The sequence below is a fragment of the Caballeronia eucalypticola genome (assembly GCF_047608185.1).
GTDB lineage: Bacteria > Pseudomonadota > Gammaproteobacteria > Burkholderiales > Burkholderiaceae > Caballeronia.
Genome location: NZ_JBLKRU010000004.1, coordinates 1 through 57671 on the forward strand (window position 1 = coordinate 1; position 57671 = coordinate 57671).

The following is a 57671-nucleotide window of genomic DNA, read 5'->3' on the forward strand; positions in this document are numbered from 1 at the left end:
AGTGTTCCTTCATAAATAACGTCATTGTGGTTGAGCGGTAAGCATCGTTGGCGGGCGAGGTTATTTCGATAGCCGGAAGCGTTTTGTTATCCACGGGCTCGGCCTTTATCTTTTATTGCAGGGGTTTGACATGAGTTCATACATCGGGCATTCGTCGTTTAGTACGGCGCCGAAGAAGAGCGACGGGCTGATTGACCTGTGGCGCAGCGTGGTACGCCACAAGCGGCTGTTCATGGCGATCACGGGCACGTTCGTGGTGGTGGGCGGGCTGTACATTTTGCTGGCGACGCCCCAATACCGGGCCGAGGCCATGCTGCGGGTGGAAAGTTCGTCCAAACCTGGCGCCTCGCTCAGCGCGCTGTCGGATGTGTCGGGCACGATGAGCGCGACGGTGTCGGCAAGCGACGAGAGCGCGGTGCTGACATCGCGCAGCATCGTGAGCGATGCGATCGCTCAAACCGGTGCGCAAACGAGCGTGCAAACGGGAAGTCATTTCCCGTTGATTGGCCAGTTCATGGCCTCGCGCCATGTCAACGCTCAAACACTGGTGCCGCCGTTTCTGGGCTTGAGCGGCTACGCGTGGGGCGGCGAGCTGCTCAAGCCGGGCGTCTTCACGGTGCCGGAAGCGTCGCTGGGCGACAAGTTTCGCGTGGTGACGGGCGAAGCCGGGCAATACACGCTGTATGACAAGGACGGCGAGGCGCTGGCACAGGGCCGCGTCGGGCAGCTGGTCTCATTTAGCGTGAGCACACCCGATGGCAGTGCGCCTGGCGAGTTGCGTATCGACACGCTGCGGGCGCGCCCGGGCGTGGAGTTCACGCTGCGCAGCCAGTCCGCGCAGACGGTCTATGAGCGCGTGAGCAAGGCGCTGAAGGCGTCGGTGGCGAGCCAGGGTTCGTCGATCCGTGACCCCTCGATCATGAGCCTGAGCTATCAGGCCGATTCGCCCCTGGCCGCGCAAATGCTGGTCAACACCATCGTGAGGACGTATTTGAAGCGTGACGAACAGTCGCGTGCCGAGCAGGCGCAGCTGAGCCTGAACTTCCTGCGTGGGCGCCTGCCCGGGCTGAAGGCGGATCTGGAGAGCGCGGAGAACCGCCTCAACGATTACCGCACGAAGACGAGCATGGTCGACATGGGCCAGCAAGGCACGGCGCTGATCACGCGCTTGAGCACGTTGGCCGATACCCAGACGCGCTTGCAGCTCCAGCTGGACGAGCAGAAGCAGAAGTTCCGCCCGGATAGCCCGACGTATCAAGCGGCCGCTTCGCAGCTCGATCAGGTGAACCGGCAGATCCAGGAGCTGAGCGACACGGCGACGAAGCTGCCGAGCATTCAACGCGAATATGTCCGGCTTGCGCGCGATGTGGCCGTGAGCACGCAGTTGTACACGAGCGTGCTGACCAATGCGCAGCAACTGGAAGTGGCAGCGGCGAGCACGGCGCCCGGCGTGGGCGTGGTTGACTGGGCGATTACGCCGGAGAAGCAGGCGTGGCCGCGCAATGCGATCGTGTTGCTGGGTTCGATTCTTGGCGGGTTGTTCGTGAGCGCGGCGACGGTGCACCTGATCTCGCTGAAGCGCAAGGAACTTCGGACACCGGAAGAAATTGATTACATCTCGCATGTGCCGCGTCTGGCCGTGGTTGCGCAATCGTCGGCGCAACTGCAGCACAGCAGCGCCGCACGCCGTCGCCTGGGTACGCCGGCCAAGCTGTTGGCGGCCAATAGCCCGACGGATCCGGGGATCGAAGCATTGCGCTCATTGCGCAGCAGCATGAAGGCGTTGCTCGAGACGGGTGACTTGTCGGCGGGCAAGGTGATCCTCTTCACGGGGCCGACGCAGGGCGTGGGCAAGAGCTTCGTGTCATCGAACTTTGCTTATCTGTTGGCGGAGACGCACGCTTCGGTGGTGCTCATCGATGCGGACATGCGCCAGGGCCGTCTGCGGCATCTGTTGAAAGAGCGCAGCGGCGCAGGGCTGGCCGAAGTGCTGGAGGGCACGGCTCGGGTGGAAGAGGCGATCGTGAAGCTTGATCAGAGCAACCTCTCGGTGCTGAACGCGGGGCTGAGTGTGCCGGCGAACCCGTCGGAGCTTCTGGGACGGCCTGCGTTCCAGGAGATGCTGGCCAAGCTTCGCGAGACGTACGATTACGTGGTGATTGATTCGCCACCCGTTCTGCCGGTGAGCGATGCGTTGTCGATCGCTTCGCAAGACTGTGACCTGGTGCTGCTGGTGTCGCGTGCCGATCACACGGGTGCACGGCAGTTGGAAGAGACGATTCGGCGGCTGGAGAATGTTGGGGCGAGGGTGGGGGGCCATATCTTCAACGGTTTCTTGCCGGGACGGTACGGCGAGCGCGACGAGTACGGTCTTTACCTTGCGCACAAGCTGCATTGATTAGTGCGATAGGGTGCCGCGCGAACCGCGGCGCTCTATCGCTGAAGTGCTCCAGGTACGATAGCTGACGTCTGCTTGCGCTATCGAAACGATCGGATAGGGAACGTCAAGCGATAGAACCGTTTCGTTGGGCACCGCGCAAGCCAGGCAAAAATCAAAATATAAAAAAGTCAGGCACTGTAGTTCGATGCGCACGAACCTTACCCGCGAAAGAGTTGTTACCGGTTAGCCCTCATGCTGTGTATCGGGTTTCGGCCGACGGTGCTTGAACCGTGGTCATGCTGGCGTGGCAAAAGCATTTGCGCCGGTTAATGCCCGGCATGTATCCTTGGATCGATCGGAAATCTGTGTATCAAAGCAGGCCAATGCGTTTCTACGCGAAAGCGGCCACCCTGCATGGCATGCGCAACGCTGTACGCGGCCAGCGGCCGACGCGTCGCTAGAGGCGTGAATCGGCATTGACTCATGCGAGAGAGTTGGGTGCGTTGGCCTCTCCGGATATTAGCAACACGATTTCTTCTTTCCCTGGGACAGGGTGTTTGCGGGTTCGAGAATTGGCCTACCCGCGTCACCAGGCCGTCGACACCGTCGGCCCTGCTTAGCCCTGTTTGCTGATCAACTTCAAGGTCCACACGGATGAGTCCATACGAAGTGTCATGGCCATTGGCCGCTGCGTTCGCATTCCGGGCGACGGGCCAGGAGCGCTGCGGATGGTGCTAGACGAAATATCAGCGCTGACGAATGCGGGTTCGCTGCTCTCGCCGGGCGGCGAGATCGTCGCGTCATACGATCTGGAAGTGACCAATACACCCGCTCTCGGATATCGCGCTCTCGGGCAGTCCAATAACATCAATAACGCCGCATTGAGCCCATTCAATCCGGATTACGCGGCGGTATCGCGCGTACACGTGATTAATGGCATGGGCGTGACACTAGGCGATTCAGTTATCGGCCTCACCGCTCTCATTGCGATCAAGGCGCGATTTCCCCACCTTTCATTCACGATTTATCGGCCGGCTCACGCGCCGGCTTATGTAAAGCGCCTCTACGAACTGGCTGCTCCGCTATTGGGTTCCATCATCGATTTACCTGTGAAGCTCGACACACTCTCTTACACAGAGTTACGTATCGACTTAGGCAATCATCTATTCTGGCCCAAGTTTGCTTCGCTGCCGATGATCGATTTCTTTCTCGACGCAATGGGGATAAAGGCAGACGAAGTTCCGGCTATGAACAAGCGCAATCACTGGCTGCAGGAGCTGGTGCTGCCAAGGCCACAAGCGGTAAAGGGCGATTACGTTTTACTGTGCCCCACCGCGAGTACGCCTGTGCGCAGCATTCCTGCGTCGTTGCACAAGGACCTCGTGGAAGCCTTGTGGCAGCGTTACAGGCTTCCCGTGGCGGGTTTTGGCGATATTGATCATATGCTTTACACTGACGTCACTTCGCGAGCGCCCGATACAGCAGATTTTCTCGCGTGGATCAAGCATGCCGCGTATCTGATAACACCCGATACCGCCGCCGTTCATATAGCAGCCGGCTTCGACATTCTCACGACGGCGTTTTTCACTACCATCGCGCCAGATTTGCGGGTGCGCGACTATCCGTTTTGCATGTCTGTTTCCCTGCCCGTTCCTGAATTGAAGGGCATACAAGCGAGTAACCAGGCATCAGATGTGGAACGGATTGAACGCGCCTATGGTGCGCTGAAGATAGATATGGGTTTTTATGGTTTTGGTTAACAACTGTACTTACTACTTCAATAGATCAATCGGAATAAATTACTTGTAGATGTAAGAATTATTTCTAATAACGTTCCCTGAAAATCTACTGCTTTGTCATATTCGGGCAAACCATTAGGGTGGTATGCTTCCTGCACATAATCTTCATACGCAAGTGTTACGGTGAGTTGTGCGCCGCTTTGGAACCTGTTCTGCACCACTAGCGGAATAGATGCAAATTACATGCACCATCTTGTGGTATTTGGCAAACGTTTGCGAACACCCCGAATTTCTTGATTCATCCGTGCGTTGGCAGTAAAGATGCCCGCTACGCTTGGTTCAACATTCGCAGCGCAGTTCGGCTGCATGGAGCAACGCAATGTTTTTCGACGAACTTAGTAATGAAGAATGGACACTGGTTGCCGCCCTCGTGACGGAAGGTGAAGTCCGTGAACATCGGCGCGGCCGTCCGCGGGCGCATCCGCGCACGATCGTGAATGCCGTGCTGTGGATCCTCACCACCGGCGAAACCTGGTCGAAGCTGCCCAGTCATTATCCGACCGTGCCTACCTGCCGCCGTCGATTCAACGACTGGCAAATGAACGGCACGCTGCTCGAAATGGTGACGCGGCTTGCATCGCGTGGCCGGTCCTTCGCCATCGTGCCGTCCACGCCGACCGAAGCGGCGCCGCGCCAGACGCAGGCCACTTATGAATGCGATCGCTTGCGCGGCGTGTTCTGGCAGAACCCGGAGTCTTGGGGCGATTCGGACGGAAACAGCGCAAACAGGGTGGACGCGCTTTTCGCCGCCGTTCCGCGCCGGATTGCCGAAGCGCACGACGTCGCGCGCGCCAACGCGCCAACGCCGTTGTCGCCGACCCGCGCGGCCATGGCCGCCTCGGCGTCGCATTCGTCCCAGCGTGACCCGTCGGGCGGTCGGCATCACTCTGTCGATCCGTTGCCAATGGCTTTCGAGCCCGACTGCGCCCCGGTGCATGACGGTCACGGTTACGCCATCTACGCCATCGCGCGGCCGGTTGCGGGCAGCATGTTCCGCGGCTGGGCCGAAATCGTGAAGGACGGCCGTCGGGTGGAACGTTCCGGGCTGATCGGCCCGCGCTTCGAGAACCCGCAGGAAGCGGCGGAGTACGCGCTCGAATGGTCCCGCAGATGGATCGCGGCGCAATCCACGCGCAAGACCCACCCCGTGCAAACTCCCGCCGACGTATCGCATGCTGCGCCTGTCGCCAATCCCGCGGCCGGCCAGGCGCAGCAGGAGCCGAAGCGTGAACGCGCCGCAGCGCCGGAGTGCGTTGAGGTTCGCCGATATGCGGATGTTCAAGGTTAAGACGTTCAAGGCTAACGCTGGATAGTGCACTGAGCCAGGTCTCATCCGGTCTGAATGGTTTGACAGGAAACGCTGTGCGGCGCATGTGAATCACGCGCCGCACAGCGTTTTTTATTGCCGGCCGTACTTGTCGTCGAAACGGACAATATCGTCTTCGCCCAGATAGGTGCCCGACTGGACCTCGATCATTTCAAGCGGCATCTTGCCCGGGTTTTCAAGCCGATGCTGAACGCCAATCGGGATGTAGGTGGACTCGTTTTCCGCGAGAATGAACGTCTCGGTGCCGCGCGTGACAAGCGCCGTGCCCCGCACCACGACCCAGTGTTCCGCGCGGTGATGATGCATCTGCAATGACAGCCGCGCGCCCGGTTTCACAACGATCCGCTTGACCTGGAAACGCTCGCCGTTATCGATTGAATCGTAGTGACCCCACGGCCGATGCACCTTGCGATGATCCGCGGCCTCCTTGCCTTGCTCTGCCTTGATGCGCCCGACGATCGCTTTCACGTCCTGCACGCATTCCTTGTTCGCGACGAGAATGGCATCCGCCGTTTCCACGATCACGAGGTTATGCGTTCCCACGCACGCGATCAGCCGTCCTTCGGAATGTGCATAAGTCGATGTCGCTCCCTGGAACATCACGCGGCCACGCGCGACGTTTTCTTCGCCGTCCTTCGGCAGGATCTTCCAGATTGCGTCCCACGAGCCGACGTCGGACCAGCCCGCGTTCAATGGCACGACCGCGCCTGAGCAGACGCTCTGATCGTTGGCCAGCTGCTCCATCACGGCATAGTCGATAGAGTCCGACGGCGACGCGGCGAACGCTTGTTTGTCGAGCCGGAAGAACTCGCCGTCGTGGGTGCCGGCATCACTGGCGGCGCGGCAGGCGGTATAGATGGCAGGCTGGAAGTGCTCGATGGCCTTGAGCCACACGGAAGCGCGCACGATGAAGATCCCCGCGTTCCACCAATACTCGCCGGAGCTGACGTACTGGCGCGCGAGCTCGAGATGCGGCTTCTCGACGAACTTCTCGAGTGGCCATGCCCCCGAGCTCAGCATCTGCTGGCCGACCTTGATATACCCGTAGCCGGTTTCCGCATGCGTCGGCACGATACACATGGTGACGATCGCACCGTCCTGCGCGCATTTGGCGCCCGCGCCAATTGCCTTGTGAAAAGCTTCGGTATCCGTAACAACGTGATCTGCCGGCATGACCACGAGGATGGCGTCCTCGCCGGCCGCCATCGCGTGCATGGCCGCAACAGTCAGCGCGGGCGCCGTGTTCCGCGCAAGCGGCTCAAGGATGAGGCGTGCGCGCCGGCCGCCGGCTAGCAACTGGTCGGCGGTGGTGAAGCGATGGTCCTCGCCGCATACGATGATGGCGTCGTCAATACGCGCCGTGCCATAAGTCAGTCCGTCCAGACGCTGCGCAGTGGATTGCAGCAGCGACTTGTCACCGATCAAGCCAATCAGCTGCTTGGGGAAGTGCTCGCGCGACATGGGCCATAGGCGTGTGCCCGCGCCACCGGCCAGGATAACCGGCTGGATCCTGAGCTTCGTTTCAGCTCCGCCAGGGGTAAGCGGGGTGGTGTTAAGTCTCGTGTCGAGAGCGGTCATGACGGGGGAACTCCTTGAGCTTGATCGGGTATTACAATTTTTAGCACGTAGTAAATGGCTGATAAATCAAAAAACAGAAAAATAATCATCGGACATACTCGAATCGGTAACTTGGTGATTAAAACGTAACGAGAATAGGCGGCTGAATTTTTTTCTTACTTTTTTGGAATTTTTTCTCGAAAATTAATTGCTTAATATTCAGCGGCAAGCCTTTCCCAGTAAGGCGCAGGGCGATCAGTAACAATCTGAAAAAAATTCACCAAAGCATCGCCGGTAGACTGCTGTCGTGGCCTTGTCGCGACTTTCAAACCGCTTCGTGACAAAAATAAATACGCGGAAAGACGCTAATTAACCCGCGCATTATTTTGCGGTTGCAGCATGAATTAAATTCCAGCCTCATACGGGTATGTACCAAGGCGACGGGCGCTCTCGTTTCTCCGCCTTTGCTTCCGGTCTTTGCACCAGGCGAATGAGTGAAGCTGAAGCGAGACCCGAGCAGATTGTGTCTTCCCACCCGAGGTGTCTTACATGTTGAGCGTGCTTTCGAGAATGATCGACATCGCGATGGTAGCGCTGGGCGCGCTGCTGGCCGCGTCGGTGCACGCGGGAAATGCCGTCTGGCTCGACGACATGCAAAGCACGCTGCTCGCATTCAATTGCGTGCTGGTGATCATGACGTTCCCGTCCTTCGGAATCTACAAGTCGTGGCGCGGCAAGCCCGTGTATGACCTGCTGTGGCGCGTGACGCTGGCATGGCTGATGGTCGAAGGAGCGGGCGTGCTGCTGACGTTCAGCGTGCATCGGGCAGATTTGTTGTCGCGTTTGTGGCTGCTGTATTGGGGTGTTGCCGCTGCGGGCTTGCTGATGCTTTCGAAGGCGGTGGTGCATGCCACGCTCAAGTTGATCCGTCGCGAAGGGTTTAACCAGAAGGCGGTCGCCATCGTCGGTGCTGCGCCCTATGGAGAGTTCCTGATCGAGCAGATGCGCAGCCGTCCCGAAGCAGGTTTCAGCCCGGTCTATGTGTTCGATGAAACCTTTCCGGAAGTCACCCTCGCCGGTGTGCCGGTAAGCCGCGATTTGGGTGACCTCACGGCGCTCGTGCGTCGGCGTGCGATTCGCGAGTTGTGGCTGGCGCTGCCGATCTCGCAGGAGCGGACCATCCACAAGCTCGTCACGGAGTTCCGCGACGACTTCGTGAATATCCGCTTCATACCGGACGTGCGCAGCCTGTCGTTCTTCAATCACGCGGTGGTTGATCTGCTCGGCGTGCCGGCCATCAACCTGGCTGCATCGCCGATCACGGACCTCAAGGTGTTGCCGAAGCGGGTGTTCGACCGCTTGTTCGCGGCAGGCGTGCTGCTGTGTCTCGCACCGCTGCTGATCGTGCTGGCGGTGGCAGTGAAGATGTCCTCGCCCGGGCCCGTGTTCTTCAAGCAGAAGCGCAAGGGTATTGATGGTTACGAGTTCGAGATCTACAAGTTTCGTTCGATGAAAGTGCACAAGGAAACGGCCGGCCACGTCACGCAGGCAAAGAAGGGCGACAAGCGCGTGACACGCGTGGGTGCGTTCCTGCGCAGGACCAGCCTGGACGAGTTGCCGCAATTCATCAATGTGTTGAGAGGCGAGATGTCGGTAGTCGGTCCGCGCCCCCATGCGCTCGAACACGACGACATCTACAAGGACCTGGTCAAGGGGTACATGTACCGCTATCGCATCAAACCCGGCATTACCGGCTGGGCGCAAGTGAATGGTTTTCGCGGCGAGACTGACCGCATCGAAAAGATGATGGGACGCGTGAAACTCGACCTGTACTACATGCAGCACTGGACCTTCGGACTCGACATGAAGATTGTTGCAATGACCTTGTGGAAGGGTTTCGCCGGTTCGAATGCTTACTAAGAATACTTTGAATAATTTGCCAACCCTGGAGCGCGTGCTATGAAACTGACCATCATCGGTAGCGGCTATGTAGGCCTCGTGACGGGCGCGTGTCTGGCCGATATCGGTAACGACGTGCTATGCCTCGATCTGGACGAACGCAAGATTGCGATCCTGAACGGCGGCGGCGTGCCGATCCACGAACCGGGTCTGCAAGAGGTGATCGCGCGCAATCGCGCGGCAGGACGCCTGCACTTTTCCACGGATGTTAAGGCTGCGGTCGAACACGGCGATGTGCTCTTCATTGCGGTGGGCACGCCCTCCGACGAGGACGGCTCCGCTGACCTGAAATACGTGCTTGCGGCGGCGCGCGATATTGGCCGTTACATGAACAACTTCAAGGTGATCGTCGACAAGTCGACGGTGCCGGTTGGCACGGCGCGTCGCGTGAAAGCGGTGATCGATCAGGAGCTTGCAACGCGTGGCGAGCAGCACATGTTCTCGGTGGTCTCGAACCCGGAGTTCCTGAAGGAAGGCGCGGCTATCGACGACTTCACGCGGCCCGATCGGATCGTGCTCGGCTGCGACGACGACGTACCCGGCGAACGCGCCCGCGAACGCATGAAGCGCCTGTATTCGCCGTTCAACCGTAATCACGAACGCACGCTGTACATGGACGTGCGCTCGGCCGAATTCACCAAGTACGCGGCTAACGCCATGCTCGCCACGCGTATCTCGTTCATGAACGAACTCGCGAATTTCGCGGATCGCGTGGGCGCGGATATCGAGGCGGTACGTCGTGGCATTGGCTCCGATCCGCGCATTGGCTACGACTTCCTGTATGCGGGCTGCGGTTATGGCGGTTCGTGCTTTCCGAAGGACGTGCGTTCGCTGATCCAGACGGCCGGCGAGTACGACGAGCAGATGGAAATCCTGAAGGCGGTGACGTCGGTGAACGAGGCGCAGAAGCAAACGCTCGCGAACAAGATCGTGGCCCGACTGGGCGATGACCTGAGCGGCAAGAAGTTCGCGCTTTGGGGTCTTGCTTTCAAGCCGAATACCGATGACATGCGCGATGCCCCGAGCCGGGTATTGATCGCAGCGCTGCTCGCGCGGGGCGCGTCGATCAGCGCCTACGATCCGGTCGCAACCGACGAAGCGCGCCGCGTGATCGCACTCGACCTGCGCGCCACGCCTGCTTTGCTCGCTCGCCTCACGTACGCAAACGACCACACGGAAGCGCTTGATAACGCCGACGCATTGATCATCGTGACGGAATGGAAGGTGTTCAAGAGCCCGGACTTCGACGGCATGAAACGCCGCCTGAAGACCCCGCTGATTTTCGATGGCCGCAATCTCTATGAGCCGGAAACCATGAACGAGATTGGCGTGGAGTATCACGCGATCGGACGCGGTGTACGGCAATCGGTGAAGGCGCCGGTCACGGCCTGAAGAACGGGCTGGCAAGACAAGAACTCTGCGGTTATTAAAAAAATATCGACACACCCAGGCGCTGCGAGCGCGGCTTCGGTTGAAGGACCCGATCCCGCGACTGCGCCGCATTAACGGATACAACCCATGTTTCGACGCGTCTTGATTGTGTGCCATGCGAACGTCTGCCGAAGCCCTGCTGCGGAAATGCTGTTCCGCGCATACGCCGGCAAGCTCGCGGTGAACGACCCGAGACGCCCGATCCACCCGATCGAATTTCGCTCCGCCGGCCTCTTCGCCGAAGAAGGCCGCGACATCGATCCAACGATGCACCGCTTGCTGGTGGAGCGCGATGTCGATCCATCGGGACACTCAGCGCGCCGGCTCGACGAGTCCATGGCGCGCGCTGCCGAGTTGATTCTCGTACCTGAAAGGCAGCAGATTGCCGCCATTGAACAGATGGCCCCGCACACACGCGGCAAGGTGCATCTGCTTGGCAAGTGGGAAGACTCTGAAGTGGCCGATCCTTACGGCGGCCACGAAGATGCCTATCGCGAGAGCTTCGGCTTAATTGAACGTCTGGTCCAGGGATGGCTGAATAAAATATGGTGAACCGGTCTCTAGTCTTATCTGTTTCCGTGGTCTTTTCGCTGACAACCTTTTTGTCGGCTTGTGGCGCCTTGCCGGGCTACAACCTGAACACGTCGCGCCTGAGCGATACGGACCCCACGCCGACCGCGACCTATCCCGTGCACCTGATCACGGCGGACGTGATCATCCAGCAAAACCGCCCGGGTCCGGCAGCGCAACTGCCGCCCTCGCGTTTCGCGGACCCGGCGCGATACGTGTATCGGCTGGCGCCGCAGGACGTGATCGGCATCACGATATGGGATCACCCGGAGCTCACCACGCAGCAGGGGCAGACCATGTCGGCGGGTGGCAACACCACGCAAACGATCGCTGGCGCGCTCGCGCAGCCGTACACCACTGCGTTGCCCGGACAGGCCGATCCGTTCGGACAGACGATCGCGCCTGACGGGACAATCTACTTCCCGTTCGTCGGCAAGCTGCGCGTGGCGGGCAAGACGGCGGGCGAGATTCGGGATCAGCTCGCGGCGGGCCTGTCGCCCTACCTGAAGAAGCCGCAAGTCGACGTTCGCGTGCTGGCTTATCGGAGCCAAAAAGTTTCAGTGACCGGCGAGGTGAAGACGCCCGGACCGCTCGCGATGAGCGACGTGCCACTCACGCTGATCGACGCAATCACACGTTCGGGTGGTACGAATTCCGACGCCGACCTGCAGCGCGTGCGTCTCACGCGCAACGGCAAACTCTACGTGCTTGACGTCGACGGCGTGCTTGATCGGGGCGAGATTGCGCAGAACGTGATGCTGCAGGCGGGCGACATCGTGAACGTGCCCGATCGTACCGACAGCCGCGTGTTCGTGATGGGCGAAGTCAAGACGCCGCTGCCTGTTTCGATGATGAAAGGCCGCCTGACGATCGCTGATGCGCTCACGCAAGCGGGCGGCATCCTCGACACGGACGCGAACGCTCGGCAAATCTACGTGGTGCGCGGTGCACGCGACAAACCCACTTCGCCTGAAATCTACCGCCTGGATCTGACGCAACCGGATTCGCTGCTGCTGTCCTCGCAATTCCAGCTTCACCCGCTCGACGTGGTGTATGTGGGCACGTCCGGAGCCGTTCAGTTCAACCGTCTGGTCAACCAGGTTCTGCCGAGCTTGCAGACACTCTTCTACCTGAAGGAACTGACGCGATGAACGCTATCCATAACGTCGAATGCATCGAACCAACCGGGGATGAATCGTGAGCACGCCAGCACATTCGTTTCAAGTCAAGACCGAAGAAGAGGACGTCGTCCTGGGGCAATTGCTGCAGGTTGTCCTCGACGACATCTGGTGGCTGATCGGCACCGCGGCCTTCATCATTCTCGCCGCAGCCGGATACTGCTACGTCGCGAAGCCGGTCTACTCCGCCGATGCGCACGTTCGCGTGGAGCAGTCCGACAACACGTCGCAAGCGCTCACGCAAACGCAGACGGGCGCCGCGATCGGCAATTCGTCGGGCGCGCTGCCGACCGACGCCGAGATCGAAATCATCAAGAGCCGGGGCGTGGTCGCGCCTGTCATCGAGCAATGCAAGCTCAACTTCTCGGTGAGCCCGATGACCGTGCCGGTGCTCGGCAGCATCGCCGCGCGCCTCGCGACCTCGGGCAAGCCGGGGAAGCCGTGGCTGGGCATGTCGTCGTATGCGTGGGGCGGTGAACAGGCGACGGTCGATTCAGTGGAAGTGGTCCCTGCGCTGGAAGGCGTGAAGATGACCATGACCGCGCTCGGCAACGATCGCTATTCGCTGGCCACGCCCGAAGGCGTGCCGTTGCTCCAGGGCCGCGTGGGTGAAATGGCGAAGGGTAATGGCGTATCGATCGATGTCACGAAGCTGGTGGCGCGTCCCGGTACGCGGTTCGTGGTGATACGCGCGAATGACCTCGATGCCATCGCCTCGTTTCAATCGGGTATTACGGTTGTCGAGCAGGGCAAGTCGACCGGCGTGATCCAGATCTCGCTCGAGAACGGCGACCCGGCGCGTGCCGCTGAAATTGCGAATGCACTGGCCAATTCGTATCTGCTTCAGCACATTGAAAGCAAGCAGGCCGATGCGGAAAAAATGCTCGCGTTCCTGAAGAGCGAACAACCGCGCCTGAAGGGTGATCTCGAACACGCTGAAGCCGCGTTGACGGAGTATCAAAGCAAGTCCGGTTCGATCAATGCAAGCGACGAAGCGAAGGTTTACCTCGAAGGCAGCATTACGTATGAAGCGCAGATTTCCGCGTTGAAGCTGCAGATTGCCACGTTGGATCAGCGCTTCGAGAGCAGCCATCCGGCGCTTATCGTCGCGCAGCAGCAACTGGGTCAACTGGAAGCCGAACGTGCGCGTTTCAGCGAGCGCTTCAAGAATCTTCCGGCCTCCGAAGTAAAAGCGGTATCGCTGCAACGCGATGCGAAAGTGGCCGAAGACATCTACGTGCTGCTGCTGAATCGTGTGCAGGAACTGTCGGTGCAGAAGGCGGGAACGGGCGGTAACGTGCATATTGTCGATGCAGCGCTGCGCCCGGGTGCGCCGATCAAGCCGAAGAAATTCCTGATCATGTCGGCGGCTGTGATTCTCGGCCTGATCCTTGGCACCGGCCTTGTGTTTCTGCGCCGCGCCATGTTCAAGGGCATCGTGGATCCGGACAAGGTCGAGCGTCTTGCGGGCTTGCCGCTGATTGGTCTCATCCCGATGAGCACGGAGCAGGTGAAGCTCGACGCGGAAGCGAAACGCACGGAGCGTGACCGCGAGCGTGTCTCGCCCATTCTCGCGACCATGCGACCGAACGATGTCTGCGTCGAAATCATGCGCAGCCTGCGTACGTCGCTGCAGTTCACGCTGATGGAAGCGCGCAATCATACGGTGATGCTGACAGGCCCCGCGTCGGGTGTCGGCAAGAGCTTTCTTGCGGTGAACCTTGCTGTATTGCTGGCGGCGTCGGGCAAGAAGGTCCTGCTGATCGACGCCGACATGCGGCGCGGCAAGCTGGAGCGTTCGTTCGGTGTTGAGCGCACAAACGGGCTGGCTGAATTGCTTGCCGGCACGATCGGACTTGAGCAGGCCATCCGCACCACGCGCACGCCGTTCCTGAGTTTCATGCCTGCGGGCAAGCGTCCGGAGAATCCATCGGAGCTGTTGATGTCGCCGCGCCTGCAGCAATATCTCGATGGCCTGGGGCGCGTGTACGACGTTGTTTTCATCGATACCCCGCCGGTGCTCGCGGTCACGGATGCATCGCTTATCGGCAAGCTGTCGGGGACCAACTTCCTCGTGATGCGTTCCGGCGCGCACAACGAAATGGAAATCTCCGATGCCATCCGCCGCCTGCGCTCGGCGGGTATTCCGCTGCACGGCGCAATCATGAATGGTATGCCGGCACGTTCGCGTGGCTATGCCCGCGGACACTATGCAGCGGTTGAAGACTACCTGAATGTTTGAACGCGAGCGGAGCGCTGCATGACATCGACCTCGACCCTTAGCATCTCCGTGATGGTGCCGACGTATCGTCGCCCCGCCGATCTGAAGCGTTGTCTAGACGCGTTGCGCGCCCAGGTCCATCCAGCCGATGAAGTGCTGGTTGTCGCGCGTCCTGAAGACGATGCGACGCATCGTGCGCTCGAGACAGAGCTGGCTGCAAACAATCCGTTCGAGTTGCGCGTGATCGAGACGGGTTTGGGCGGGCAGGTCGCGGCGCTGAACCGAGGGCTCGATGCTGCGCGTGGCGACATCATTGCGATCACCGACGACGACGCCGCACCGCGCGTCGACTGGCTGTTGCGGATTGACGAGGCCTTCAGCAACGATCAATCGCTGGGTGCGCTCGGCGGCCGTGACTGGGTGTTCGAACGCGGCGCGCTGCTCGACGGCGAGCGTTCGGAAGTCGGCGTGATCCGCCGCACCGGCAAGATTTGCGGCAACCATCACCTGGGCGTGGGTGCGCCGCGAACGGTCTCGTTGCTGAAGGGCGCGAACATGATTTATCGGCGCTCGGCGGTAGGCGGATTGCGCTTCGATACGCGTCTGCGTGGCAAGGGCGCGCAGCCCGGCAACGACTTGTCGTTTAGCTTGAGCGTGCGGCGCGCGGGATGGAAGATGGTCTACGATCCGCGCGTGGCGGTCGATCATTTTCCGGCCGAACGTTTCGATGACAACGGCCGCGATGCGCAGACCCTCGGCGCACTCACCGACACCGCATACAACCTGCATCTGGTGCTGCGCGAGCACCTGGGTCCGATCGCGCGGCACGTGGCGTGGTACTGGTACGCCGCCATCGGCACGCGGGCGATGCCCGGCCTCGCACATGCGTTGCTGGCACTTTCACGCACCCGCGATACAGCCTGCTGGGCGCGTTATCGCGCAATGCGCAAGGGCGCTCAAGACGCGCGCCGTGACGCGCAGCACGAGCCCGCAGCTTACGCGCTCGCCATGCGCGGCCGCACCGACGGCGCGAGCGCCGCATGAGCCGCGTATCGCGGGTTCGGAACTCACAGGACCACATCGACGTGGAGCTTTCCCGCATGCCAGCGACTAACGTTCACGTGCATTTGTTCTATGGCACCGACCCGCGGTTCTATCGCAAAGGGGAGAACATCGGCTGCCTGTACGGCTATCACCATGCAGAGTCGCCGGAGCTCAAGCTGACGTATTCGCGCGACAAGCCAGAGAATAAAATCGTGCGCGTTGTGCGACGTGGATTGAAAGCGGCGCTCGGCTTCGACTTCATTCATACGTGGCGTAACCGCGAGGAAATTCTCAACGCCGATGTCATCTGGACGCATACGGAGGCTGAGCATTTATCGGCGGCGTTGTTGCTGCGTTTGAAAGGACGCGCTCGCGGCAATCCGATGTTGCTCGCCCAAAGCGTCTGGCTCGTCGACCGGTGGGCGCGCTACGGAGCACTGCGCAAGTGGGCGTACAAGAAGCTGCTCGCTCGCGCCGATGTCCTGACCACGCACGCGAGCGAGAACGCGCAAATGGCACGCGACTATTTCAAGCGCGATGTGGAGCAAGTGTTCTACGGTATCAACCCGATCGACTTTCCGTTGCGGGAACCGACCGCGTGGCAACCCCATACGCCAGTGCGAATCGCCGCAATTGGTAACGATCGCGATCGCGACTGGGAATCGCTTGCTCAGGCGTTCCGGCAGAACCCGGCGCATGAAGTACGGATCGCGACGCGTCGGCGGGTATCGAAAGCGCTGCATTCGAGTAACGTGAAGATCGCGCCGGCGATCGGCATGAAGGCGGCGCGTGAACTCTATGACTGGGCCGACGTGATCGTCGTGCCGCTGCGCCCGAACTCGCATGTCTCGGGGATAACGGTGGTGCTCGAAGCGGTGGCGCTCGGCAAGCCTGTGATCGTCTCCGATGTCGGGTCCTTGCGCGATTACTTCGGACCAGAGCATGTGTTTTATGTACCGCCGCACGATGTGCCCGCGTTGCAGCGCGCGCTCGACACGATAGTCGCTGATCCCGCGCTTGCCCTGCAACGCGCGCAGGCGGCGAGCCGCCATTTCGCCGCGCGCGATTACACCACGCGCCAGTTCGCGCTTCAGCATGTTCGACTTACGCAAGAGTTCATGAGAACGCGGCACGTCGACGTCGCCGCGCGTTCCCCAGACACCGTGCTGCATGCCGAGATTGGTCATGTTGCGCCTCAACGCCGGGTGAACTGATCCATGAGCACGCCGGCCTCTGCCCGTACGCCGAAGTATCTGGCCGATCTGATCGAGAACGGTGGTAAGCCCCTGCGCGCTGGTTTTCTTGGCCTGTTCCGCGACGACCCTAAGCATTGGGTGCCGCAAAGCGGGTTCTGGGCGTTCACGCTGCTGCTGATTCTGGCGCATCAGGGAACGGCGCTGACCTATGGCTTTCCGGCTCTGGCCACCGGCGTCGGCTTATGGCTGTACTTCAAAAGTCCCGCGCGGTACATCGGCTTTGTCTGGTGGCAGTGGTTTCTCAGTCCCGAAGTGCGCAGGCTCTCGGATTTTGCCAAGGGCGGTTTCACGGCCACGAGCCTGATCCAGGTCGCGCCCGTGGTAGTGACCATGATCTGCGGCTTGACCGTGGTTCGGCACTACAAGGTGCTGGCTGAGCGGCGTGGCCTGCCGTTCCTGCTGATCTTCATGGGCCTCGCTTACGCGTACCTGATCGGCGTGATGTCCAACGGCCCGATGGCAGCCACCTATGACCTCGCGGCGTGGCTATATCCGGTGCTGATCGGCTTTCACATCATGGTCCATGCTCGCGAGTATCCGAAGTACCGCCAGGCGATCCTCGACACATTCATCTGGGGCATGCTGTTCATGGGCGGCTATGGTCTCATTCAGTTCTTCCTGATGCCGGGCTGGGACTCCATGTGGATGATCGGCTCGCAAATGGCGTCGCAAGGCGATCCCGTACGGCTCGGCGTGCGCGTGTTCAGCACCATGAATTCATCGGGCCCGTTCGCGCTTGCCATGATGGCCGCGCTCACCTTCACCATGGCCGGCACGCAGAGCGTACGCTGGGTGGCGGGCGGTCTTGGCTTCATCTCGTTTGGCCTGTGCATGGTCCGCTCGACGTGGGGCGGCTGGGTGATCGCGATGGTGTTGCAACTGCTCAAGGCGAGCAACAAGGTGCGGGTGCGGATATTGGTCGGCGCGGTGGTGCTGGCGGGGCTTTCCGTGCCGCTGCTCACCTTCGGACCGATTGCCGACAAGATGGCGACGCGCTTGCAGTCCATCACCAATCTGAGCGATGACAACAGTTATGCCGCGCGCAACGAGTTCTACGCATCGTTTGCGAAAACCGCCTTCACCGACGTCTCCGGCGAGGGATTCGGCGCCACGGGTTCATCGACGAAACTCTCTACTTCCAATGGCGATCTCGGCAAGTACGGCAGCTTTGACAGCGGCGTGATGAACGTGCCGTTCGTGCTCGGCTGGCCCGGTTCGCTGATGTATCTCGCCGGGTTGGGCTTGCTGCTCGCACGCGCGTTTCGTGCTTCGTTTTCGCTGCGCGACGACAAATACGCGCAGGCTTCCTTGAGCGTCGCGTTTGCGATTGTCGGCATGCTGGTGTTCACGAATACGTTCACGTCGATTGGCGGGATGATCCTTTACATGGGACTTTGCTCGGTCCTCGCCGCGCGCCATCACCAACGGCTCGCGCGTCGCCGGGAGCAAGCAATCCTGGCACTTTCTTTCCCTGATAAGGCACCCCGATGAGAATCGTCATCGTCACTCATGTCGTGCGTCACAACGACGGACAAGGCCGCGTGAACTACGAGATCGCGCGCGCTGCTTTGGCGGAAGGCCATCAGGTCACGCTGCTGGCATCGCACGTGGCGCCGGAGCTTGCTTCCGAAGCGCGCTTGCGATGGGTATCAATCAAGGTTGGGCGCTTCTGGCCGACCAAGCTTTTCAAGCAGCAGATATTCGCGCTGAAGACGGGGCTGTGGCTCAGGGCGCACAAGAATGAATACGACGTGCTGCATGTGAACGGGTTTATATCGTGGGCGAGAGCCGATGTGAACACGGCGCACTTCGTGCATGGCGGCTGGGTGCGCAGTCCGTATTATCCGTTCAAGCTCACGGGTGGCTTGTGGTCAGCGTATCAGGTGTTGTATAGCCGCGTGAATGCGCGGCTTGAACACTGGGCGTATCAGCGCTCGAAGATCATCGCCGCGGTGTCCGAGAAAGTAGCCATCGAAATTCGCGCGAACGGTGTAGCGGGTGAGCGTATCGAGGTGGTCTATAACGGCGTGGATACGAGCGCGTTCAAGGCGGCCCGCGTGAACGGCTCCGACCGGAAATCGTTCGGACTGCAAGACGATGCTTGCCTGCTGCTGTTCGTCGGCGACCTGCGCACGCCGCGCAAGAACCTGGACACGGTGCTCAAGGCGCTGGTTCAGCTTCCAGCCCATGTGCAACTGGTGGTGGCCGGTTATCTTCCCGGCAGTCCTTACCCCGACGAAGCCAAGGCGTTGGGCATTGCGGATCGCGTGCATTTCCTGGGGCTGGTGAAGAACATGCCCACGCTGATGCATTCCGTCGATGCCTTCGTTTTCCCCTCGCGGTACGAAGCGATGAGCCTTTCGCTGCTGGAAGCGCTCGCGGCCGGCCTGCCAATCATCACTGCAAAGACCGCTGGCGGGGCGGAGATTATTGGCACGGACTGCGGCATTGTGCTCGACGACCCCGACGACGCCACCGCGCTCGCGGGCGCGATCACCAAGCTCGCTGATGCGCCTGAGTTGCGTCGTGAAATGGGTGAGGCTTCGCGGCTGCTGGCGGACCAGTTTGGCTGGGCGCGCATGGCACGGCGATATCTGGATATGTATCGCGGCTTTGCGAATCAGGCCGGTGCGACGGCGTCCGGCGAGGTGCACACGGAGGGCGGGGCGCCAAAAGCGGCGGCGCTGATGAAAAGTTCGACGATCGTCGCTGGCCATTCCGTGTTGCGTGGGACTACGAACAAATCAAACGTGTCGCCTGTATGAGCAGATTGGCGGTTGTCGTTATCCATCTACAATTTCGATCAAGGTCGTGGACATGAGCACGCAAGCCATCAAGTCGCTGCAAATTGGAATGCACTGGTTCCCCGAGCGAGCGGGCGGTTTGGACCGGATGTATCACACATTGGTGGGCGCGTTGCCGGGAGCGGGCGTGTCGGTACGCGGCGTGGTCGCGGGGTCTCCGCGCGTGGCGGCGGATACGGAAGGGGCCATTCACGGATTTGGTCCGGCGGCGCAGTCGTTGCCGCGGCGCTTGATGGCGGCACGGCGTGCGTTGCGGGCGTCGTTGGGCCGTGAGCGGCCCGATGTCGTCTCGTCGCATTTCGCGCTCTATACCTTCCCGGGCCTCGATGTCACTCGTGGCATTCCGCAGGTCTCGCATTTCCAGGGGCCGTGGGCGGATGAGAGTCATGTTGAAGGTGCTGATTCCATTGGCCAGCGGACCAAGCGGATGCTTGAGCAGCGGGTGTATGCGCGTTCGTCGCGGTTGATCGTATTGTCGGAGGCGTTCGGCGAGATCCTGCAGGCGCGCTATGCCATTCCTGCGGAGCGGATTCGCGTGGTGCCGGGTTGTGTCGATGTCTCGCAGTTCAATGTGCCGATGAGCCGTTCCGATGCACGTCGCCGGCTTCAGTTGCCGCAGGACCGGCCGGTGGTGTTGGCGGTGCGTCGGCTGGTCAGGCGGATGGGGTTGGAAGATTTGATCGAAGCGATGAAGCGTGTGAAGGCTCGGCAACCGGATGTATTGCTGTTGATTGCGGGGAAGGGGCGTCTTGCTGAGGAGTTGCAGGCGCGCATTACCGATGCGGGACTTGACGACAATGTCAGGCTGCTTGGTTTTGTGCCTGACCGGCATTTGGCTGCGCTGTATCGTGCGGCGGATGTGAGTATTGTGCCGACGGTTGCGCTCGAGGGATTTGGGTTGATTACGGTGGAGTCCTTGGCATCGGGGACGCCGGTGTTGGTGACGCCGGTGGGTGGGTTGCCGGAGGCGGTTGCGGCTTTATCGGCGAATCTTGTTTTACCATCGACGGGCGTTGATTCGATTGCCGATGGCTTGATTGGTGCGCTGGATGGCTCGCTGAAATTGCCGACGGAGCCGGAGTGCCGGACCTATGCGCGCGAAAATTTCGATACCCCCGTGATCGCCAAGCGCGTGGCGGCGGTTTATAGCGAAGCTATTGATGCAGGTGTAGTGCATTAATAATCATGGGTGTTGGCGCTGACGCTTGGGTGGGTGTTGGTCCGGGGTAGTGGTCGGAGTGATTGCCGGGTTGCGCGGGTTCTGGTGTTAGCGGTCGCGGTCAATGCCGGGTTGCTGCTTTTTAGGTCTTTGCGCGTTTAGTGTTGGATTTTTCTTTAGCACTATTAGCCACTGCGCGTGGCGGCACGTCATTTCTTGGTCCTTAGCGACAAAGAAACGAAGCAAAGAAAACGCTTTCACCTCTCTAAAAATTAAGTGTCCACAGCGTGCAGTTTTGATTCATGGGTACCCCAAAAGCACGGTGCTCGCCAGAGTTTAGGATGTTTGAAACCCTCCTTCTCGCGAATCCTGACATTAACACGCTTCGCCCGTACGCTCTCGGGCAAGGACCGGTGGCAAGGGAACCCGCACGGCCTCACGCGTATTTGCCGCTGTGATTCTTCGCGGGTTAGCTATGAGTTTGAATTGTTATTTGCCGGGTTAGGCCTCATGCATTCTGCGGCTCTATTTCTTGTTGCTTTAAGAAATAGTTCGGCATGCATAAAAATTTGTAGGTTAGTTTTCCGCGGATAGCGCGGGGCGCTCCTTGGGCAGGTTCAGTCGCTAGTGCTAGCCCGAGAGCGTACGGGGCGCAGCGTGTTAACGTCAGGATTCGCAAGAAGGAGGGTTTCACACATCCGTGGCTCTTCGAGCACCGTGCTTTTGGGGCACCCATGAAATGGAACTGCACGCTGTGGACACTTAGGGTAGAGCGGTGAAAGCGTTTTCTTTGCTTCGTTTCTTTGTCGCTAAGGACCAGGAAATGACGCGCCGCCACGCGCAGTGGCTAATAGTGATAAAGAAAGTAGCCAACGTAAAACGCACGAAGACCTGGAAAGCAGCAACCCGGCAATGACCCCGACCGCTAACGCAGAACCTCCCCCCTGGCATTGACCCAGACCGCTAACGCTAGAACCCAAAACCGTAAACCCCCAACGCCCTTCCAAGCAGAACACGACAAAACCGTCGTACTATCCCACTTTGGGCCCGCGCAGCAGCAAAAAGCCAGCCACCTGACATTTTGCGGGCCAGAAAAATGGGACCTCCTGGCATGGACCGTTTTCTAGCAATGAAAGTATTCGTGCGTGTGGTTGAGAGCGGCAGTTTCTCCAAGGCCGCCGACGCCTTGCGCTTGCCTGCGGCGAGCGTATCCCGCACGGTACAAGCACTCGAAGCACACCTTGGCGCACGCCTCCTGAACCGCACGACGCGCAGCATCAGCATCACCGAAGACGGTGAGATTTACTACGAGCGATGCGTGCGCGTGCTAGGCGAAGTGGACGACATGGAATCCGTCCTGTCGCGCTCCAAGCTCAGCCCCAAAGGCACTGTACGCGTCAGCCTGCCCGCCCTCATGGCGAAAAGCACCATCATCTCGGCGCTCCCCGAATTCTTTGCCGCCTACCCGGATATCCGCGTAGAGATGAGTTTGACCGACAAGCAAGTCGACATCATCGAGGCGGGCGTGGATTGCGTGATCCGCGTAGGTGCAGTGGGCGATATCGGCCTGGTGGCGAAGCAGATCGGCCGCTATTCGCAGGTCACTGCAGCAGCCCCGTCGTATATCGAGAAATATGGCGAGCCCACGACACTCGAGGATCTCGAGCATCACATGTGCGTGGATTACCTGGTGAGCAAAACGGGTCGCGTCAGAAGCTGGGAGTTCGTGGTGGACGGCGAAACCAGGACCATTCCGCTGAAGGCAGTCCTGGCAGTCAACGACGCCGATTCGTACGTGGAGTGCGGACTCGCGGGCCTCGGCCTGATCCAGGCGTCGAGCTATACACTGTCGTCGTATCTGGAAAGCGGCGCGCTAATAGAAGTGCTGCGGGCGTATCCGTCGTACCCGCGCGTGGTGTCGATCCTGTATGCAGCGAACCGGCATCAGCCACGGCGGGTGAAGGTGTTTATAGAATGGATCGCGGAGGTCTACAGACGGCAGTCGTCACTGCAGATAGCCGAGGATGATCTGATTTCCGGCCATACCGTACACGCCGATCACGCGAATCACGCAAGCGACATCACGTCTTGACCCCAGCTTCGACCTGCGCGCGTGCATGTTTGAACATCCATTCGAGGGTGTCGTAGATCGGGGTGACGGGCACGTGGCCAATCGCGCGCAGCAGCTTGGCGTTCGACCCCACCAGCTTCGCGATCTCATTGCGCCGCACGAACCGCGGGTCGACGAAAATCTCGATCTCGTATCCGGAAATGCGCTGCATCATGGTCAGGATTTCGCCAAGCGAATGGCCGATGCCTGAACACGTATTGAATGCCTCGCCCGCGGGCGCGATCTCCAGCAGCCGTTTATAGACCTCGACGACATTGCGGACATCGGAGAAATCACGGCTCACGTCCAGGTTGCCAAGCGACATGCGTGCTTCATGACGCGCGTGATGATTCACGATCTTCGGCAACAAGAAGTCTTCGCTCTGACCCACGCCCGTGTAATTGAACGGCCGCGTGAAGAAGACGGGCAGACGGTCGAGCCACAAACGCGCCATGTTCTCCATGGCGAGCTTGCTGACCGCATAGTCGTTGCCGGGATTCAGCGGCACGTTTTCGTCAATGACTTCCACGTTCGCATTGCCGTACACATTCGATGTACTGGCCATCAACACGGCACGCGGTTTCTTGTCGAGTTGCGACAACGCCTCGAGCAGATTGCGCGAGCCCATGATGTTGACAAGGTAACTTTGCGTAGGCGGGTTGCCCGTGACGTGCGCGAGACCGGCGAGATGAACGACGACATCGGGCTGAGCGTCGCTCACGCATGCACGCACGGCTTCGAGATCCAGCAAGTTGACCGGAACGCCGGTCGTGCCGGGTACGTCGGGCTCCGACGCGGGTGTAGTGGTGCCCCACACGTCATACCCTTCATCCAGCAGACGCGCGGCCAAATAGCGTCCGGTAAATCCCGAGAGACCCGTTATGAGAGCGCGACGGCTTTTGCTGCCATCAGGTTGTTTTATGTCGTTCATTGCGCTTGATATAGGCGACGGCCGCTTCGCGAAGGGTTGCAGGATGATGGGCGGGTTTCTGCATGCCTTTGCCCGATGACGCCGGCGACTTGCCGCTTTCCATCAACGATTTCCGCCGATGTAGCCGCCGAGAACATGAAGTTCCACCCTGTGCCTCGTGCCACGGGGCTTTTCAGCCATTTCCGCATCAACTTTGATAATGAATTTTATCACGCAGCCCTTTCTTCAAAGGGAGCAGCGCACCCGGCGTGATCTAACTAGATGGTATTTTCCGCGCTTCGCCCGACTCAGTGTGGCCAAGCGAAATCCATTGGCCGCCGTTTTCGAACGATAGCCGAACATTACGCTTTGCTTATTGTATGAAAGAACACACCCAAAAAAATGCAATAGCCGAAGCCGACGCGTTAAAAAGTATTTCTGGGTGTGTGCATGAAGAAGCTCGAAAGGCCGTGCATTTATTACTTTTCGAAACATTTTTTTGAATGAAATAAGTCAGCGAAAAAGTCATTCAGAGGCGCTGGTGGCTCGCAAACAAGGGCTCCGGGGCTCTATCGGCTATTTGTAGGCGGCATGGGTGGCGTTTAAAACTCGTTTCGAACGGTAATTGATCTCAATGTGTGGCTCATTCGCCACTAGTGATCCAACATCACACCCCATTTATTTCAGATTTTTTTGCAATATTTGAACGGTAGTCTTGGCTCACCGAGTAACGACCGTGACGCCTCTTCTGCACCATCGACCGATGGGGAGCAAAGCTGGCCGCTCTCAGACGGAGAAGACCTCTTGCATCGTTTTCCGCGCTTTTCGCTTTTTTCGTTTTTAGCATCACGTTGTCTGGTTGTAGGAACGCTCGGTCTGGCTGCAGTGGGCTCCGCGTATCCGGCGTCACCCACGGTGCTGCAGGCGCGTACATCTTGGATTGGCAACACCTTTGGTTTCGGCGACGGCACGTGGACGCAGATCAACATGACCGCGATCGCGGTTAAGGCCGATGGCCGCGTGTACACCAATGCGCCGTGGGATGAAAGCGGGGCGGAAGTCAGCGTCTACAAGGACGGCAAGGTTCTTGGCACGGCCGGTGGCACGCACGGTTGGGGCAACTATGGCGGCAACGCGATTGCGCTCAACGGACGCTATGCGTTCGTCGGGGTCAGCGTAGGCAACGAGCGCGGCAATTTGTCGAAGGCGGGGGTGTGGCCGCCCAAGGGCAAGCAGTGGTTTGGCGTGTCGCGTCGCGACATCGGCGACATGAAACGCAGCGTGGGATTCCAGGCGAACCTCGCCGCCGACAAAGACGGTCACGCGCAGCTCGCCGCCGCTTTCCTCATGATCAACGAGGTGCCGGAAGCCAAGCGCGGCGCACCGAAGACGGACGACGTGAAGCCGGACGTGGGTGGACTGGCTGCATCGGATGCGTTGTTGTACGTGGCGAACACCGCGATGAACCGTATCGAGGTGTACGACGCCGAGTCGATGCAGCAAAAGAGCAAATGGAACGCGACGCAGCCGGGGCGTCTGGCGCTCGCGAAGGACGGCACCCTATGGGCGCTGGTCAATACGCAGGGCGGTCAGGCGCGGCTCGCGCATTACAGCGCGGCGGGCGCGGCGATTGATGATGCGCCTGGGCTGGCCGCGGGCACCGATGCCGTCGATTTAACGCTCGATGCGCAGGGGCGTTTGCTGGTTGCGGACAACGGGCCGCGTCAGCAAGTGTTGATCTTCACGCGCGATGGCGGCGCCGGCAAGTATCGCGAGTCGAGTGCGCTGGGTGAGCGCGGCGGCATTTTTTCGGGTGTCGCGGGCCGTCCGGGTCCGCAGCGATTCAATGGGCTGACCGGCGTGGGGGTGGATGCCGCCGGGAACGTATATGTATCGACGAACGGGATTGGAGTGCGGCAGGGTTCGACCGGTGCGGGACTGGGCGCGACGCTTGAGAGTTACGCGCCTGATGGCCGGCAGTTGTGGCAAGTGCAGGGATTGTTGTTCGTGGATGGCGCGTGGATGGACCCATCGCGTCCGAATAGCGTCTACACCGGCAACAAGCGGTTTGAGCTGGATTTGTCGAAGCCGGTGGGACAGGAATGGAAGTACGTGGGTTTCTTGTCGGGGCGATTCAAGTATCCCGAGGATCCTAGTTTTGGCGTTGATGACTGGCCGGGGCAGCCTATTGCTCGCAAGGTCGACGGCCGCACTTTTTTGTATTTGACGGACATGTATTCGGATCATTTGAAGATTTATCGATTCGATGCAAAGCATGATGGTGAGGTGGCGATTCCTTCGGGCTATTTTGCGGGACGTGAGCGTGGTGCGCAGGGCATTCCGAATCATCCGCCGCATGGTGACTGGATCTGGCGTGACACGAATGGCAACGGCCGTTTCGAGGGGAACGAGTTCGTTGCGAATAATGGAGTACTACCTAATCCTGGTGGATGGGGGTGGTGGGTTGATACGAAGGGTGACATTTGGCATACGAGTGACACGCGGGGCATCAATCGTTTTCGATATGGTGGTGTGGACCGTGTGGGCAATCCGGTTTATGCCTATGACAACGCGCAGAACTACGCGATGCCGGCGCCGTTCAATGTGGTGAAGCGGGCGGTGTATGAGGCGGATACGGACACGATGTATTTGACTGGGTACACGGCTGACGAGCCGTTTGATCGTGGGTATTGGAAGGAAGTGGGACGACGGCTGGTTCGATACGACCATTGGTCGAAGGATCCGGTGCAGCGGTATTCGGTTGAATTGCCGTGGGATACGAAGAGCAAGCCGTTGGCTACGACGATTGGTGTGACGGTTGAGGGCAAGTATGTGTTCACGGTGGAACCGGTTGGGATGGTTCATGTGTACGAGAAGGAGTCGGGGCGTGAGGTTGGGGTGATCAAGCCGGGACCGGAAGTAGGTGGTGCATCAGGGTGGGTGGATGTGCCGAATGGTATTAGCGCGAGCCGGCAGGCGGATGGTGAGTATTTGGTGTTTGTTGAAGAAGATGCGCGAGGGAAGGTGATGATGTACCGGTGGCACGAGTAGTTGTTCGTTCGCACTTTGGGGTTTTGGGTGGGCAGGGTTTGGGGGGCGGGGGGCCAAGGTCTCGCGGTCGGGGTCAATGCCGGGTTGGTGCTTTCCAGGTCTTCGCGCGTTCAGTGTTGGATGTTTTCTTTATCACTATTAGCCACTGTGCGTGGCGGCACGTCATTTCTTGGTCCTTAGCGACAAAGAAACGAAGCAAAGAAAACGCTTTCACCGCTCTACCCTAAGTGTCCACAGCGTACAGTTTTGATTCATGGGTGCCCCAAAAGCACGGTGCTCGCAAGAGCACCGGATGTTTGAACCCCTCCTTCTCGCGAATCCTGACACGAACACGCTTCGCCCCGCGCGCTCTCGGGCAAGCACCTTTGCCAAGCAACCCGCGCGGATATACACGCATTTTTGGCTTCATCTCTTGATGCATTAGTTAAGCGATCGTGGTGACCGCCATAGGTCACGGCAACGGCAACGGCATCAGGCGTTTTGTTGCTTCATTCTTCACGGGAATTGCTTGCCTGGAGGATTGTTTTGTCGTTAGGGGCCTTACGAATTTTTGGCGCTTTGTATTTTAGTGGGTTGGCGAAGTGGTTCGTCGTGCGTAAAAATTTGGTGGATGGTTAACGCGGATAACGCGGGGTGCTCTTTGGCAGGTTCAATCACTGGTGGCGAAGCGTGTGGGTATCGGTGTTCGGAGAAGGAGGGTTTCACACATCGGTGGCTCTGGCGAGCACCGTGCTTGCGGGGAACCAATGAATGAAAACTGCACGCCGTGGACACTTAGGGTAGAGCGGTGAAAGCGTTTTCTTTGCTTCGTTTCTTTGTCGCTAAGGACCAGGAAATGACGTGCCGCCACGCACAGTGGCTAATAGTGCTAAAGAAAAATCCAACACTAAACGCGCAAAGACCTGGAAAGCAGCAACCCGGCATTGAACCCGACCGCTAACGCCAGAACCTAGCAACCCGGCAATGAACCCGACCCCCCCCGACCAACCCCAACCCCCGAAACCGAGTGCGAACGATGGAAAAATCGATGCTGAAGAACATGGCGATTAACTTCTCGGGACTGGTACTGCCTACCTTCGTCTCGTTGATCACCGTGCCCGCATACATCCATCTCGTCGGCGTCGAACGCTACGGTGTAATCAGCCTCGTCTGGACCCTCATCGGTTACTTCGGCATTCTCGATCTCGGCATGGGCATGGCTGCTCAACACCAGATCTCAAAAGCACACGCCGCCAACGACCCCGAAGCCCGCTCGCGCGTGTTCTGGAGCGCCATCTGGCTCAACCTGGGTACCGGCATCATCGGCGGAATCCTGATCTACTTCGGCGCCTTCGCCTACGCCGCCTACGTTGCACATTCATCGCCCGCCATGCAACGCGAGGTCTATCACGCGCTCCCATGGCTCGCGTTGGCCATCCCCATTGCTAACGTCTCATGGGTCTGCGCCGGCGCCATCAACGGCGTCGAACGCTTCGGTATCTACAACACGAATCAAACGATCGGCACCTTCCTGTTCCAGTTGCTGCCGCTCGCCGCCGCCTGGAAAATCGCGCCGAACCTGCAAACCGTCCTCGCCGCCGCGGTCCTCGCGCGGGTCCTCGCCGTGATCATGCTCGCACGTGCAAGCTTCAAGGTGCTTGACATCAAACGCATCGAATGGCCGCAGCTCGGCGTAGCCGGCGGCCTGTTCAAGTTCGGCGGCTGGATGCTGGTCGCGACCATCTCCAGCATGATCACCGACTCCCTTGACCGCATCCTCCTCGGAGCAAACCTGGGCGCGCGCTTCGTCACGTACTACACCGTTCCACAGAACCTCGTTACCCGCCTGAACATGCTGCCGAACTCACTCGTTCGCACCCTGTTCCCGCGCTTGTCGGCCGTCAAACGCGAACACGCCGATGCCATGGTCCAGCAGTCACTCGAATTCCTCAACGGCGTCTTCACGCCGATCGCGCTCTTCGTCATGCTCGTGCTCGCGCCGTTCCTTCATCTCTGGGTCGGACAGGAAATTGCCATCGCCAGCGCACCCGTGGGCCGGATCCTGATCATCGGCGTATGGCTCGTCGGACAGGCCAGCGTCACGCGCATCATGATCCAGTCGCAAATCAATCCCGCCACGGCGGCGCGCATCGGCGTCGTTCAACTGCCGTTCTTCGTGACGGCGCTGTGGTTCGGCATCGCGCACTTCGGTCCTATCGGAGCCGCCAGCGTGGTCGTGCTGCGCTCGCTCGCCGACTACGGCCTCCTGCTGTGGATCTCGCGTATCCATGCACGCCCCATTGCCGCCGACATGCTGATGCATCTCGCGTTCCTTATCGCAGGCCTGGGCGTGGCGTTTGTCATCGATCCAATCGAGTATCCGCTGCAATCAATCGCAGCAGCTTTTGTCATCTCAGCCCTGAATCTAGGCTGTTCCCTTCTCACGAGGCCCGCGTTGCGCTCCATGGCGCGCGGCTTCGTCCATGAGTTGAATGTGCGCCTGAAACGGCGCGTGAAATCCACGGTTTAAGGTGAGGAGAGACGCATGAGACATGATCTCGATGAAGCAGTCATCGACACGGTGCGAGCGCCGCTCGACCCGGTCGGCCTGCTGCCGCCCGCCGTGCAGGACACGCCGCCCCGGCACCGCGCGAGAATCGCGAAACGGGTGCCGCGGGTCGCGATCGTGCATGACTGGCTCGTCGCTTTCGCCGGCGCGGAGAAGGTGCTGGAACAGATCGTCATGTGCTTTCCCGACGCCGATCTTTTCAGTGTCGTCGACTTCATGGAAGAGCGGTCGTGGATGCGAGGCAAGAAGGTCACCACGTCGTTCATCCAGAAACTGCCACAGGCGAAAAAGCGCTACCGCTCGTATCTCCCGCTCATGCCGCTCGCGATCGAACAGCTCGATGTGTCCGGCTACGACCTCGTCATTTCCAGCAGTCACGCGGTGGCGAAGGGCGTGCTGACAGGTCCCGACCAGGTTCACGTGAGCTACGTGCATTCGCCCATCCGCTATGCGTGGGATTTGCAGCATCAGTACCTGCAGCAATCGAATCTCACGGCCGGCGTCAAGTCGCTGCTCGCGCGTCTGGTGCTGCACTACATGCGCAACTGGGACAACCGCACGTCGAATTCGGTGGATCATTTCATCGCGAATTCGGCGTTCATCGCGCGACGGATCAACAAGGTCTATCACCGCGATTCGCATGTGATCTTCCCGCCCGTCGACGTAGAAGCGTTCCAGCGTTGGGATGTGAAAGAAGACTTCTATCTAACGGCGTCCCGCATGGTGCCGTACAAGAAGATCGATCTGATCGTAGAAGCATTCGCGAAGATGCCGGAGCGCAAACTGGTTGTGATCGGCGATGGCCCCGACATGCGCAAGATCCGCGAGAAGGCCACGCCGAATGTCGAGATCATGGGCTATCAGCCGTTCTCCGTCCTGCAGGAAAAGATGCAGCGCGCAAAGGCATTCGTGTTCGCGGCCGAAGAGGACTTCGGCATCTCGGTCGTCGAGGCGCAAGCGTGCGGCACACCCGTGATCGCATACGGCAAGGGGGGAGCGCTTGAGACCGTGCTCGATAGTTCGCACGCGCGCCCAACGGGCCTCTTCTTCGATGAACAGACGACCGCTTCAATCATTGGCGCCGTGGACGGTTTCGAGGCCGGTGCGGTGAAGATCAATCCCGCTGATTGCCGCGCAAACGCCGAGCGTTTTTCGATCAGGCATTTCCGCGATAATCTTCGCGCCTATGTGCAAAGCGTTGCACCTCAGTTCACACTCGCACCGCCTGCCATGCCCCCGCTGCCAATAGAGGCAATAGCGGATCCGGTAGCGAAGGCCGCCGCTGTGCAACTGGTTCAGGATCATCAGGAGGCCGATGCTATGCGCGTTCTTGCCGTCGATCAAAGCGGTGTTCTTGGCGGCGCGGAATTATCGCTGCTCGAAGTGATGAAGAACATGCGCGGTACCAACGAGACGTTGTTGTTCGATGACGGCCCGTTTCGCATTGCACTCGAAGCGGTCGGTGTGAAAGTCGATGTGCTCGATGGCGCCGCGCTCGGCGGCTTGAGCAAAGACGGCGGCATGAACCGGCCGAAGGCGGGCATGATCGGCGGCGTGCTGAGCCTCGTGCGCGGCACGCTGGCAAAGTCGCGCAACGCGGATGTGATCTACGTGAACACACAGCGCGCGATGGTCGTCGGCGCTATTGCCGGGTTGATCTCGCGGCGGCCGGTCGTGTGGCATCTGCGCGATATTGTCAGCCCGGAGCATTTCGGCAAGACGCAGCTCACGATCATCAAGTGGTGCACGAAGCTCATGCTGGAACGCGTGATCGCGAACTCGACGGCATCGGCCATTGCGCTCACTGCGTTGACGCGCATGAAAGAGGAACGGCTGGATGTGGTGTTCAACGGCATTTCCGCCGAGCCGTTCACCGCGCTGGAATCTGTCGAGCAGCACGCGTTGCGGGCGCGCTTTGGTTTGCCGAAGGACGCGTTTCTCGTAGGATCGTTCAGCCGGCTCGCACGCTGGAAAGGGCAGCACATCCTGCTTGAAGCGCTGCAGGAGGCTCCCGGGATGCATGCCGTGCTGGTCGGGGCGGCGCTCTTCGGCGAGGACGCGTACGAGGCGGAATTGCGTGCCTACGTGATCGAACAGGGTCTTGAGGACCGCGTGCATTTCCTTGGGTTCCAGCACGATATTGCGGCGTGCATGAGAGCCGTCGATATCGTCGCGCACACGTCCATCAGTCCGGAACCGTTCGGCCGCGTGATTATTGAAGGCATGCTGGCGAAGCGGCCGATCGTGGCTGCACGGGCGGGCGGCGTGACGGACATCGTGGAAGATCGCGAGAACGGCATTCTCTGCACGCCCGGCGATGTCCGCGCGCTGGCCGAAGCGCTCAGCGAACTATCGACGGATACCGGGTTGCGCGACCGGCTGGTCGAGCAGGGTTATGCGAACGCGATTAACCGCTTCGGGACTGAACGGTATGTGGAAAGCGTTCAAAAGATCCTCTCCGATGTCGCCAAAAAGTCGCGGCCAAAGCAGCGGTAACTTCAGGATCTGACCGCGGACGTAGTGGGGGCATTCACGGGTGCCATGCTTGCAGGTTTGGGCAATCACGTACGAACGAAACAACGCTCATTCCCGTACTATCGGCGTGGCCTACACGACCCCGTTCTAACTGCCTAAAGAGTTCACAAGGGGCGGCATTGGCCGGGCACAGGCCGCGTCGATGCCATCCCTGCGCCGCGCCCGTTGATCTCCTCGAACCCGTCACGCCTTCCGCCGTTTGAGACTCGCGGACCAGTTCATCGCGGGACGCTCGACCAGCAGGTAGAACACATAACCCACCGCAATTGGCACGAGCATGAAAGCGAACGACGCCCAGATGGTCGTTTGCAGCGCCGAGTGAAACAGCACCGATCCGAGCAGGATAAAGATCGGAATATGCACGACATACAGTGAGAAGCTGAACTCGCCGAGCCACGAGAAACCCCTTACCGGCAACGAATTGCGCATGGGTTTATTGAGTGCCTGGAACAGATACAGCGCGAACGCCAGCGCCCAGAACTGGAACGCGAGGTATTGCCCGAACTTGAACGCGCCGCAGCCAATCACGGCCACCACCACCGCCGCGATCTTCAGCTTCATCGACCCTGTCGGCCGCTTGAGTGCATCGGGCGAGGCCTTCGCTTCGGCAATCCATGCACCGAGCGTCCACGAGAACCAGTACGACGCAAACAGCACGATCTCATGCCGCTCGAACACCAGTGCGGAGATCACATTGACGATACCAACGCCAACCAGCACCGCTTTCATCCCGATGCGCCGGCGCGAGGCAATCAGCAACGGATACACGAGATAGAACTGCACTTCGAGCGAGAGCGTCCACAACGCTCCGTTCGACCCGAAAGTACTGCCGGCTACACCCTGCAGCGAAAGCAGGTTGACGATGAACAGATGCAGGTCCGCCGTGCCAATCTTGGGGCTCACCGGCGTGAAGCCGAGGCTGAACGTGTCCAGCACGTAGGTCAGCACCAGAGCGGCCAGCAGCACCGGATAAATACGCGCGAAACGGCGCATCAGGAAATTGCCGGTATCGAAGGGCGCCGCGGGATTGGCAAGCAGCTTGCGCGCCGTTCCGCGATGAATACAGTACCCGCTGATCACGAAAAAAATCGGCACGCCGGCCGAGCCCCAGGCAATGGGGAAGGTCAGATAGCTGAAAACGGTGTTGAGATCGAACCTGGCCCCGGTTTTGTGGAATTGCTGTATGCCGATCCAGGTGATCTGGCGGCAATGGAAATAAGCCACCAGCAATGCCGCGAAACCGCGCCACGCGTTGATGGCGACATCGCGGTCGTCAATGCTGACAGCGGCGGCGCGTTCGAGCGGTACCTGCAGAGAGGAACGCGCGGGATCGAGCAGGGACGAATCGCTCATTTAAAAACCTCGTGTCCAAGTTGGAATCAGGGCCGGGGAGTTTCGAACGTTTCGAATGTTGACCGGCCTTACGGCGCCTTATCTAGTTTGCTTGGGCACCCGGCCGAGGCAACTCAACCCGGCCATTCAAGCGGCGCACTTTGCTGATGTCATATTAGTCCGGCAAATAATGGAAAAATATGCGTGGCAAACAGCCCATCGTCCTGATGACGAGCAAAAACTTCGTAACGGTCTGTTCAAAAGGTAACGAATTTATTCGGCAATTATTTGTCGTTTTTTTTCTGCTAACTTCATTTCAAACCATTAAAGAAAGGGGTACATCATGGACATGCACGCATTTGCTGGTATTGCTGTTTTGTTGATCCTCGCCGCGGTCTCTGCCTATCGGGACGCGCTACGTAACGATCCGATGTCGAAACTGAACGCGTCAGGCATCCGCTTTCCGCATACGGATGATCAGGAATAAGTCAGTAACAAGTATTTTAGAACGGTCGTGCTGCGACGCAGCGGAAGGTTGATTATTTTTTTTCTTGCATCCGGCTGACGCCAGACGGCGAAAGGGTCAGGATATCCGGTTCCTCGACGCGCGGTGCAGCAATTTATTTATGTTTTCAAAAGCGGCTTCCGGTAAGCCGGATGTCGTTATTGAAAGCGCTGGGTAAATGTAAATTCGATGGGTCGGATATTGCATGACCGCGAGCATGAACGCATGGTGAACGAGCGTTCGTGTATTCATTGAAAGTATTTTAGGGAAGCGCGATGCTGAAAGTCACCAAAGCCGTATTTCCAGTGGCGGGACTCGGCACCCGTTTCCTCCCGGCGACAAAAGCGAGTCCGAAGGAAATGCTGCCTATCGTCGATAAACCGCTGATCCAGTATGCGGTGGAAGAGGCAATAGCAGCGGGAATCACGGAAATGATATTCGTGACGGGCCGCAGCAAGCGAGCGATTGAAGATCACTTCGACAAATCCTACGAGATCGAGGCAGAACTCGAAGCGCGCGGCAAGGAACAGCTGCTCGAACTCGTGCGTAACATCAAGCCCGCCAACGTCGACTGTTTTTACGTGCGTCAACCGACTGCGCTCGGACTCGGACATGCAGTGTTATGCGCTGAAAAACTGATTGGCGAGAATCCGTTCGCCGTGATCCTGGCCGACGACCTGCTTCACAGCAAGGAGCCGGTCATGAAGCAACTAGTCGATGTGTTCAATCACTACCATAGCTCCGTCATCGGCGTAGAGCGGATCAGCCGTATCGACAGCGCGTCGTATGGCGTGATCGAAGGGCGCGAGTGGGAAGAGGACATCATCAAGCTGTCGGGCATCGTGGAGAAGCCGCAGCCGGCGTTGGCGCCATCGAATCTGGGTGTGGTGGGGCGCTATGTGTTCATGCCGGGCATCTTCACGCATCTGCGCAATACGCAGGCGGGCAGCGGCGGCGAGATTCAATTGACCGATGCAATCGCGTCGCTGCTGGCGGTCGAGCAAGTGCTGGCGTACCGGTATTACGGCACCCGCTACGATTGCGGCAGCAAGCTCGGCTATCTGAAGGCGACGGTGCAACTCGCGTTGCAGCATCCAGAGGTGGGTGAGGGGTTCGAGGCGTATCTGCGTGAGTGCATGCTTGCGCTGCTTCCGGAGCCCATCGCGGAACAGCCCGAACTGATAGAGCCCATCTAGCGCGATCGGGCGCCCGCCAGACTAGAATTCCACCCAGCAATCCCCGCCGATGACGTTACTGTTCGGCGGCTTTCCTGCGCCCGGCCAGGCGATATTCGGACGGCGAAATGGAGAGCCGCTTGCGGAATATCTTGGCCAATCCATCGCCGCTGCCGGCGCCGCATCGGCGGGCAATCTTGTCGACGGGAAGATCGGTTGCCGCGAGCAGCATGCAGCTCGCATCCAGCCGTGCGCGCAACAGGTATTCCGACGGTGTCACGCCGATGTGCGCCTTGAAACAGCGCAAGAAATTTCGTTCGCTCATATTGGCGACATTTGCGGCATCCGCGACTGAAATCCGTCGGACGTAGTTCTCGCGCATCCAGCGAGCGGCCGCGTTGATCTTTTGACGTACGCCGCCAGCGTCGGTGTCCTCGAGCACCGTCGAGAGCTTCGGCCATGCGCCTGGAACAATACGCTCCGATACCTCTCGCGCCACTGCCGGCCCGTAATCACTCTGGATGATCGAAAGCGCGGCCGTGATCGGACCCTTGGGATCGTTGAGCGGGAGCGTTTGTCCCGCGGAAAAGACCGGACTCGCCAGCGCCGAAGCGACGGTCGCATCCTCGAAGTCAGTCGCGCGATTGTTGGGTGAAAGATTAGCGGCTGCCAGAATCTGCGACCCTTCGCCAATGGCCTTCACGAACGAAAGGTTCGACGCGACACGGGACAAACGTTTCAGCAACTGCTGATCGACCTTGGCGTGTTGCGCGCCTTCGCCGCCCGCGATGAACAGTGCATCGCAATCACTCATCGATTTCGTATCGAGACTCTCGGTCCAGATGCGCATGGAGCAGCTGCTCGCGACGCTGCCGCCATCACTCGATAACAACAGCAGCGTATAGTTGAGCTTGCCATGGTCGTTATCCGCCGGTGGCTCAACTTCATTCGCGAGCGCAAACACCTCGGAGATGGAACTCACGTCGATGAGGGCAAAATCTTCGAAGATCAGGACACCGATGCGCTTGGGTGTCGATCTCGTCTCCGATGCTCTATCGAATTCCCCTGTCAGGTTAGCGTCGGCCGGACCCGCGACGTGCAGCCGGCCCGCATTGTTTGGGTGTTCCATCGACTCTTCTCCGTTATCTATTGCGCGCGGCGGCAATCCATGTCGCATGCGTCGCACTATACGCGGCGGGGGTAAGGAGAAAATGCGCCCGGCTGAAAAGCGCGAGATGTTGGCAGATGTTTTCGGTATCCCGCTATTACGCTGGCGGAAAAGCGCGAGAAAGAGGGTGTTGAATGGTGCGGGCTTTTTTATATGTCAGGACGTGGGTGAACCGGCGTAAAAGATAAAAGCCAAGTCCGGTACATTTAATTCGATAAAATCGTTTAGACGATTATCGAAAATATGTATGTGCGTTCGCCAACATTGCTCGAGAATTTTATTAATTCGCGCAACTGGGCGACATCGGCTTCTTGCATTCGTTATTTTAAACGTGCCGCGTTTCAGAGATGAAACATTTCCGCTCCGATGCGCCGTTTCTGTCCGGCCAACAACCAGTGAATTTCTGAGGAGCCTTGTCGCACGGGCCTGAGAGCCGGTTTTTCCGGGTCTCCAACGACCCTCAACACCTCCGTCAACCACGTTCCATAACCGCTCTCTATTCGCACTGACAGCTCTCTTAGTGAACCATTTCAATCTAAAGGATCGTGAATCCATAACCGCCACGGGCGTGCTGGCCAGTAATCTTCGTTTGAATGATGGGAAGGACACGCATCGAGTGGATTTGAAATAGCGACCTCAAGATTTTTCCGGCAATATCCTCGCTACATTCCGTCACGACAGCCTAAACGCTTATAAGGATGTCCACGATGCACCGCAATCAGGATTCGTGTCCGGCCGTGATGGGTTCGCTAAAACTTGCTGGGAAACGCCATGCCATACGCTAATGTAGAACACGCTGTCGTGGGGAGGCCGCAGCCTGTGACTACGAGCTTTAATGCTCAGGTACATCGGATAGCAATTATCTTGTTCGACGGCTTTTCGCTGCTCAGCGCGGGCTTCGTGGCAGAGGTCTTTCATATAGCCAATGAACTGGCGGTATCGAAGGCGAGAAATGACTGGACCTACGACGTGCGGTTTCTTTCCGCGGACGGGGGCAACGTAGCCTGCTCGTCCTCGGTGAGCGTCTGGACCGACGGGCTCGACGCGCGCCACTACGGCGGCTTTGACGCGCTGTTCGTGGCCGGAGGCAAGGGCGCCGAGAGCGCCGCGCGCGACGAGCGGATCGTGGAGTGGCTAAAGCGCGTGCGTTCCAATACGACTTCGGTCATGTCGATTGCCGAGGGGCGGAAAGTGCTGGACGCAGCCGGTATCGGCCATGCCCGGGTATCGCAGATGAAAATCGGCCCGCCGATGATGAGCCCGATGCGCCAGGAGCTTTGGAGCGAATCCAGCGATGGCTATGAGTCGATGAAGGGCGCGCTTCTGCTGATCAAGCGTGATCTTGGCGTCGAGATCGCTCGCGGTGTCGCGGAGCGCTTGATGCCGGGCTGGACCACGAAGCTCGCGCCGCTGTTAAGCGACAACGGCACGGCGTCTGCCGGTGACAAGATCCGCACGGCGGCTCGCTGGCTGCAGGACAACTGCGAACGGCCGATCTCAGTAGTGAACGCAGCCCAAGCGGCTGCCATGAGTGAGCGCAACTTCCTGCGGTGTTTCAAGCTTGAGACGGGTACCACGCCGTCGGATTACCTGTTGCAGGCGCGCCTTGCTGTCGCTTGCACCCTGCTCACCGATTCCGAATTGCCAGTGGACAAAATCGCTCGCCGCAGCGGCATGGGCAACGGCGACCGGCTGGCCAAGATTTTCCGCCGGCGGCTCTTGATTTCACCGACCGAATACCGGATGCAAAGCCGTGGCGACACCGCCGGCTGACCCAAGTGATCCAGGCGGACATTGATTGCCTCAGTGATCGCCCTAGTCACGGTATAGCGAACGAACATGCGAATTGAAGAGCCCACGCTCGACAATTGACACCAACATCAGCGCCCGGCATCCGGGCCAACCAGAACATAGGATAACTAAGATGGATACCAACGTAACGCAACGCCTAGGCGACGTAACCGGCGTGTCGAGTCCCTCCGCAATCGCCGCGACTTGCCGGCGCCTGGTCCAGGTTATCCTCGCGGGCGGTTCGGGCACGCGGCTCTGGCCCATGTCGCGCGAACAGTTCCCGAAGCAGCTCATCGGCGTGATGGGTCCCCAGTCGTTGCTGCAATCCACCGTGTTGCGCATGAAGGGTTTTCCACAAGGGTGGGACGTAGTGGCGGAGTCGGTCATCGTATGCGGCGAGGAGCATCGCGTTGCAACGGACGAGCAAGTTCGCGAAACCGGCGTGACAGCGCGTATCGTGGTCGAACCGGTACGTCGCGACACAGCGCCGGCGCTGACGCTTGCAGCATTGACCGCATGCGCTGACGGCCAGGACGCCATCCTGGTCGCCATGCCGGCGGATCATGCCATCGCGGATCTCGCGGCGCTGCACCATTCAATTGTCATCGCAGCGCGTCATGCGCAAGGCGGCCAGATCGCCACGCTCGGTATCCCGCCCACGCGTCCCGATACCGGCTTTGGCTATATCTGTCTCGGCGAGCCGCTTGCTGACGGCGCGCACGGTATCGACCGGTTCGTCGAAAAGCCGGTCGCCGAGGTCGCGGCGCAATACGTCGTATCGGGTAACTACTGGTGGAACAGCGGCATCTTCGTCGTGCGCGCGTCGGTCTGGCTTGCCGTGCTCGAACGACTTCAGCCAAATATGTACGCGGCATGTGTCGCGTCGCACGAACACGGTGATTTGTCTGGGGGATACTTGCGCCCAGATGCAGTGCAGTTCAGCCAGTCGCCATCGAACTCCATCGACTACGCTGTGATGGAACATCTCGGGGCTGCCGATTCGCCCTTTAAAGGTGTCGTCGTTCCGCTGGAAGCCGGCTGGTCGGATCTCGGTTCGTGGGACGCGGTGTGGGACGCACAGGACAAGGACGAATCAGGCAACGTGGCAAGTGGGCGAGTTGTATTCGAAGGCGCAACCGCTACCTACGCGCGCTCGGAAGGTGGACGGCTGGTTGCCTGTGTTGGCACGGAGAACCTGATCGTGGTGGAGACCGACGACGCCGTGCTTGTGTGCGACCGCTCGCGGGTCCAGGACATCAAGGGCCTCGTTGCGCGCATCAAGCAAGAGAAGGCGCCGGAAGCGGATTGCCACAGAAAGGTTCGGCGTCCGTGGGGTTTTTACGACTCGATCGATCACGGCGAGCGTTTCCAGGTGAAGCGTATCGTGGTGAATCCGGGCGGCCGGCTCTCGCTGCAAATGCATCACCACCGGGCTGAGCACTGGATTGTCGTGTCCGGTACGGCGCGAGTCACGCGCGGTGAAGAAGAGTTTCTGCTGAGCGAAAACGAATCGACTTATATCCCGCTCGGCATGCTGCATCGATTGGAAAATCCGGGCTGCGTACCGCTCGAGATCATTGAAGTGCAGTCCGGCAGTTACCTTGGCGAGGACGACATCGTTCGTTTCGACGACAAGTACGGCCGCTGCGGTTGAGCACTGCCGGAAGGTCCTGGCAGGTTACATCCACCGCTGTCGCATCAAAACAGGCATGACGGCTAGGCCCCGGCCAACGGCTCTTGGGGCAAGACTGATCCGATCAAAAATGGAGGGGACGCGTTGCGCACGATCTGTAGTACTCAGGAACTGGTCTTTCGGACTTGATATGAAAATCATCTTCGCAACGATCCTTAAAGGCTTACGCCACATTAATGCTTACCGAAAGTAAGAGGACGACCATCATGAACAGCGAAAAACAATCCGGCGTTTTCACGCCGAACAAGAACAGCCATGGCGTACCGGCAACGCGGGTGGCCCTATCCCTTTTGCTCGCCGCCATGCTTTCCGCATGTGCCTGGGCACCTGGCCAGCATATGGCGATGCCGCCTACGCTGCCGGTCACCACCGCGGATAACGGCGACGTGACCAGCGACGTGCCGGTGACGGTCAAGCAGATTGACCTGACGCTGATCCGTCAGATCCGTACCGCTCAGACGGGCAGCGCGCAGGCGACGACCAATCTCAACCTGTTCGCCAAGCCGACCGGCTACAAGGTCGGACCGGGCGACGTCCTGCAAATCACAGTCTGGGATCACCCTGAACTTGCCGCAGCACTGGGCCAGACGGGTGTTCAGAACACGCGGCCCGCCGATGCGGCGCCGGGTTTTGTCGTTGGCGGCGAGGGCGACATTCAGTTTCCCTATGTCAACAGGCCGATCCACGCGTCCGGCAAGACGCCTGAACAGATCCAGCGCGAGATCTACACGGAGCTGAGCAAGGTATTCGTGAAGCCGCAGGTGACTGTTCGCGTGGAGTCGTATCGTGCGTCGCAAGTGTATATCGACGGCGATGTGCGCACCCCGGGAGCGCAGGCGATCAATGACATTCCGATGACGCTCACCGAGGCCGTCGGCCGGGCTGGCGGCTTCATGCCGACAGCCGACCAGGGCCGCGTTACGATCACCCGCAACGGCACGAGCTACCCGGTGAATATTGCGCAGATGCTGAAGACCGGCAAGAATCCTTCTGAGATCATCCTGCAGCCGGGCGACATGCTGCACGTGAACGCACGCGACGAAAACACGGTTTACGTGATGGGCGAAGTGGTCAAGCCCACGGCCGTGTCGCCGCAGAAGGATGGCACGCTCTCGCTCGCCGAAGCGATCTCGCAAGCGGGCAGCCTGAGTCAGACCACATCGGACGCCAGGCAGCTCTTCGTGATCCGCCAGATTCCCGGCGACGAACCGGTGGTCTACCACCTCGACGTAAAGTCACCTGTGTCGATGATCCTTGCGAACCAGTTTCCGCTTGAGCCGAAGGACGTTGTTTATGTGGACAACAGCGGACTTGTGCGGGCTAGCCGCGTGCTTGACTTGTTGTTGCCGGCCATCAACGCTGGCTTGACCACGGCAGTTCTCACCAAGTAAACCTGTTAGTCAGGTCCGGCGCGCAACCTGCGCCGGACGCGATTGTTGGCGATTGTTCGTTTGAGTGAGCGATAAAAAAATGGCCATGAACTTTGAAAGCCGCTATACGGACGTAGTGCCGAGGGGTAGGAAATTCCGGTTATCCGGCTATCTCGCGGCCATCGTGAGAAGCTGGCGGATCATTGTCATGGCCGCGCTCATTGGCGGGTTGGCCGGCGCTATATATGCGTTTTTCGCGTCGCCCGTCTACAGGGCAGACGCAATTATTCAGGTTACCGAATCGAATCAGCAAGACAATGGCGGTGGCAATGCTAATGCAATGCCAGCAGTCTCGCAGATGTCCAATTCGCGCTCGACGACGGCGGCCGAGATCGAGTTGCTGCGCTCCCGGGCCAGCATTGAGGACACGGTGAAGAAGCTGCATCTTGATATCTCGGCGCGCCCGCATTACTTCCCGGTCATTGGCGCCGCAATCGGCGGCTTCATCCACTCGCTCCATACACGCGATGGCCAGCCGCTGGCTCCATGGTTATCGAGCTTTACCTCGAGCTTTGCCTCGGGTGCCGAAGACATCTCTGTGTCGAAATTCGACACGCCAAAAAATCTCTATAACAAGAATTTGACGCTGACCGCCACCGGCGCTGGCGAGTATCTGCTGTCTGACCCGGACGGCGTCGAGATCCTGCGCGGCACGGTAGGCCATGAAGCAAAAGGGGCGGGCGCGTTCGGTGACGTGACGCTGCTGGTCGACAGGATGACGGGCAAACCCGGTTCGACGTTCGAGCTATCGCGGGCGTCCACGCTGGATACGGTGGCCGCACTGCAACGCCGCTTGTCTGTTGTTGAAACCGCGTTGCATTCCGGCGTTGTCCAGATGAGCCTGGAAGGTCAGGATAGCGAACTGATTGCGAAGACGGTAAACGATATCGTCAGCCGTTTCGTGCAGCAGGATCTCGATACGCGGTCCACGGAAGTCGGCAAGACGCTTGCGTTCCTGGAGCAGCAACTGCCGCAGGTGCGCGCACAACTGCATGCGGCTGAGGCAAGCTACAAGACGTTTCGCAGCACCTCAGGCGTTGTCGACGTGAACGAAGGAAACCGGCTCTTGCTGCAGCAGGCGGTCGACAACAAGACGAAACTGCTTGGGCTCCAGCAGCAACGCGCGGAACTCTCGCAGCGCTTCACGTCGAGCTATCCGGCGGTGGCTGCGCTGGACGCGCAGATCGCCGCAGTGACGAAAGCGCAAGAAGCAGTGACAAAAAGTTTTTCGGTATTGCCGGATACGGAGCAAGACGCGGCGCGTCTGTCGCGTGATGTCCGAGCCAACACCGAGCTCTACGCCAATCTGCAGAACAAGATCCAGGACCTCCGCATGGCGAAGGCCGGACAGGTGGGCAACGTACGCGTTGTCGATTTTGCCGAAGCGCCTGACAGCCCGGTCCGTCCCAAGCGCCTGACTGCAATACTGTTCAGTACCGCTGGCGGACTGATGCTTGGCATCCTCCTGGCCTTCGCCCGCAAGTCGGTATATGGCGGTGTCGAACGTCCGGAAGAAATCGAGGACGCAGTGGGTGTGCGGGTGTTCGCCATCGTGCCGCGCAGCACTCAGCAGCTTCGCCTGCAACAAAAGGTCAGTACGCGCACTCAGGGGCTTCACGTGCTCGCCTCGACGTCGCCCGAAGACGCTGCGGTCGAAGGGATGCGCGGCTTGCGCACCTCGCTGCAATTGCAGATGGCCGATTCCCGCAACAACGTGCTGATGCTGACGGGCTCGCGTCCGAATGCCGGCAAGTCGTTCGTCTCGGTGAATCTGGCGACACTCGTTGCATCGACGAGAAAACGTGTCCTGCTGATCGACGGCGATATGCGCCGCGGCGATGTGCACTCGCATTTCGGCGTGCGTCACGCGCCGGGTTTATCGGACGTCTTGATGGGCTCGGATATTGAAGCGGCGCTGTTGCACGACGTGTCGCCCGGCGTGGACTTGCTGACGAAAGGCTCGTTGCCGGTACATCCGTCGGAGCTGCTGATGAGCGACCGGATGCAGGAAGTGCTGGATTATCTCAAGCTGCGCTACGACCTCGTCATCATCGATACCCCGCCAGTCCTCGCTGTCACGGATTCCACGCTGATCGGCCGGCACGCCGGCACGAGCTTGCTCGTGGTGCGGCACGGATTCAACCAGGTGGAGGAGATAAACGAAACCGTGAAGCGCTTGAATCTCGGTGGCGTGAGCATGAAAGGCATCTTGCTGACCGATGTACCGCAATCGAAACTGATGTCGGGCAGCGCTTATACCAGCTACTACAACTACGAAAGCATTCCGGGATAACGCCGGCACTCGCAAGAGGGTGTGCGAGCCGTCAAAGAATAGAACCGAAATAAAAAACGCCGGCTTTGCAAGAGCCGGCGTTTTCGTTTGATCGACGCAATGCAATCGCGCCGATGCCTTCAGCTTCATTGAAACAGCTTGGTCGCCTGGACGAGGGTGTTGATCACGCCCCATGCAAGCGGCACGATTGCGTAGATCCAGAACACGCCGAGCAGCAGCTTGTTGGTCGGATGCGCGTCCAGCTCGCGGTTCAGGTTGGTGTTGGTGTTCATCGCATTCTCCGCACTTTGAATAGGTTCAGTGGATTTATTCAGTGGACTCAATCCGCCGCGAGTGCGGTCGCGCTCATGTGATGTTTCTCATGCACGCGCTTCACCAGCAAGTTGCAGACAAAGCCGATCACCAACAGACCCGCCATGATGTGCAGCGTCGTGGTGTAGGCCTCCGCTTTCACCACGCCATGCGCCACTTCATACGCGCGAATGTAGTTCACCAGCACGGGACCCGCGATACCGGCCGCAGCCCACGCGGTCAGCAGGCGTCCGTGAATGCCGCCCACGAATTTCGTGCCGAACATATCAGCGAGATAGGCCGGGACGGTCGCGAAACCTCCACCGTACATGGAGAGAATCACGCAATACGACAGCACGAAGAGCGCAACGTTACCGCTCTGCGCAAATTGCGGCACCAGCAGATACAGCACAGCACCGAGCACGAAGAAAACGAAGTAGGTGTTCTTGCGCCCGATCCAGTCCGATGCCGATGCCCACACGAAACGACCACCCATGTTGAAGAGCGAGAGCAGGCCGACGAAACCGGCTGCCGCAGCTGCCGTGATCGATGTCTTGAAGCTCTCCTGGATCATCACCGACGCTTGGCCCAACACGCCAATGCCGGCCGTCACGTTGAGGAACAGCACCAGCCAGATCAGGTAGAACTGCGGCGTCTTCAACGCCTGGTCGATATGCACGTGGTTGCGCGTGATCATCTTGTTGCCGTTGGTCACCGGCGGCGTCCAGCCTGCCGGCGTCCAGTTCGCACGCGGGACGCGGATGGCGAGTGCGCCGATCGACATCGAGATGAAATAGACAATGCCCAAAACCACGAAGGTCTCGGTCACGCCGTTGCTGGTTGCGCTTTTGAAGTGGTTCATCAACGCGACCGAGGCGGGCGCCGCGATCATTGCACCGCCGCCGAAGCCCATGATCGCCATGCCAGTCGCCATGCCGCGCCGGTCAGGAAACCAGCGGATCAGGGTAGAAACCGGAGACACGTAACCGAGCCCCAGCCCGATCCCGCCGATCACGCCGTAGCCGAGGTAGACCAGCACGATCTGATGCAAATGGATACCGAGCGCCGCCACCAGGAAACCGCCGCCGAAGCAGCAGGCCGCGGTAAACATGGTGCGCCGCGGCCCGACCTTCTCCAGCCATTTGCCGGCAAATGCCGCCGACAACCCGAGAAACACGATGGCCAGCGAGAAGATCCAGCCGAGCGTGGTCAGCGACCAGTCGTCCGGGGATGATTGCGTGATGCCGATCACCCGTGTGAGCGGCGCGTTGAAAACAGAAAACGCGTAAGCCTGACCAATACAAAGATGCACCGCTAACGCGGCGGGCGGGACCATCCAGCGCGAAAATCCAGGTTTTGCGACGGTTGCTTCTTTAGAAAAAAAACCGGGTGAATCTGAAATTGAACTGCCGGTGTGAGAGCTCATTGTGGGTCTCCAAGCTGGTTTATTTGCGCTGTTTATCGTTTGCTTTTTTATAGACGAACTTCAATAACCTCTTGGCAGCGCTGCCGAGAAGTTGCTCAATCGTCGTAGCATGATTTGTACGAAGGACGGACGAAAAACGGAGGTGAATATATGACGTGTCATTTCATAAACTGAACTTACCGATACTCCCCTCCCACCATAATTAAGGCACCGTACAGATGCAATAGGATATCTTCAGACATAAGCAATTATACCTATAGGGCATTCCATGCTTCCAGCGTTTTGGCCATTCCGAATGAGTAAAAACAGGAGTTTTCAATACTCTTCAGGTAAAGACAGGTAATAACGGCTATAGCATTAGTTTTCCGGCGCGATAAACCAGATCGATCGATGCAATTAGATAATTTGCGTGTTTCTACGGATTTCACTTACTGCTAGACGCAGAAAGCAGGCTCGGAGCATTGGAGAAGTGCGGTAAAAGCGGCGAAAACCGAGGCGCGCGGATGCGGTCACGCGCGTCGTCTATCAGACGATTCCAGCCAAGTCTTTGCGATGCCATTTTCGTCGGCTACCCTGTAGAACAGCCGTGTTCTGAACCGGCCTCACATCCATTTTCTTGCCGTTTCATACTATCAATCGAAGCTTGGAGCAACAGCATGAAGCGCGCAGGATTACACGGCGGAGGCGCAGGAACCTCCGCCATACCCCACGCGTTGCGCCCACGCTGAAGGTGCTGGTCAGCGGGCGTAGCGCGTTATCTCACCTTAAGGAGCACGTTCGATGAGCACGATCAAGACGAAGGACGGCACGGAAATTTTCTACAAGGATTGGGGTACCGGCAAGACAGTGGTGTTCTCGCACGGATGGCCGCTCGATGCCGACGCGTGGGACGCTCAAATGTTGTTCATGGTCCAGAAGGGTTATCGGGTCATCGCGCATGATCGTCGGGGACATGGGCGTTCAGGCCAGCCGGGCCAGGGCAACGACATGGACACCTACGCCGACGACCTGGCCGCGGTGCTCGACGCGCTCGACGTGAAGGACGCCATGCTGGTGGGCCATTCTACGGGCGGTGGCGAGGTCGCGCGTTATATCGGGCGGCATGGGACCGGGCGGGTATCGAAGGCTGTATTGATCGGGGCCGTGCCGCCGATCATGCTGAAGACGGAAGCCAACCCGGGCGGCTTGCCGAGAGACGTATTCGATGGAATCCGCGCAGGCGTGGCCGCCGACCGGTCGCAGTTCTACAAGGATCTGGCGCTGCCGTTCTTCGGCTACAACCGCGATAACGCCAAGAAATCGCAAGGCGTGATCGACAACTTCTGGGCGCAGGGAATGTTGGGCGGGATCCTCGGGCACTACCTGTGCATCAAGGAATTCTCGGAAGTCGACTACACGGAAGACCTGAAGAAATTCGATGTCCCGACCCTGATCCTGCACGGCGACGACGACCAGATCGTGCCGATAGATGCCGCCGGAAAACTATCGGCAAAGATCGTCAAGAATGCGACGCTCAAGGTGTATCCGGGCGGTGCGCACGGCATGTGCGTGGTCGAGGCTGACAAGGTGAACGCGGACTTGCTCGCGTTCGCATCGAGCTAAAAAAGAGTCGCGCCGGTCAAGAACATCTGGCCGGCGCGGGAACCGTTATTTCTTCACCGGATGAGCGCGCCGGAACACCATCCATCGTGGTGATTTGAAGCGGACGATGCTGACGTACAGCCACACGTAGGTGAACGCAAACACCACGACAAAGCAGAATAGATGCAACGTATGCCGCCAGAACAGTGTGGCGGGAATGACGGCAACCAGACACAGCAACCACAAATACGGCGACGTCAGCGAGTTGCGCCGCGTGATTTCGCGCGCGTTCTGCGCACCGACGGCCCAGCGCATCAAGCGCTTGTAAACCAGCATATGCAGATGCACGCCATCGGGAATCCCGGGTGAGATCCCGCGAATAAACTTCTTCCGATAGATCGAGAAACATGTCTCGAAGATCGGGTACATGAACAGCAGCACCGGGAACCACGCTGAGACATCGCGATTGCGCATCACGAGCATGATGGACAATTCGGCGAGCATGAAGCCGATGAAATACGCGCCGCCATCGCCGAGAAAAATCAGGCCGGCGGGGAAGTTCCAGATGAAGAAGCCCATCACCGCGCCCATCATGATCAGCGAGGCGGACAAGACCACCGCGTCGTGAACCTGGAACGCCACGTACGCCAGCGACGCGAACATCATGAACGCGACCATGGACGCGAGTCCGTTGAAGCCATCGATGATATTGATCGCATTCGCCAAAGCCGCCACCGCCACCACGGTCACGAGACACGAGATCACGCCGTAGGTCAGCAGGAAGTCGAGCGGCGGAACGCTGATACGCGTGACCGCAATTCCCAGTAGAAAGTACGCAAGCGCAGCCGCGGCCATCGTGCAAACGAGGCGCACGACCGGCGTGACGCGCTTGGTCAGGTCCTCGACGAGGCCGGAGAAGAAAGCCGGCATCCCGCACGCAACAACGGCGAGAATTCCACTCGATACAACGGGATAAGTCCATCGAAGCTGCACTGCAGAGACGGCGAGCCCGACGAGGATTCCGACCCCGCCGACACGAGGCACGGACCGCGCGTGAAACTTCTGCACGCCGGCGAAATCGCTATCGCCGGAAAGCCCCTCGTGCAAATGGGCAAACCGCACGATCAACAGCGTGATGAATAGCGAAACGAGAAAACCGAGCGCAAAACTGAGCATGAAAAATGAGCCACTAAAAGAACGCTTCAGGCCGGGCCGCGTAGGCGCGGACTGAAGTTAAACCAGGCCGCGCCTGAACCAGAACGTCAGGCAAAACCCCGCGGGTTCTGCGACTGCCAGCGCCAATGATCGACGCACATCCGCTCGATGCCGTGTTCCGCTTGCCAGCCAAGCAGCTTCGCGGCAGCAGCCGGATCGGCGAAACATTCGGCGATGTCACCCGGACGCCGCGCGACGAGTTCATACGGCACGGGCTTGCCCGACGCCGCTTCGAACGCCTTCACCACGTCCAGCACGCTATAACCCTGACCGGTGCCCAGGTTCACGACAAAGCTGCTGTCGAGCGACTCCAGCGCGTCGAGCGCCTTGATGTGGCCACGCGCCAGATCGACCACGTGAATGTAGTCGCGCACGCCGGTACCGTCGTGAGTCGCGTAATCACTGCCGAAAATTCGCAGGCGCTCCAGCTTGCCCACGGCCACTTGCGCGACATACGGCATCAGGTTGTTTGGTACGCCCGCTGGATCTTCACCGATCAAGCCGCTTTCATGCGCGCCGACCGGATTGAAGTAACGCAACGTAGCAATGCGCCACGCTGCATCGGAGATTTCCAGGTCGCGCAAGACCTGCTCGGCGATCAACTTCGATTGCCCGTAGGGGTTCGTTGCCGACAGCGGGAAGTTTTCATCGATAGGCACGCTCTTCGGCACGCCATACACCGTCGCCGACGAGCTGAAGACGATCTTCTTCACGCCACGCGCGCGCATGGTGTCGAGCAGCACGAGCAGGCTATCCATGTTGTTGCGGTAATACTCGATCGGTTTCGCCACCGATTCGCCCACCGATTTCAACGCGGCGAAATGGATCGCGCCGGTGATCGCGTGTTCATCGAAAATGCGGGCGAGGGTGGTTTCATCGCGGACATCGGCTTCGTAGAATGCCAACGTCTTGCCGGTAATCTGCTCCACGCGTTTCAGCGATTCAGCGTTGCTGTTCACGAGGTTGTCGATCACGACAACGCCGTAACCCGCATTGAGCAATTCGACGCAAGTATGCGAGCCGATAAACCCGGCGCCGCCCGTCACGAGGATCGTGCCCTTCGCGCTTGTGTGACCAGTCATGAATAACGCTCCCGGAGGATGATTTAGAGTGAAACGCCGGTAATCGCGCGTATTGTGCCTTTATAACGCTCGATGACCGCGTTTTCGTCGAATTCGCGCGCCACCTTGGCACGGCCCGCCGCGCCCATTTCAGCGCGCGCCGCGTAGCTCGACAGCAGCAGGCGTTCGAGTTGCTGCGCGAGGCTGTCGGCGCTTTTTACATCGCAGAGCAGGCCCGTCACGCCGTTTTCGACGACTTCGCGGCAGCCGGGGACATCGGTGGCGACAATCGGGCGGCCCATTGCCGACGCCTCCATCAAGGTCCGCGGGATGCCTTCGCGATACGACGGCAGCACCACGCAATCCGCATTGCAAATAAACGCACGGACGTCCTCCGCCTCGCCGAGATAATCGATGACCCCTTCGCGCTGCCAGGCCTGCACTTTGTCGAGCGTGATGGCGCTGGGGTTGTCGACGCCCACGGGCCCGAGCAACTGGAACCGCGCGTACGGATATTTTTCGCGCAGCCGGCGGGCTGCATCGACGTATTCCGCGACGCCTTTATCCCACAGCAGACGGCCAATTAAAACGAAAAAAAAGCCTTCCGTCTGCGGGTTGGAGCGCGGTAGCGGCTGAAAAGCGTAGTCGCCGAGATCGACGCCTTCCCCGTGCAGCAGGCGCGCGCGTTCCGGATGCACCAGCAGGTCCTGGTCGATGAACGCCTGCCGGTCGTCCTGGTTCAGGAACCACACTTCGCGCGGAAACCGGAACGCGAACCGGTAAAGCCGCTTCGCCACACTCGCCGTCCGGCTCTTCTGGATGAATACGTAGCCGAGGCCCGTGGTGACGGCAATGGACGGAACGCCCGCGAGTTTTGCGGCGATCGAACCGTAGATGTTCGGTTTGATCGTGTAGTGAAACACCATGTGCGGCCGGGTTGCCCGGTACTCCCGATACAGCGCGGCGAGCGTCTTCAGGTCATCGCGGGGATTGGTGCTTTTCGACGATACCGGCAGCTCCACGCATCGGCAGCCCATTTCTTCGAGCGGCGCGAAGGTCCGGTCGCGCGGCGCGATCACCGAGACCTCCGCGCCGCGTTCGATCAGCATCCGCAGCAAGCCGCGCCGGTAGGTGTAGATCGCCCACGCGGTGTTGCAGACGAGGGCAATGCGAAGGCGGGATTTCTCAGCGTTCATTCGATAAGTTTCAGATACGGTATGTCAGGCGCTGGATGAAAGATCGAAGGCAAAAGTACGGCGTTACGCGTTAAACAAGCGTGTTTTCAAAGCGCGCAACGCGCCGTAAGGCAGCATCAAATGCGCAAGATTCTTCGCCACGCCGAGCCAGTCCGGCAGGTTCGTCAAACGCATGTATTTCAGTTGCAGCCGCAGCGTGGACAGCGTTTGGATACGCCGTTTCGTCGCGCTGATGCCTTGCTCGTTCAGTTCGTAATACACGCCAAACTCGGGCAGATTCGCGCAATCGTGGTCTTGCATCAGGCGCAGGAGCAGGTCGAGATCCTCGGCCGCGCGATACGCCGCGCGATAGTTGCCGGCGTTCATCACGTCGGTGACGCGCAGCATTATCGTGGGATGGGAGAAGCAGGATCGCAGCAGTACGACGCGGCGAATTGCGGCCGGTTCGGCAGGCGGACGAAGGTCGAACAGCGGCGCGCCCTCCGTGTTCACCACGTGCGTCCACATGCCGAGCGCCGCCGTGTCTGGATGCGCTTCCATATAAGCGCGCTGCTTTTCGAGCCGATACGGCGTTGCCAGATCGCCGGCATCAATGCGCGCCGCGTACTTGACGCCGCGTTCCGCCAGCGCGGCGACGCCCGTCTGCAGCGCCAGCTCGATACCGCCGTTGCGCGGCATGCGCAGCACATCGATTACGAGGTTCGCCACCGGCGGCGCGACGATGGGCGGCAGGCTGCCGTCATCGACGATCAGCACGCGCACCGGCGCCCGCTCCCGGAGCGACGCCAGCGTGCGCACCAGGTCGTGCTGCGCGTTGAACACCGGGATCAGCACGGTGACGTCGTCGAGCGTCGGAGAAGGTGAGTAGGTGCTCATACCCGCAGCCTGAAGCGGATGTAATAGAAATTGACCGACGCCGCCGCGAGATATCCCGCTGCCAGCCCGATCAGCGCGCCGTAGCTGCCCATGCGCGGTATCGCGATCAGGTTCACGGCAAAAGCCACCGTCAGCGCCAGCAGCCACTTCGCAAGCAACACGAATTTCGCCTGGTATTTAAGCACGACGAGGTTCCCGATCGCTTCAATACCGGCCGGCACCGAGAGCCACACCGCCCAGCGGAAAATGCTGATCGATTCGGTGTAAGCCGGCCCGAACACGCGCGAGATGATGAAACCCGCGAGCAGGTCGAGCACGATTGCGCCGCCGATCATGAGCGCCGCCGTCATCGCGATCAGGCGGCCGACGTTGCGTTTCAGTTTCGCCGCATCGTGCACGCGATACACGAACGCCGGCGCAATCGTCTGCGCGAGCATCAGCGCGAGCGTGATCCAGTTTTCGTTGAGTTGCTGCGCGGCGGAATACCGGCCGAGATCGGCGAACGAAATATGGCGTTCGAGCATGAGCCGGTCGAGCTTCAGGAACAGATACATACAAATGAGGCCGAGCCAGAACACCGTGCCGGCGCTCGCGAAATGGCGGAACAGCGAGCGGTCGATGTGCCAGCCGAGCTTGCCGCCGTGTCGATGCATGTAATACAGCATCAACACTCCGCCGATGACCGCCGCTTCCAGCGCCCACAACCAGCCAAAGCTCGCCGGGCTTGCCGCTGCGCGCACGAGCACGTAGACCAGCGCGGCTTTGGCGAGCGCCGTAAGCATGCTGGTCAGCAATTGCGGTTTGCTGAACGTCATGCTTTGCAGCCACGCGTTGATCACCCCGACGAACGGTTCACGAAACAGCATGGTCACGGCGAGACCGGCGAGCATCGCGCCGACGAGGGGATCCGTGAAGCCCGCCGCAATGCCGATCCACGTCAGGATGAGCGCCGCCGCGGATACCCCCATGCGCAAGACGAATGCGCTGCCGAGCACTGTGCCGAGCTGGCCTGGCGGGCGATTCACGATGGTCGGCACGAGGATTTCCGCGCCGCAGACCCAGGTGATGGGCGAGAGGACGAGCAGCAACGTGTTCGCGTATTGCCATTTGCCGAAGACATCGGGACCGAAGTAGCGGGCGAGCAATCCGCTGATGGCGACGGCGACCGCGATTTGCGTCAGCCGTTCGAGACCCAGCCAGACGATATTCGCCAGCGCCTTGGCGACGTCGGGGTTCTTGATCCGGCTCAGCATCCGCGGACGGCGCCTGACGTGTTAATAGCCATAGGCATGGCGCTTGCGGTAAAACAGGCGCCCGGGCTGGCGGCAATCCTTACCTTCGAGCGGCGGGGGAGCCTGTCTAGACCCGTCAACCCACGCGCGGTTTTCCGCCATTTGGTGCGACGTTTGTACTCTGTGGTGAAAAAGCGTCCGGCCATTGGATTAGAATATTTGCGCAGGTCCGCGCGGAAAGACTGCGATTATAGGTGCGAACAGTGCGCGCAACTGCGTGGTTGATGCTTGATCTACGCGTGGACGAAGCTTGCCGAGGGGGCGCCAAGGAGTCTTCGAAGCGGGCGTGACGAGTATTGGGACCGTGCGCGACGAATTTCTTTCGTTATTTTTCGCGTGTTGGTCCGGTATCGTTTCTGGCCGCTCGTGCGTTAGGCGAGTTCGTTGGGCGAGGTGGTCGGGCGAGGTGGTCGGGCGAGTTAGGCGGCGAGCTCACCGAGTTGTGGGGTCAGTCAATTCGCGAATTATTTCCGCACCGAGGCCGGGAGAGTCGAATCAGGTTTTATTGTTGGGCGCAGGTCTGTATCAAGGGGTCTCCGTGACCCGGGACGCTTCGGGATGCCCCGGAACCATTTAAATTATTAGTCAGGTAGCCATTCCATGAGCCAGTCACCGCAAGTACCCGTTACCCAGTCCATTTTCAAGGCTTACGACATTCGCGGGATCGTGGGCAAAACCGTCGATGCCGGCGTCGCGCGCAAGATCGGCCGCGCATTTGGCAGCGAGATCAGGAAGCAAGGCGGCGACTCGGTCGTCGTGGCCCGTGATGGCCGTCTGTCAGGTCCGGAGTTGGTTGGCGCGCTTGCAGACGGGCTGCGTGAAGCCGGCGTGGACGTAGTCGACTTGGGCATGGTGCCTACGCCCGTGGGTTATTTCGGCGCCAGCGTGCCGCTCGCGTTGCCTTCAGGCGAGCGCAGCGTCGATTCGTGCATCGTGGTGACGGGAAGTCACAATCCGCCCGACTACAACGGTTTCAAGATGGTCCTGCGCGGCGCCGCGATCTATGGCGACCAGATCCAGGCGTTGTATCAGCGCATTGTGAATGACGACTTCACGAGCGGCGAGGGCACATACACCGAATACGATATCCAGCAGGTCTACCTTGACCGGATCGTCAGCGACATCAAGCCTGTGCGTCCGATGAAGATCGTGCTCGATGCCGGTAACGGTGTTGCCGGCGAACTGGCGCCGCGTTTGTTCAAGGCGTTGGGATGCGAGATTGTCGAGTTGTTCACGGACATCGATGGGACGTTCCCGAATCACCATCCGGATCCGGCGCATGCGGAGAATCTGCAGGATGTGATCAAGGCGTTGAAGGAAACGGATGCGGAGATTGGTTTTGCCTTCGATGGCGACGGTGACCGTCTGGGTGTGGTGACGAAGGATGGGCAGATTATTTATCCGGATCGCCAGTTGATGTTGTTTGCGCAGGAAGTGTTGTCGCGCAACAAGGGTGGGCAGATCATTTATGACGTCAAGTGCACGCGGAATCTGGCTAAGTGGGTTCGTGACCAGGGCGGCGAGCCGGTGATGTGGAAGACGGGGCATTCGTTGGTCAAGGCGAAGCTGCGGGAAACGGGTGCGCCGTTGGCGGGTGAGATGAGCGGTCACGTGTTTTTCAAGGATCGCTGGTATGGCTTTGATGACGGCCTGTATACCGGGGCGCGGTTGCTTGAAATCCTGTCGCGGGTGGCTGATCCGAGCAAGTTGCTCAATGATTTGCCGAATTCGTTGTCGACGCCGGAGTTGCAGCTGAAGCTGAATGAGGGTGAGAATTTTGAACTGATCGCGAAGATGCAGAAGAATGCGAAGTTCACGGGTGCGGACGATGTGCTGACTATCGATGGGTTGCGGGTAGAGTATCCGGATGGTTTCGGGCTCGCGCGGTCTTCGAATACCACGCCGGTGGTGGTGATGCGGTTTGAAGCCGATAGCGAGGATGCGCTCAAGCGGATTCAGGAAGATTTTCGCCGGGTGATTTTGGCGGAGAAGGCTGACGCCAATCTGCCATTCTGAGGGTGTCCTGACTTGGGGTGGGCCGGGGTGATAGGGTTCCGTAGGTGGTGGTGGGGTTGATGCCGGGTTGCTAGGTTCTGGAATTAGCGGTCGGGTTTATTACCGGTTGCTGCTCTCGGACTTAGCGCTCTGCTAAGTTGCCTACGAGTTGGCGACGAATTGGCTAATTTCTTTATCATTGTTAGCCACAGTGCGTGGCGGACACGTCGTTTCCTTATCTAAAGCGACAAAGAAACGAAGCAAAGAAAACGCTTTCGCCGCTCTACCCTAAGTGCCCACGGAGTGCAGTTTTCATTCATAGATGCCCCAAAAGCACGGTGCTCGCCAGAGCCACGGATGTGTGAACCCCTCCTCTCGGGAATACTGACACGACCATGCTTCGCGCCGTACGCTCTCGGGCAAGCACTATTGGCCCGGCAACCCGCGCAGCCTCACACTGAGCGCCAGCGTAAAAACCACCCCATTCCCAAGCGCCAGCGGTAAACTCCGCCCCATCTCAAAATGTCCACGCGCTGTCCAATCCGACGGCGCCCACCGTGTCCAGCGTGCAAAAGATCTTGATTGTCCGGGTGTCGTCCCTAGGCGACGTCGTCCATAACATGCCGGCTATCGCCGATATCCGTCGCCTGCACCCCGATGCCCAGATCGACTGGCTAGTCGAAGAGAGCTTCGCGGATCTCGTCGAACTTGTCGACGGCGTCCGTCGCGCCATCCCGTTCTCCCTGCGGCGCTGGCGCAAACGCATCTTTTCACTTGATAACTGGCGCGAAATCCAACGCTTTCGCCGCGCCTTGGCCGCTGAAAAATACGACCTCGTCATCGACTGCCAAGGGCTCATCAAAACCGCATGGGTCGCAAGCTGGGCCCGCGGCAAGCTGGTCGGGCTCGGCAACCGCACCGACGGCGCCGGCTACGAACGGCCCGTCCGCTTCTTTTACGACAAACGCGTCCCTATCGAGCCCCGTACGCATGTGGTCGAGCGCACCCGGCAACTGGTCGCCGCCGCGCTGGGCGATCCGCGCCCGCAACCGTCCGATGCGATCGAATTTGGCATCGATACCCGCCGCGCCGCGCTGGCGTTATCTGAGGCAGGGCTGAACCTGCCCGTGCCGTACGTGGTTTTCGTCCACGCCACGTCCCGCGCCGATAAACAATGGCCCGACACCGCATGGACCGAACTCGGCCAGTCGCTGATCCGGCGCGGGGTATCGATCGTGCTTCCATGGGGCAGCGAGACCGAACGCGAAACGAGCGACAAACTGGCGAAAGAATTTGGAGCCGCCGCAGTCGTGCCGCCGAAACTCTCGCTGCCGGCAGTGGTCGGCCTGATCGACGGCGCGGCGGCAACGGTCGGCGTGGACACGGGGCTCGTGCACATCGCGGCGGCGCTGAAGCGACCGACCATCGAGTTGTACAATTTCTCGACCGCCTGGCGCACCGGCGGTTACTGGTCGCCGCGCGTGGTGAATCTGGGTAGCGCAAACCAGCACCCGACGTTGCAGCAAGTCAAAGCGGTCCTCGCAAGCTTCGGCCTGCTTTGATGCGTGGACGCAGTAGCGGTATCGGCAGCGGTAGTGGATAGAGTGAGGAAGCGGCTTCCGTGCGAAGGATGGGCTTCAATCGCCGGCGTGTTCGACGAAGTGCAAGCCGAAACCCGCGGTTGAGGTCCAGTTTGAGATTCATCAACGGCCATCCTTTCACGCGGCGTGTTTTTCAGGCGGTTGAGCGAAAATCAACGCGCTCGCCGGGCGCGACGTTTCCTCGATACGCCAATCGAAGCCAATCGAGGTTGATTGCAGCCGAAAAATGCAGCCGATCGACGATAAATCGAGCCCGCTCACTCGCTCATCCAAACAAATCGAAGGCACATGACTGAATCTCAAATTATTGAAGTTGCCTCCGCTGACTGGCAGGGCCAACAGCTTTCCGTGCCGCGCGAGGCGTTGCTGGCTGGCGTCGAGCGCGGCAAGGTCCTGTATTTCCCGCATCTGGCATTTGCCATCGAAGGTGGCGAGCGGGCGCTGCTGGACCCGAAAGTGGCTGACCCAGAGCGCAAGAACATCAGCCTTGCGCCCAACGGCGGCCCGCTCGTGGGCGTACTCGGCGACGCCGTCACGCAATCCGCCGTCCGGGCGTTGATCGCGCGATATCAGGCGAACGCACGCTCGCTGGTCGACGGCCTCTTTCCCGAATATCGCGGCAAGTTGAGGGTCGCGCCGACCAGCCTGCGGCTGCATCGCGTGGAAACGCGCGAGACGTCGTGGCGCAAGGACGACAGCCGCCTTCACGTCGATGCCTTCCCGTCGCGGCCGAATTATGGCGAGCGCATCCTGCGCGTGTTCACCAACGTCAACCCGGATGGCGCGCCGCGCGTGTGGCGCGTCGGCGAGCCGTTCGAGGACATGGCAAAACGCTTCCTGCCCGCTATCAAGGCCCCGGTTCCCGGCGCGGCGTGGCTCATGAATCTCCTGCATATCACCAAGACGCCGCGCAGCGAATACGACCACCTGATGCTCAATTTGCACGATGCAATGAAGGCCGATCTCGACTATCAAGCGAAATCGCCGCAGCAGGAGATGCCGTTTCCGCCCGGTTGCGTGTGGGTGTGTTTCTCCGATCAGACCTCACACGCGGTCATGTCCGGCCAGTACATGCTCGAGCAAACCTTCTTCCTCCCCGTCAGCGCCATGGCCCAGCCCGACTGCGCGCCGCTCGGCATCCTGCAACGCCTGAAAGGCAGGGCGCTGGTTTGAGCGCCGCGGGCGGTTGGAAGAAGGCGCCAGGCTCACGGTTGCACGTGCATGTGCACGATGAGCAATCGTCGCCGGCTTGCCGCGAGGGCGGCCAATGCTGAGACTCGTGTATCGCGCGTTATGGTGGCTCGTCGCGCCGCTCGCCGTGCTGCGCCTCTTGATCCGCTCGCGGCGGGAGCGGGGGTATCGCGAACATATTGGCGAGCGGTTTGGATTTGGTCCTGCTCGCCGCGCCGATGACCTCGCACCGTTGATCTGGGTGCATGCGGTGTCCGTTGGCGAGACGCGGGCGGCTCAGCCGCTGATCGAAGCGCTGCAGCAAGCCCACCCTGATGCCCGCATCCTGCTGACGCACATGACGCCAAGCGGCCGCGCGACCGGCGTGGAGCTATACGGCGATCGTATTTCGCGCAGCTATCTTCCCTACGATTCACCGTCGCTCGTGCGGCGGTTCCTGCGTGCATGGCGGCCGTCGCTCGGCATCGTGATGGAAACGGAAGTGTGGCCAACGCTCATCGATGAATGCAAACGCGCCGATATCCCGCTGGTGCTGACCAACGCGCGGATGTCGGCGCGCTCGTTCAAGCGCGCGGCGAAGTTCGGCAATGCAACGCGCGAAGTGTTCGGCGGTTTTACGCGCGTACTGGCGCAAACGCAGTCCGATGCGGATCGCCTGAGCGCGCTGGGCGCACGCAATGTCGCGGTGCTCGGCAACCTGAAGTTCGATATGGCCGCGCC

The 57671-nt window shown here is 59.7% G+C and carries 40 protein-coding genes and 1 pseudogene (1 of these 41 running past the window's edge); 29 read left to right on the forward strand and 12 right to left on the reverse strand.

Annotated elements, in window-relative coordinates; all coding sequences use genetic code 11:
* Positions 1-130: 130 nt before the first annotated feature.
* From ACMX25_RS06400 to ACMX25_RS06410, 3 genes are all read left to right on the forward strand, one after another.
* Positions 131-2398, forward strand: coding sequence for a polysaccharide biosynthesis tyrosine autokinase (locus ACMX25_RS06400; protein WP_414948696.1), 2268 nt, complete (start codon positions 131-133; stop codon positions 2396-2398).
* Positions 2399-3108: 710 nt separating this feature from the next.
* Positions 3109-4140 (forward strand): glycosyltransferase family 9 protein, encoded by a 1032-nt coding sequence (locus tag ACMX25_RS06405; RefSeq protein WP_414948698.1) that lies wholly within the window; start codon positions 3109-3111, stop codon positions 4138-4140.
* Positions 4141-4498: 358 nt separating this feature from the next.
* Complete coding sequence (locus ACMX25_RS06410) at positions 4499-5467, forward strand: transposase (RefSeq protein ID WP_414948700.1); 969 nt, start codon at positions 4499-4501, stop codon at positions 5465-5467.
* Between the two features lie 111 nt (positions 5468-5578).
* On the opposite strand, the gene ACMX25_RS06415 is transcribed toward ACMX25_RS06410, so the two are convergent.
* Positions 5579-7084, reverse strand: a complete 1506-nt coding sequence (locus ACMX25_RS06415; protein ID WP_414948701.1) for a mannose-1-phosphate guanylyltransferase/mannose-6-phosphate isomerase — start codon at positions 7082-7084, stop codon at positions 5579-5581.
* A 528-nt stretch (positions 7085-7612) separates the two neighbouring features.
* On the opposite strand from ACMX25_RS06415, the gene ACMX25_RS06420 reads away from it, so the two are divergent.
* The 11 genes from ACMX25_RS06420 to ACMX25_RS06470 all read left to right on the forward strand — a co-directional run bounded on the left by ACMX25_RS06420 (position 7613) and on the right by ACMX25_RS06470 (position 22777).
* Complete coding sequence (locus ACMX25_RS06420) at positions 7613-8983, forward strand: undecaprenyl-phosphate glucose phosphotransferase (protein WP_414948702.1); 1371 nt, start codon at positions 7613-7615, stop codon at positions 8981-8983.
* A 39-nt stretch (positions 8984-9022) separates the two neighbouring features.
* Entirely contained in the window at positions 9023-10414 is a 1392-nt protein-coding gene (locus ACMX25_RS06425) for a UDP-glucose dehydrogenase family protein (RefSeq protein ID WP_414948704.1), read from the forward strand.
* Positions 10415-10540: 126 nt separating this feature from the next.
* Positions 10541-11005, forward strand: coding sequence for a low molecular weight protein-tyrosine-phosphatase (locus ACMX25_RS06430; RefSeq protein WP_414948705.1), 465 nt, complete (start codon positions 10541-10543; stop codon positions 11003-11005).
* The gene (locus tag ACMX25_RS06435; protein ID WP_414948707.1) at positions 10999-12174 is read left to right on the forward strand and encodes a polysaccharide biosynthesis/export family protein; all 1176 of its coding nucleotides are present in this window, start codon (positions 10999-11001) and stop codon (positions 12172-12174) included. The genes ACMX25_RS06430 and ACMX25_RS06435 overlap by 7 nt, the downstream gene beginning before the upstream one ends.
* Before the next feature lie 43 nt (positions 12175-12217).
* A complete protein-coding gene (locus tag ACMX25_RS06440; RefSeq protein ID WP_414949050.1) occupies positions 12218-14443 on the forward strand; it encodes a polysaccharide biosynthesis tyrosine autokinase in 2226 nt (741 codons plus the stop codon).
* Between the two features lie 18 nt (positions 14444-14461).
* Entirely contained in the window at positions 14462-15466 is a 1005-nt protein-coding gene (locus tag ACMX25_RS06445; protein ID WP_414948708.1) for a glycosyltransferase family 2 protein, read from the forward strand.
* A 56-nt stretch (positions 15467-15522) separates the two neighbouring features.
* Positions 15523-16680, forward strand: coding sequence for a glycosyltransferase family 4 protein (locus tag ACMX25_RS06450; RefSeq protein ID WP_414948709.1), 1158 nt, complete (start codon positions 15523-15525; stop codon positions 16678-16680).
* Positions 16681-16683: 3 nt separating this feature from the next.
* Complete coding sequence (locus ACMX25_RS06455; RefSeq protein WP_414948711.1) at positions 16684-18213, forward strand: glucose-6-phosphate isomerase; 1530 nt, start codon at positions 16684-16686, stop codon at positions 18211-18213.
* A complete protein-coding gene (locus ACMX25_RS06460; protein ID WP_414948712.1) occupies positions 18210-19487 on the forward strand; it encodes a glycosyltransferase family 4 protein in 1278 nt (425 codons plus the stop codon). The genes ACMX25_RS06455 and ACMX25_RS06460 overlap by 4 nt, the downstream gene beginning before the upstream one ends.
* A gap of 52 nt (positions 19488-19539) precedes the next feature.
* The gene (locus ACMX25_RS06465) at positions 19540-20706 is read left to right on the forward strand and encodes a glycosyltransferase family 4 protein (RefSeq protein ID WP_414948714.1); all 1167 of its coding nucleotides are present in this window, start codon (positions 19540-19542) and stop codon (positions 20704-20706) included.
* A 1090-nt stretch (positions 20707-21796) separates the two neighbouring features.
* Positions 21797-22777: a LysR family transcriptional regulator gene (locus tag ACMX25_RS06470; protein ID WP_414948715.1), complete on the forward strand. Its 981-nt coding sequence runs from the start codon at positions 21797-21799 to the stop codon at positions 22775-22777.
* On the opposite strand, the gene ACMX25_RS06475 is transcribed toward ACMX25_RS06470, so the two are convergent.
* Both ACMX25_RS06475 and ACMX25_RS06480 read right to left on the reverse strand, forming a co-directional pair.
* Positions 22767-23726, reverse strand: a complete 960-nt coding sequence (locus ACMX25_RS06475; protein WP_414948716.1) for a GDP-mannose 4,6-dehydratase — start codon at positions 23724-23726, stop codon at positions 22767-22769. The genes ACMX25_RS06470 and ACMX25_RS06475 overlap by 11 nt on opposite strands.
* Positions 23704-23829 (reverse strand): hypothetical protein, encoded by a 126-nt coding sequence (locus tag ACMX25_RS06480; RefSeq protein ID WP_414948718.1) that lies wholly within the window; start codon positions 23827-23829, stop codon positions 23704-23706. Before ACMX25_RS06480 ends, ACMX25_RS06475 begins: the two co-directional genes overlap by 23 nt.
* Before the next feature lie 731 nt (positions 23830-24560).
* On the opposite strand from ACMX25_RS06480, the gene ACMX25_RS06485 reads away from it, so the two are divergent.
* The 3 genes from ACMX25_RS06485 (at position 24561) to ACMX25_RS06495 (ending at position 31800) form a co-directional block, all read left to right on the forward strand.
* Complete coding sequence (locus ACMX25_RS06485; RefSeq protein ID WP_414949051.1) at positions 24561-26756, forward strand: NHL repeat-containing protein; 2196 nt, start codon at positions 24561-24563, stop codon at positions 26754-26756.
* A gap of 1015 nt (positions 26757-27771) precedes the next feature.
* On the forward strand, positions 27772-29265 hold the full coding sequence (locus ACMX25_RS06490; protein WP_414948719.1) for an oligosaccharide flippase family protein: 1494 nt from the start codon (positions 27772-27774) through the stop codon (positions 29263-29265).
* 15 nt (positions 29266-29280) lie between these two features.
* Positions 29281-31800: a glycosyltransferase family 4 protein gene (locus ACMX25_RS06495; protein WP_414948721.1), complete on the forward strand. Its 2520-nt coding sequence runs from the start codon at positions 29281-29283 to the stop codon at positions 31798-31800.
* 222 nt (positions 31801-32022) lie between these two features.
* Here ACMX25_RS06495 and ACMX25_RS06500 read toward each other — a convergent pair whose 3' ends face one another.
* Entirely contained in the window at positions 32023-33192 is a 1170-nt protein-coding gene (locus ACMX25_RS06500) for an acyltransferase family protein (RefSeq protein ID WP_414948723.1), read from the reverse strand.
* A gap of 322 nt (positions 33193-33514) precedes the next feature.
* On the opposite strand from ACMX25_RS06500, the gene ACMX25_RS06505 reads away from it, so the two are divergent.
* Together ACMX25_RS06505 and galU are read left to right on the forward strand one after the other, a co-directional pair.
* Positions 33515-33658, forward strand: a complete 144-nt coding sequence (locus ACMX25_RS06505; protein WP_414948725.1) for a hypothetical protein — start codon at positions 33515-33517, stop codon at positions 33656-33658.
* Positions 33659-33951: 293 nt separating this feature from the next.
* Positions 33952-34872: a UTP--glucose-1-phosphate uridylyltransferase GalU gene (gene galU, locus ACMX25_RS06510; protein ID WP_414948726.1), complete on the forward strand. Its 921-nt coding sequence runs from the start codon at positions 33952-33954 to the stop codon at positions 34870-34872.
* 55 nt (positions 34873-34927) lie between these two features.
* Here the strand turns inward: galU and ACMX25_RS06515 are convergent, their stop codons facing one another.
* Positions 34928-35980, reverse strand: a complete 1053-nt coding sequence (locus ACMX25_RS06515; RefSeq protein WP_414948727.1) for a GlxA family transcriptional regulator — start codon at positions 35978-35980, stop codon at positions 34928-34930.
* Positions 35981-36790: 810 nt separating this feature from the next.
* On the opposite strand from ACMX25_RS06515, the gene ACMX25_RS06520 reads away from it, so the two are divergent.
* The 5 genes and pseudogenes from ACMX25_RS06520 to ACMX25_RS06540 all read left to right on the forward strand — a co-directional run bounded on the left by ACMX25_RS06520 (position 36791) and on the right by ACMX25_RS06540 (position 43226).
* The gene (locus ACMX25_RS06520) at positions 36791-37792 is read left to right on the forward strand and encodes a GlxA family transcriptional regulator (protein ID WP_414948728.1); all 1002 of its coding nucleotides are present in this window, start codon (positions 36791-36793) and stop codon (positions 37790-37792) included.
* Positions 37793-37943: 151 nt separating this feature from the next.
* The gene (locus tag ACMX25_RS06525) at positions 37944-39464 is read left to right on the forward strand and encodes a mannose-1-phosphate guanylyltransferase/mannose-6-phosphate isomerase (protein ID WP_414948729.1); all 1521 of its coding nucleotides are present in this window, start codon (positions 37944-37946) and stop codon (positions 39462-39464) included.
* A pseudogene (locus tag ACMX25_RS06530) lies at positions 39457-39696 on the forward strand (sugar transferase); the annotation flags it as partial. The gene ACMX25_RS06525 and the pseudogene ACMX25_RS06530, both read left to right, overlap by 8 nt.
* 13 nt (positions 39697-39709) lie before the next feature.
* Positions 39710-40894, forward strand: coding sequence for a polysaccharide biosynthesis/export family protein (locus tag ACMX25_RS06535; RefSeq protein WP_414948730.1), 1185 nt, complete (start codon positions 39710-39712; stop codon positions 40892-40894).
* A 79-nt stretch (positions 40895-40973) separates the two neighbouring features.
* Complete coding sequence (locus tag ACMX25_RS06540) at positions 40974-43226, forward strand: polysaccharide biosynthesis tyrosine autokinase (protein WP_414948731.1); 2253 nt, start codon at positions 40974-40976, stop codon at positions 43224-43226.
* 125 nt (positions 43227-43351) lie between these two features.
* Here the strand turns inward: ACMX25_RS06540 and ACMX25_RS06545 are convergent, their stop codons facing one another.
* Together ACMX25_RS06545 and ACMX25_RS06550 are read right to left on the reverse strand one after the other, a co-directional pair.
* Entirely contained in the window at positions 43352-43498 is a 147-nt protein-coding gene (locus ACMX25_RS06545; RefSeq protein ID WP_299701930.1) for an MFS transporter small subunit, read from the reverse strand.
* 47 nt (positions 43499-43545) lie between these two features.
* The gene (locus ACMX25_RS06550; protein WP_414948733.1) at positions 43546-44943 is read right to left on the reverse strand and encodes an L-lactate MFS transporter; all 1398 of its coding nucleotides are present in this window, start codon (positions 44941-44943) and stop codon (positions 43546-43548) included.
* A gap of 780 nt (positions 44944-45723) precedes the next feature.
* Here ACMX25_RS06550 and ACMX25_RS06555 point away from each other — a divergent pair.
* The gene (locus ACMX25_RS06555; RefSeq protein WP_414948735.1) at positions 45724-46545 is read left to right on the forward strand and encodes an alpha/beta fold hydrolase; all 822 of its coding nucleotides are present in this window, start codon (positions 45724-45726) and stop codon (positions 46543-46545) included.
* 45 nt (positions 46546-46590) lie between these two features.
* Here the strand turns inward: ACMX25_RS06555 and ACMX25_RS06560 are convergent, their stop codons facing one another.
* From ACMX25_RS06560 to ACMX25_RS06580, 5 genes are all read right to left on the reverse strand, one after another.
* Positions 46591-47700 (reverse strand): MraY family glycosyltransferase, encoded by a 1110-nt coding sequence (locus tag ACMX25_RS06560; RefSeq protein WP_414948736.1) that lies wholly within the window; start codon positions 47698-47700, stop codon positions 46591-46593.
* Positions 47701-47786: 86 nt separating this feature from the next.
* Complete coding sequence (gene galE, locus ACMX25_RS06565; RefSeq protein ID WP_414948737.1) at positions 47787-48821, reverse strand: UDP-glucose 4-epimerase GalE; 1035 nt, start codon at positions 48819-48821, stop codon at positions 47787-47789.
* Between the two features lie 23 nt (positions 48822-48844).
* Positions 48845-49996 (reverse strand): glycosyltransferase family 4 protein, encoded by a 1152-nt coding sequence (locus ACMX25_RS06570; RefSeq protein ID WP_414948739.1) that lies wholly within the window; start codon positions 49994-49996, stop codon positions 48845-48847.
* Positions 49997-50059: 63 nt separating this feature from the next.
* Positions 50060-50872, reverse strand: coding sequence for a glycosyltransferase (locus ACMX25_RS06575; RefSeq protein ID WP_414948740.1), 813 nt, complete (start codon positions 50870-50872; stop codon positions 50060-50062).
* Positions 50869-52125, reverse strand: a complete 1257-nt coding sequence (locus ACMX25_RS06580; protein WP_414948741.1) for an oligosaccharide flippase family protein — start codon at positions 52123-52125, stop codon at positions 50869-50871. Before ACMX25_RS06580 ends, ACMX25_RS06575 begins: the two co-directional genes overlap by 4 nt.
* Before the next feature lie 639 nt (positions 52126-52764).
* On the opposite strand from ACMX25_RS06580, the gene ACMX25_RS06585 reads away from it, so the two are divergent.
* The 4 genes from ACMX25_RS06585 to waaA all read left to right on the forward strand — a co-directional run.
* Positions 52765-54180 (forward strand): phosphomannomutase/phosphoglucomutase, encoded by a 1416-nt coding sequence (locus tag ACMX25_RS06585; RefSeq protein ID WP_414948743.1) that lies wholly within the window; start codon positions 52765-52767, stop codon positions 54178-54180.
* A 536-nt stretch (positions 54181-54716) separates the two neighbouring features.
* A complete protein-coding gene (gene waaC / locus ACMX25_RS06590) occupies positions 54717-55721 on the forward strand; it encodes a lipopolysaccharide heptosyltransferase I (protein WP_414948745.1) in 1005 nt (334 codons plus the stop codon).
* Between the two features lie 327 nt (positions 55722-56048).
* Positions 56049-56933 (forward strand): Kdo hydroxylase family protein, encoded by an 885-nt coding sequence (locus ACMX25_RS06595; protein WP_414948746.1) that lies wholly within the window; start codon positions 56049-56051, stop codon positions 56931-56933.
* A 94-nt stretch (positions 56934-57027) separates the two neighbouring features.
* Positions 57028-57671, forward strand: partial view of a lipid IV(A) 3-deoxy-D-manno-octulosonic acid transferase gene (gene waaA / locus ACMX25_RS06600; protein WP_414948748.1) — the start only. Its footprint extends 682 nt past the window's final position; the window shows 644 of its 1326 coding nt (coding positions 1-644); its start codon is at positions 57028-57030; its stop codon lies off the right edge, out of view.

Coding starts and splice junctions, on each gene's coding strand:
- ACMX25_RS06415 (WP_414948701.1), bottom strand. CDS start 7,084: ATGACCGCTCTCGACACGAGACTTAACACCACCCCGCTTACCCCTGGC.
- galU (WP_414948726.1), top strand. CDS start 33,952: ATGCTGAAAGTCACCAAAGCCGTATTTCCAGTGGCGGGACTCGGCACC.
- ACMX25_RS06550 (WP_414948733.1), bottom strand. CDS start 44,943: ATGAGCTCTCACACCGGCAGTTCAATTTCAGATTCACCCGGTTTTTTT.
- ACMX25_RS06570 (WP_414948739.1), bottom strand. CDS start 49,996: ATGAACGCTGAGAAATCCCGCCTTCGCATTGCCCTCGTCTGCAACACC.
- ACMX25_RS06505 (WP_414948725.1), top strand. CDS start 33,515: ATGGACATGCACGCATTTGCTGGTATTGCTGTTTTGTTGATCCTCGCC.
- ACMX25_RS06400 (WP_414948696.1), top strand. CDS start 131: ATGAGTTCATACATCGGGCATTCGTCGTTTAGTACGGCGCCGAAGAAG.
- ACMX25_RS06405 (WP_414948698.1), top strand. CDS start 3,109: ATGGTGCTAGACGAAATATCAGCGCTGACGAATGCGGGTTCGCTGCTC.
- ACMX25_RS06520 (WP_414948728.1), top strand. CDS start 36,791: ATGCCATACGCTAATGTAGAACACGCTGTCGTGGGGAGGCCGCAGCCT.
- ACMX25_RS06460 (WP_414948712.1), top strand. CDS start 18,210: ATGAGAATCGTCATCGTCACTCATGTCGTGCGTCACAACGACGGACAA.
- ACMX25_RS06465 (WP_414948714.1), top strand. CDS start 19,540: ATGAGCACGCAAGCCATCAAGTCGCTGCAAATTGGAATGCACTGGTTC.
- ACMX25_RS06560 (WP_414948736.1), bottom strand. CDS start 47,700: ATGCTCAGTTTTGCGCTCGGTTTTCTCGTTTCGCTATTCATCACGCTG.
- ACMX25_RS06410 (WP_414948700.1), top strand. CDS start 4,499: ATGTTTTTCGACGAACTTAGTAATGAAGAATGGACACTGGTTGCCGCC.
- ACMX25_RS06455 (WP_414948711.1), top strand. CDS start 16,684: ATGAGCACGCCGGCCTCTGCCCGTACGCCGAAGTATCTGGCCGATCTG.
- ACMX25_RS06425 (WP_414948704.1), top strand. CDS start 9,023: ATGAAACTGACCATCATCGGTAGCGGCTATGTAGGCCTCGTGACGGGC.
- ACMX25_RS06470 (WP_414948715.1), top strand. CDS start 21,797: ATGGACCGTTTTCTAGCAATGAAAGTATTCGTGCGTGTGGTTGAGAGC.
- ACMX25_RS06430 (WP_414948705.1), top strand. CDS start 10,541: ATGTTTCGACGCGTCTTGATTGTGTGCCATGCGAACGTCTGCCGAAGC.
- ACMX25_RS06480 (WP_414948718.1), bottom strand. CDS start 23,829: ATGGAAAGCGGCAAGTCGCCGGCGTCATCGGGCAAAGGCATGCAGAAA.
- ACMX25_RS06545 (WP_299701930.1), bottom strand. CDS start 43,498: ATGAACACCAACACCAACCTGAACCGCGAGCTGGACGCGCATCCGACC.
- ACMX25_RS06540 (WP_414948731.1), top strand. CDS start 40,974: ATGGCCATGAACTTTGAAAGCCGCTATACGGACGTAGTGCCGAGGGGT.
- ACMX25_RS06525 (WP_414948729.1), top strand. CDS start 37,944: ATGGATACCAACGTAACGCAACGCCTAGGCGACGTAACCGGCGTGTCG.
- ACMX25_RS06450 (WP_414948709.1), top strand. CDS start 15,523: ATGCCAGCGACTAACGTTCACGTGCATTTGTTCTATGGCACCGACCCG.
- ACMX25_RS06585 (WP_414948743.1), top strand. CDS start 52,765: ATGAGCCAGTCACCGCAAGTACCCGTTACCCAGTCCATTTTCAAGGCT.
- galE (WP_414948737.1), bottom strand. CDS start 48,821: ATGACTGGTCACACAAGCGCGAAGGGCACGATCCTCGTGACGGGCGGC.
- ACMX25_RS06435 (WP_414948707.1), top strand. CDS start 10,999: ATGGTGAACCGGTCTCTAGTCTTATCTGTTTCCGTGGTCTTTTCGCTG.
- ACMX25_RS06475 (WP_414948716.1), bottom strand. CDS start 23,726: ATGAACGACATAAAACAACCTGATGGCAGCAAAAGCCGTCGCGCTCTC.
- ACMX25_RS06445 (WP_414948708.1), top strand. CDS start 14,462: ATGACATCGACCTCGACCCTTAGCATCTCCGTGATGGTGCCGACGTAT.
- ACMX25_RS06555 (WP_414948735.1), top strand. CDS start 45,724: ATGAGCACGATCAAGACGAAGGACGGCACGGAAATTTTCTACAAGGAT.
- ACMX25_RS06595 (WP_414948746.1), top strand. CDS start 56,049: ATGACTGAATCTCAAATTATTGAAGTTGCCTCCGCTGACTGGCAGGGC.
- ACMX25_RS06515 (WP_414948727.1), bottom strand. CDS start 35,980: ATGGAACACCCAAACAATGCGGGCCGGCTGCACGTCGCGGGTCCGGCC.
- ACMX25_RS06535 (WP_414948730.1), top strand. CDS start 39,710: ATGAACAGCGAAAAACAATCCGGCGTTTTCACGCCGAACAAGAACAGC.
- ACMX25_RS06580 (WP_414948741.1), bottom strand. CDS start 52,125: ATGCTGAGCCGGATCAAGAACCCCGACGTCGCCAAGGCGCTGGCGAAT.
- ACMX25_RS06490 (WP_414948719.1), top strand. CDS start 27,772: ATGGAAAAATCGATGCTGAAGAACATGGCGATTAACTTCTCGGGACTG.
- ACMX25_RS06575 (WP_414948740.1), bottom strand. CDS start 50,872: ATGAGCACCTACTCACCTTCTCCGACGCTCGACGACGTCACCGTGCTG.
- ACMX25_RS06495 (WP_414948721.1), top strand. CDS start 29,281: ATGAGACATGATCTCGATGAAGCAGTCATCGACACGGTGCGAGCGCCG.
- ACMX25_RS06420 (WP_414948702.1), top strand. CDS start 7,613: ATGTTGAGCGTGCTTTCGAGAATGATCGACATCGCGATGGTAGCGCTG.
- ACMX25_RS06500 (WP_414948723.1), bottom strand. CDS start 33,192: ATGAGCGATTCGTCCCTGCTCGATCCCGCGCGTTCCTCTCTGCAGGTA.